The organism is Pseudomonas sp. NFACC14 (assembly GCF_900106885.1).
In the GTDB taxonomy this organism is placed as follows: domain Bacteria; phylum Pseudomonadota; class Gammaproteobacteria; order Pseudomonadales; family Pseudomonadaceae; genus Aquipseudomonas; species Aquipseudomonas fluorescens_AA.
In genome coordinates, this window is record NZ_FNOA01000031.1 from 1 (window position 1) to 55,840 (window position 55,840).

Consider the following 55,840-nt stretch of genomic DNA (forward strand, 5'->3'; position numbering starts at 1 on the left):
AGGTATTGCGCAGTGGGCACCTCGGCATGGATGCCGAGGTAGCCGCGCTGGGCCATGGATGGCCCTTCGCGGCGGCCCACGGAGCAATGCCGGAGTGAGGGCACACCGAGCCTAGGCGAGGTGCCGAGTGGTGGGGCAAAGACCTTTTGGTTACTTTTGGCTGGGCCGGCATTCCGGGCGTTTGCCAAAAGTGACCCGCTGTAAGAGCGGAACCATAAGCCGCCGTTACCCAAGAAACGGATATACACACAAACCCCACCCATAAAAAAACCCGCATCACTGCGGGTTTTCTCACACCACTGAAGGAAGCCTCAGTTGACCTTAGCGTTCAACTCACCCTTCAAATACCGCTGATACATCGCTTCCAACGAGATCGGCTTAATTTTGGAAGCATTACCCGCCGTCCCAAACGCCTCATACCGCGCAATGCACACATCACGCATGGCCGTCACAGTAGCGCCGAAGAACTTACGCGGATCAAACTCACTCGGATTGGTCGCCATCAAACGACGCATGGCACCAGTGGACGCCAGGCGCAGGTCGGTGTCGATGTTGACCTTGCGCACGCCGTACTTGATGCCTTCGACGATTTCCTCAACCGGCACGCCGTAGGTTTCCTTGATGTCGCCACCGTACTGGTTGATGATCGCCAGCCATTCCTGCGGCACCGAGGACGAACCGTGCATCACCAGGTGGGTGTTGGGGATGCGCTTGTGGATTTCCTTGATGCGGTCGATGGCCAGCACGTCGCCGGTAGGTGGCTTGGTGAACTTGTAGGCGCCGTGGCTGGTGCCGATGGCGATGGCCAGGGCATCGACCTGGGTTTTCTTGACGAAGTCCGCCGCTTCTTCCGGGTCGGTCAGCATCTGGCTGTGGTCCAGCATGCCTTCGGCGCCGATGCCGTCTTCTTCACCGGCCATGCCGGTTTCCAGCGAACCCAGGCAACCCAGTTCGCCTTCCACGGAAACGCCGCAGGCGTGGGCCATGGCCACGGTCTGCTGGGTAACGCGGACGTTGTATTCGTAGTCGGTCGGGGTCTTGCCGTCTTCGCCCAGGGAACCGTCCATCATCACCGAGCTGAAGCCCAGTTGGATGGAGCGCTGGCAGACGTCCGGGCTGGTGCCGTGGTCTTGGTGCATGCACACCGGGATGTGCGGGAATTCTTCGATCGCCGCCAGGATCAGGTGACGCAGGAACGGCGCGCCGGCGTATTTGCGGGCACCGGCCGAAGCCTGGACGATCACCGGAGAGTCAGTCTTGTCAGCGGCTTCCATGATGGCGCGCATCTGCTCAAGGTTGTTGACGTTAAAGGCTGGAACGCCGTAGCCGAACTCGGCTGCGTGGTCCAGCATCTGACGCATGCTGATAAGTGCCATTGTGTGTCTCTCCCGGTCGAGGGTCGTTAATCGTGCCAGCCTGCCGGAGCGGCGGCGGCTATTCAAGTCATTGCGGATCGGGGGTTGGCCCCGGCCTGCGTGTTCGGTATCGCTAAACCCAAATACTGACGCGCTCCCTGTGGGAGCGAGCTTGCTCGCGATGAGGGCGGTACATTCAACATCACTGTTGCCTGATACACCGCTATCGCGAGCAAGCTCGCTCCCACACTGGATCCGCTCCCACATCTGGATCTCTGTGGATCCGTTCAATCGTATTACTGCGCCTTGCAGCCACGCCCAATCAAGTCATTGGTGGCGACCCAATACACCAGGCCTTCTTCACCCTTGACGTGAAAAGCCAGCATGTCGTCGCTGTACAGCGAACCTTCAGCACCCGGCTCAAGCTTGAGGCGATAAACCTTATCGGCGCCGCCCAGGCGTACATCGACTTCCTCGCGGGCGGCATCGGTGTAGCGCCAGAGCACTTTGGCCTCGCTGTCACAGGTCCAGCTCGTCCAGCCCTCTGCCACGGGCTCGGACGACTGCAAAAAACCCAGTTGCGAACAACCGGCCAGCAATGCCAACGCCATAACGGCGATCAAGCCTTTCATCCATGTTCCTCGACGGACAGCACACGCCGCCCGCCATGAGTTAAGAGTCAGACCCGTCAAGGACAACCATGTTCCTTGGCCGGGGTTTGCGTCTCGTATTTGTCCAGGCCGTCCGGTCCGGAACGCTTGTTCAGCACCGGATTCGTCTCAGCCTGCCAGTCGGCCTGGTAACAGCCTTCTTCGGGCGTCGGCGTGCCAGTTTGCGAGGCCGGAGCCTGCGGGCTGCTCGAGCAAGCCACCAGCATCGTTGCCGCCAGCAACAACGTGAACGTCTTGACCATCAGAACACTCCTTTGCCTGGTCAACGCAGCCTCAGGCCTTGGCCCGGCTTTCCAGGACTTCCACAGCCGGCAGCACCTTGCCTTCGACGAATTCGAGGAACGCGCCACCACCGGTGGAAATGTAGGAGATCTGGTCGGCCACGCCATATTTGTCGATGGCCGCCAGGGTGTCGCCGCCGCCAGCGATAGAGAACGCGGAGCTTTCGGCGATGGCCTGGGCCAGCACCTTGGTGCCGTTGCCGAACTGGTCGAACTCGAACACACCGACCGGGCCGTTCCACAGGATCGTCTGGGAGGATTTCAGCAATTGGGCGAAGTTGGCTGCGGTTTGCGGGCCGATGTCGAGGATCATGTCGTCGTCGGCCACGTCGGCCACCAGCTTGACGGTGGCCGTCGCGCTTTCGGCGAATTCCTTGGCCACGACCACGTCCACCGGCAACGGTACGCTGACCTTGGCGGCGATTTCCCGGGCGGTGTCCAGCAGGTCCGGCTCGTACAGGGATTTGCCGACCGGGTGACCGGCGGCGGCGAGGAACGTGTTGGCGATGCCGCCACCGACGATCAACTGGTTGCACACCTGGCTCAGGCTGTTGAGCACGTCCAGCTTGGTGGAGACTTTGGAGCCGGCAACAATGGCGGCCATCGGCTGGGCCGGCGAGCCCAGGGCCTTGCCCAGTGCGTCCAGCTCGGCCGCCAGCAACGGGCCGGCGGCGGCGATTTTGGCGAATTTCGCCACGCCGTGGGTCGAACCCTCGGCGCGGTGAGCGGTGCCGAAGGCGTCCATCACGAATACGTCGCACAGGGCGGCGTATTGCTGGGCCAATTCATCGGCGTTCTTTTTCTCGCCCTTGTTGAAGCGCACGTTTTCGAACAGCACGACATCACCGGCCTTCACATCCACGCCGCCCAGGTAGTCAGCGACCAACGGCACGTCGCGGCCCAGGGCACGGCTCAAGTAATCGGCTACCGGCTTGAGGCTGTTTTCCGCAGAGAACTCGCCTTCGGTCGGACGGCCCAGGTGGGAGCAGACCATCACGGCCGCGCCTTTTTCCAAGGCCAGCTTGATGGTCGGCAGCGAAGCCAGGATACGCGCGTCGCTGGTGACAACACCGTCCTTGACGGGGACGTTGAGGTCTTCGCGGATCAGTACGCGCTTACCTTGCAGATCGAGGTCGGACATCTTCAACACGGTCATGGGTCGCAATTCCTGGGTAACTGTTTAGAGAGCAGGTTTTTTCGAAGCGGTTTGCAGGTAATGCTCGGCAACGTCCAGCATTCGGTTGGCAAACCCCCATTCGTTGTCGAACCAGGCCAGGATGTTCACAAGCCGCGGCCCGGAAACACGGGTCTGGCTGGCATCGACAATGGCCGAATGGGGGTCATGGTTAAAATCACAACTGGCGTGAGGCAACTCGGTGTAAGCCAGGAGGCCTTTGAGCGGGCCGCTGGTGGCGGCTTCGCGCAGGATCCGGTTGACCTCGGTGGCGTCGGTATCGCTCACGGTCTGCATCGTGATGTCGAGGCAGGACACGTTGACCGTCGGCACCCGCACGGCTTTGGCCTGAATTCGCCCGGCAAGTTCCGGTAGCAGGCGTTCGATGCCGCGCGCCAGACCAGTGGACACCGGAATCACCGATTGAAACGCCGAACGGGTGCGGCGCAAGTCCTCATGATGGTAGGCGTCGATCACCGGCTGGTCGTTCATTGCCGAGTGGATCGTAGTGATCGACACGTATTCCAGACCAATGGCCTGGTCCAGCAGGCGCAACAGCGGCACGCCGCAGTTGGTGGTGCAGGACGCGTTGGACACCAGCAACTCTTCGCCGGTCAGGCAATCCTGGTTCACACCGTAGACGATGGTGGCGTCGACATCCGCTTCGCTGGCCATCGGCTGGGAGAACAGCACCCGCGGCGCGCCAGCCGCAAGAAAACGCTGGCCATCTTCGCGGGTGTGGTAGGCACCGGAACACTCGAGCACCAGATCGACACCCAGGGACGCCCAATCGATGCCTTCGGGGGTGGCACTGCGCAGCACTTTCACGCAGTCGCCATTGATATGCAGACAATCGCCCTCGACCCGCACTTCGCCGGGAAACCGGCCGTGGGTGGAGTCAAAGCGTGTCAGGTATTCGATGCTGGCCATGTCGGCCAGATCGTTGATGGCCACAATCTCGAACCCGGCCTTGGCTCCTCGCTCGAACAATGCACGCAAGACGCAACGACCTATCCGGCCGTAGCCGTTGAGTGCAACTTTGTAGGGACGCGGTTGGGGCATGGGGCTCTCGATTACCGTGGTGAATCCTGCAGTTCAGTATTGCCTGAGCCTGCGCTATCGCGAGCAAGCTCGCTCCCACAGGATCGGTGGAGAACCTTGTGGGAGCGAGCTTGCTCGCGATGGCGTCAGCCCGGACGATGCAACGTTCGGATCAGTCTTCCAGCAGCTCTTCAGCCTGACCCAGGATGTTTTCCAGGGTGAAGCCGAACTCCTCGAACAGCGCCGGCGCAGGCGCCGATTCGCCGTAGGTGGTCATGCCGATCACGCGGCCTTCCAGGCCCACGTACTTGTACCAGTAATCGGCATGGGCAGCCTCGATGGCGATCCGCGCGCTGACTTGCAGCGGCAATACCGCCTGCTTGTAGCCAGCATCCTGGGCATCGAACACGCTGGTGCACGGCATGGACACGACGCGTACGTTGCGGCCCTGCTCGGTCAGCTTGTCGTAGGCCTGGACGGCCAGGCCGACTTCGGAGCCGGTGGCGATCAGGATCAGTTCTGGCTCGCCGATGCAGTCCTTGAGCACGTAGCCGCCGCGCGTGATATCGCCGATCTGGTCGGCATCGCGGTTCTGGTGCTGCAGGTTCTGGCGGGAGAAGATCAGCGCCGATGGGCCGTCGTTACGCTCGAGGGCGTATTTCCAGGCCACCGCCGACTCCACCGCATCGCACGGACGCCAGGTGTCCAGGTTCGGCGTGCAACGCAGGCTCGCCAGTTGCTCGATCGGCTGGTGCGTCGGGCCATCTTCGCCCAGGCCGATGGAGTCGTGGGTGAACACATACAGGATGCGTTTTTTCATCAGCGCCGACATGCGCACGGCGTTGCGGGCGTATTCCATGAACATCAGGAAGGTGGCGCCGTAAGGTACCAGGCCGCCGTGCAGCGCGACGCCGTTCATGATCGCGCTCATGCCGAACTCGCGAACGCCGTAGTACATGTAGTTGCCGCTGGCATCTTCGGCGCTGACGCCCTTGCAGCCTTTCCACAGGGTCAGGTTGGAACCGGCCAGGTCGGCCGAACCGCCCAGCAGTTCCGGCAGCAATGGGCCGAAGGCGTTCAGGGTGTTCTGGCTGGCCTTGCGGCTGGCGATGGTTTCGCCCTTGGCGGCGACTTCAGCGATGTACGCCGAGGCTTTTTCGGCGAAGTCGGCCGGCAGCTCGCCGCTGAGGCGACGCACCAGCTCGTTTGCCAGCTCGGGGAACTCGGCGGAATAGGCAGCGAAGCGCTGGTCCCAATCGGCTTCGAGCGCACGGCCCTTTTCCTTGGCATCCCATTCGGCGTAGATGTCGGCCGGGATTTCGAACGGGCCATGGTTCCACTTCAGCGCGGCACGGGTCAGGGCGATTTCCTCGGCCCCCAGTGGCGCGCCGTGGCAGTCTTCCTTGCCTTGCTTGTTCGGCGAGCCGAAACCGATGGTGGTCTTGCAGCAGATCAGGGTCGGCTGGGCGCTTTTGCGAGCGGTCTCGATGGCGGTCTTGATCTCTTCCGGGTCGTGACCGTCGACGTTGCGGATCACCAGCCAGTTGTAGGCTTCGAAGCGCTTGGGGGTGTCATCGGTGAACCAACCTTCGACTTCGCCATCGATGGAGATGCCGTTGTCGTCGTAGAACGCGATCAGCTTGTCCAGGCCCAGGGTGCCGGCCAGGGAGGCGACTTCATGGGAAATGCCTTCCATCATGCAGCCATCGCCCAGGAACACGTAGGTGTGGTGGTCGACGACGTTATGACCTGGGCGGTTGAACTGCGCCGCCAGGACTTTCTCGGCGAGGGCAAAGCCCACCGCGTTGGCGAGGCCCTGGCCCAGCGGGCCGGTAGTGGTTTCCACGCCTGGGGTGTAGCCGTATTCCGGGTGGCCCGGGGTGCGGCTGTGCAACTGACGGAAGTTCTTCAGGTCATCGATCGACAGGTCATAGCCGGTCAGGTGCAGCAGCGAGTAGATCAACATCGAACCGTGGCCGTTGGACAGCACGAAGCGGTCACGGTCGGCGAACGAGGGGTTGCTCGGGCTGTGCTTGAGGTAGTCGCGCCAAAGCACCTCGGCGATATCCGCCATACCCATGGGGGCACCGGGATGGCCGCTGTTGGCTTTCTGCACGGCATCCATGCTGAGGGCACGAATGGCATTGGCACGCTCACGACGGCTGGGCATCGCTGTTCTCCTGCGGGTATTGAATCGAGAATGAATAAAACGAAACTGAAAAAGGCGAGCATTTTCCCTCACCCACCCGCCCCGGGGCAATGACAGATAGTCATCCTTGAGCGTTTTTCCGGTGGATAAAGTCGCATTCGCCGGGTGAAACCTTTCCGCTGATGACCTGTAGAGTCAAGCACGGATCGGGAAGTGCCATTTATCAACCAATATCAAAACTTTTTGATATTGAACTTGCGAGGATCCAAACCCCTCACTAGACTGCCCTCAACCAGACCGCCCTCACTGGGACGGACCGCCCCACCAATGAAACAGACTGCGCCACCATGAACCTGCCCGCGCCCTCCATTCGCCAAGACGACTGCGATGAGCTGGCGGCCCTTTGCAAGGCCGGCGGCGATCCGTTGCGGCTCAATGTATTGCGCGCCCTGGCCAACGATTCGTTCGGCGTGCTGGAACTGGCGCAGATCTTCGGCATCGGCCAGTCCGGCATGAGTCACCACCTCAAGGTCCTGGCCCAGGCCGACCTGGTGGCGACCCGCCGGGAAGGCAACGCCATTTTCTATCGCCGCGCCCTGCCCCACACCGACCTGCTGGGCGGCAAACTGCACGCGGCCCTGCTGGACGAAGTGGACGCACTGAGCCTGCCGACCGACGTACAGGCTCGCATCGCCCAGGTTCACGGACAACGGGCGGCCGCCAGCCAGGACTTCTTCGCACGGGTCGCAGAGAAGTTTCGCGCCCAGCAAGACCTGATCGCCGGCTTGCCGCAATACCGTGAAAGCGTGGTGGCGCTGCTCGACAAATTGAGCTTCGAGCCTGCGGCCACGGCGATCGAAGTCGGCCCCGGCGATGGCGCCTTTCTGCCGGAGCTGGCGCGGCGCTTCAGCCAGGTGACGGCGCTGGACAACAGCCCGGCCATGCTCGAGCTGGCGCGCCAGGTCTGTGAGCGCGAGGCCCTGGCTAACGTGCGCCTGCAACTGGCCGATGCACTGGACGGCATGAGCCTGCAGGCCGACTGCGTGGTATTGAACATGGTGCTGCATCATTTCGCCGCGCCGGCCGATGCACTCAAGCACATGGCTCGCCTGCTGCAACCGGGCGGCAGCCTGCTGGTGACCGAGCTATGCAGCCACAACCAGAGCTGGGCCAGGGAAGCCTGTGGCGACCTCTGGCTCGGCTTTGAACAGGACGACCTGGCCCGCTGGGCCACCGCAGCGGGCCTCGTGCCCGGGGAAAGCCTCTATGTAGGCTTACGTAATGGTTTCCAGATCCAGGTTCGCCACTTTCAGCGACCCACTGGCGACACTCACCAACGGTAACTTGTAGGAAAACATCGAGATGAGCGAATACTCCCTTTTCACCTCCGAGTCCGTGTCTGAAGGGCATCCGGACAAAATCGCCGACCAGATTTCTGATGCGGTGCTGGACGCCATCATTGCTGAAGACAAGTTCGCCCGGGTGGCGTGCGAGACTCTGGTGAAAACGGGCGTGGCGATCATCGCTGGCGAAGTCACCACGTCGGCCTGGGTCGACCTGGAACAGATCGTTCGCGACGTCATCCTGGGCATCGGCTACAACAGCTCCGACGTCGGCTTCGACGGCGCGACCTGCGGCGTGATGAACATCATCGGCAAGCAGTCCCCGGACATCAACCAGGGCGTTGACCGGGCCAAGCCTGAAGACCAGGGCGCAGGCGACCAGGGCCTGATGTTCGGCTACGCCAGCAACGAGACCGACGTGCTGATGCCGGCCCCGATCACCTTCTCGCACCAGTTGGTTCAACGCCAGGCCGAGGCCCGTAAATCCGGCCTGCTGCCTTGGCTGCGCCCGGACGCCAAGTCCCAGGTGACCTGCCGTTACGAAGGCGGCAAGGTGGTCGGTATCGACGCCGTCGTCCTGTCGACCCAGCACAACCCTGAGGTGTCCTACAAAGACCTGCGCGAAGGCGTGATGGAATTGATCGTCAAGCACGTGCTGCCTGCTGAGTTGCTGTCCAAGGACACCCAGTTCCACATCAACCCGACCGGCCAGTTCATCATCGGCGGCCCGGTGGGCGACTGCGGCCTGACCGGTCGCAAGATCATCGTCGACAGCTATGGCGGCATGGCCCGTCACGGCGGTGGCGCGTTTTCCGGCAAGGATCCATCGAAGGTTGACCGTTCGGCCGCCTACGCCGGTCGTTATGTCGCCAAGAACATCGTGGCCGCCGGCCTGGCCGAGCGCTGCGAGATCCAGGTGTCCTACGCCATTGGCGTCGCCCAGCCTACGTCGATCTCGCTGAACACCTTCGGCACCGGCAAGATCGGCGATGACAAGATCATCAACCTGGTCCGCGAAGTGTTCGACCTGCGTCCATACGCCATCACCACCATGCTCGACCTGCTGCACCCGATGTACCAGGACACCGCCGCCTACGGTCACTTCGGTCGTACGCCAGAGACCAAGACCGTCGATGGCGATACCTTCACCACGTTCACCTGGGAAAAAACCGACCGCGCGGACTCCCTGCGCGCCGCTGCCGGCCTGTAACACCCGCGTGCAAGGAAAAGCCCCTGGCGACTGGGTCGCCAGGGGCTTTTTCATGCCAGGTGCTTGACTACTCAGAGGTTAAAGTCATGCCAGGCTCTTGTGGCGAGAGCATTTATCTGTGGGAGCAAGGCTTGCCCGCGATGAGGACAACGCGGTCCCTGCGGTAACGAGGCGCCTGTATCGCGGGCAAGCCTTGCTCCCACAAAATCCCCTCGTCATGGTGCTCAAGAGCGCCGTGCCACCAGCAAAAACGAAGCCGCACTGGCGAGCAGCCCCGCACACATCCGATTGAACAGGCGCTTGCCACTGGGCCGGGCGAACAGCCGCCGCGCGTAAATGCCCATGTAGCAATACAACCCGATGGCGATGCACTCCAGCGCCAGGAACAAGCCACCCAGCACGGCGAATTGTTGGGTGACGGTACCTGTACGGTCGACGAATTGCGGCAGGAACGCAGTGAACAACAAGATTGCCTTCGGATTGCCAATCGCCACCAGGAACTCCTGGCGCGCCAGGCTGGCCCGGGTCATCGATGCGAGCCCGGCTTCGCTGTCGGCCTCGGGCCGGGCCCGCCACAACTGCACGGCCAGATAGAACAGGTAACCGGCACCGACGAGCTTGATCCCCAGGAACAGCAGCTCCGATGTGTGCAACACCGCGGTGAGGCCCACCGCAGCCAGGGCGATCATGATCGCGAACGCCAGCAACCGACCGATGCCGCCGCTGCACGCCCGGACGAAGCCATAACGCGAGGCGTTGCTGATGGAGAGCAGGTTGTTCGGCCCCGGCGCCATGTTCAGCGCAAAGCAGGCCGGAATGAAAACAGCGAGTGTCGGCAGGTCCATTCGGGCGTTCCAGACAGAGGTGGATCGAAGGCTCATTCTGCACCGGTCATTGGGCGGTTCAAGGGACAGTTGCGTGGCGAAATCCCGCGGGACTGTACCGCCGCGACTTTGCCACCAGGCGCCGCAAAATCCGGTAACGCTCCGCCCCTCGCAACAGCCGGGACGCTGACTAGCCTTCAGATACTCAACCGAGCAAGGATGCTTCGATGCCACCGTTCCTCTATGCCCTCGCCTGTCTCGTATTCATGGCCCTCCCCGCAGTAGCCGCACCCTGTCCCGACTGGGCCGCTGAACGAGCCCGGGCGGAGATCGCCGCGCTGCAACAGCAAATCGACACCTGGGACGACCGTTACCACCGCCTCGGCCAGTCGCTGGTGGCCGATGAGCTTTATGATCAATCCCGCACACAACTGGGCCAATGGCGCCACTGCTTCAATCTCGCGGCGCCCGACAATCCCTTGCGCTCAGCGGGCGGAAAAGTGCGGCATCCTGTCGTCCATACCGGCCTGGAAAAACTGAAGGATGCCGACGCCGTGGAGGCCTGGCTGCTCGGGCGAGAGGAGGTCTGGGCGCAACCGAAAGTCGATGGCGTGGCGGTCTCCCTGGTTTACCGCAAGGGCCGCCTGCATCAGGCGATCAGCCGCGGCGATGGCGTCCAGGGGCATGACTGGACCGCGAGCGCGCACCAGATCGGCGCCCTCGCGCAGCGACTGCGCCAGCCCGTGGACCTGGTCGTCCAGGGGGAGTTGTACTGGCGCCTGGACGCCCATGTCCAAGCCAGCCGTGGCAGTCTGAACGCCCGCGCAACCGTGGCGGGCTTGATGGCGCGCAACAATTTGACGGCGCAGGAAGCATCCTCCATTGGCCTGTTCGTCTGGGACTGGCCTGACGGGCCCGACACCCTGCCAGAGCGGATGGCCGCGCTGAACGCGCTGGGCTTCGCTGACACCCGCGACTACAACCAGCCTGTCCGGACACTGAAGGATGCCGAGCGGTGGCGCGACCACTGGTACCGCACCCCGCTGCCCTTCGCCAGCGATGGGATCGTCCTGCGCCAGAGCCGCCGCCCACCCGCCGACCGCTGGCAAGCCAGGACGCCGTTCTGGAGCGTGGCCTGGAAATACCCGTATGCCCAGGCCCTGGCCGAAGTGCGCAAGGTGCGCTTCAAGGTCGGGCGTACCGGGCGTATCACCCCCGTGCTGGAACTTGAACCGACCCTGCTCGACGACCGGCGAATTCGCCGGGTCAGCGTCAGCTCCCTCAAGCGCTGGGAGGAGATGGACATCCGTCCCGGCGATCGGGTCGCCATCAGCCTGGCCGGGCTGACCATTCCACGACTCGACGAGGTGGTGCTGCGCAGCCTCGAGCGCCAGGACGTCAATGCGCCTGTGGCGAGCGATCACCACTTCTTGAGCTGCTGGCAAGCGACGCCCGGCTGTGAAAGCCAATTCCTCGCACGCCTGAACTGGCTCAGCGGCAAGCACGGGCTCGCCCTGCCCCATGTCGGCCCCGGCACCTGGGAAAAACTCCTGGCGGCCGGCAGGCTTCACGGATTATTGGATTGGTTGACCCTCGATGCCGCCGAGCTTGCTAACATTGACGGCTTCGGCGAACGCACCAGCGCGCGCCTGCTCGCCAGCCTCGACAGCGCCCGGCAACGCCCTTTCGGGCAATGGCTCAAGGCCTTGGGCCTGCCCCCCATCGGTGAGGCCCGGCTGGAAGGGCCGTGGCAGGCGCTGGCCGAGCGCAGCACCGAACAATGGCAAGCCGAAGTCGGCATCGGACCGGGACGCGCCGCGCAATTGAGCGCCTTTTTTCGCGAGCCGCAGGTGCTGGCCTTGAGTGACGTATTACGCTCCGCCGGGGTCGACGGTTTTTAATCCGCCCCCCGTGCGGTTGAACCCAAGGGGCGAACATGCGTTCCAACAGCGCATCTGTACCGACCGCTCGCGATTTTTTTACGGAGTTGCTATGAATTTCCTGTCCCCCGTTGCCCTGCTGGTCTTATGCAGCGCCATGGCCGCCCCTTTGTTGGCGGACGAGCAAACCCCGGAACTCACCGGCTGCGCGGCCAAGCGCCAGGGCATCATCAACCAGATCGAACTGGCCAAGTCCCGTGGCAACCAGGACCAGCAGGCAGGCCTGGAGACCGCACTGAGTGAAGTCACCACCCATTGCACCGATGCGTCCTTGCGCAAGGAGCGTGAAAACAAGGTGCTCGATGCCAAGCACGAGGTCAGCCGGCGTCAGGCCGACCTGGAAAAGGCCATGAAGAAAGGCGATGCCGAGCGGATCAACAAACGCAAGGACAAGCTGGCAGCCTCCCGCAAGGAATTGCAGGAAGCGGTGGATGAGTTGGATAAGTGAACATTGAAAAGATCGCAGGCTTCGCCAGCGCCTACAAGGATCCGATCCAATCTGTAGGCGCTGGCTGGCGAGCCCTGCGATCTTTCAAGGCAAGTCAATAATCCCGAAACTCTTTATGACAGGCACTGCACGCATCTTCGACCTTCTGCACTGCCGGCCCCAGGTAACTGGCCCTGTACGGTTGGACTTTGCTGGCGGTCACCAACTCACCGGTGGCCGCTTCAAGGTTGCGAGCCAGCTCCTGGAAGCGCGCCTGTTTTTGCCAGACGTCATCCCGGGCGCTGGTGTGGTCTTGCTCGCGTACTTGCGGGAAGTGCTTCCACGGCTCATGGGACAATTGGTCCAGCTGCGCCGCGCCCTCGGCGAAGCGTGCGCCATCGAACGGGACTCGGCCGCGCAGCATGCCGCCCAGCTCTTCATTGGTCTTGAGCATCTGCTTGAAAATCGTCTTGCGCTGGCCCAGGGGCGAATTGGGATCGACGCCGCCACAGGCGGACAACATCAGGCAGGCCAGCACGGCCATGGAAAATCGTTTTACAAACATCTTGGCCTCGGGGCAGGAAACGGCGGTTAGTATCCTCGGGTCATCGGTAAAGACCAATGGCCCTATCAACAATACGGGTTGTTCGAGCGCCTGACAGCGTCCGAATGGCTGCAAAGGAAATCTTCATGAACAGCCGCATCAAGCCCTGGCACAAAGGCCTGGCATTGACCCTACCGCTGATGGCACTGTTGGCCGGTTGCAACCGCGGCGAAAAGGTCGAAGAACCGCAGACCCACGCCCTCGCCACCTATGTCAGCGCCCCCTGGGAGGCGCTGCCGGCGGTATCCGATGCAGACCTGCTGGCCGGTTTCGGTTCCTGGCGCAGCGCGTGCACCCGGCTCAAGGCCGATGCGACCTGGGGCCCGACCTGCGCGGCAGCGGCCAATGTGCCGCAAACCCCACAGGATGTACGCAACTTCCTGAAACAGAACCTGGACGTCTATGGCCTGCGCTCGGGGGACAACAGCCCCAACGGCCTGATTACCGGCTATTACGAGCCGGTCTACCCCGGCAGCCTCACCCAGACCACCACGGCGAATATCCCGGTCTACGGTGTACCGGAGGACATGATCATCGTGTCGCTGGACAGCATCTACCCTGAGCTCAAGGGTAAACGCTTGCGCGGCCGCCTCGAAGGCCGGGTGCTCAAGCCGTACGACGACGCGGCCACCATCGAGACCAACGGCGCGAAGGCGCCGGTCATTGCCTGGCTGACCGATCCCATGAACCTGCAATTCCTGCAAATACAGGGTTCGGGACGCATTCAATTGGCTGACGGCCGCCAACTGCGCATCGGCTATGCTGACCAGAACGGCCATCCTTACCGTCCCATCGGACGCTGGCTGGTCGAACAAGGCGAACTCAAGAAAGAAGACGTGACCATGGGCACCATCAGTGCCTGGGCCAAGGCCAACCCGAACCGCATTCCCGAATTGCTCGCCAGCAACCCCAGCTACGTGTTCTTCAACCGCAACCCCGATAGCAACGAAGGCCCGCGAGGTTCGCTGAATGTACCTCTGACCGCCGGCTACAGCGTGGCGGTGGACCGCAAGGTGATTCCGCTGGGCAGCCTGTTGTGGTTATCCACCACTCGTCCCGATGGCAGCGCCTTGAACCGCCCCGTCGCCGCCCAGGACACTGGCGGTGCGATTACCGGCGAAGTGCGGGCGGACCTGTTCTGGGGCACGGGTGAAGCGGCGGGCCAACTGGCCGGGGACATGAAACAGCAGGGACAGATCTGGATGCTCTGGCCCAAGGGCATGGCGTTGCCGCAAGTGCCTCAGGTGGCGAATGCAGTGGCCGCCAACCCTTGAGAAATGGATTGAGGGTACAGGCCCTATCGCGAGCAAGCTCGCTCCCACAGTAGATCGCCAGTGGACACATATCTTGTGTGCGGCTAGATCCAATGTGGGAGCGAGCTTGCTCGCGATAGGGCCAGTACAGACGCCGACGATTCAGCCGCCAGGCTCAAATCGAAACGAAGAAGAAACTCGCCACCAACCCTACCCCCACGAACCACACCAGCGAACGCAGAATCGCCCAGTCTGCCAGATAGCAAATGATGTAGAGCAGGCGGCTGGTGATGAACAGCACCGCCAGCACGTTGATGGTGACCAGTTCGGCGTTGCCGGCCAGGTGCGCGACGATCACGGCGGCGGCGAAAAACGGGCTGATTTCAAAGCTGTTCAGTTGCGCCGCGTAGGCACGCCGGGGCGCGCCTTCGAGTGAATCGAGAAAGTCCCGGGGATCGTGATTATCCTGCAACCGGTATTTCCCACCGGCCTTGGCGATCCCTATACACAGGTAAGGCAGGAGAAAAGCAATCAACACACACCACAGGGCAACCGTCATACCGCACTTCCTTTTTGAGTTTTATAGAGAATCGAGCGTCAGGCTTTCATCACCAGCATGCCAATCAGCACCAGCCCGCAGGCTAAGAGCCGCGGCCGGCCAAAAGGTTCTTTCAGGTAGCGCATGCCGAACAGCACCACCAGGATCACGCTGATCTCCCGCAGTGCCGCCGCTTCGGCGATCGAGCCCAGTTGCATGGCCCATAGCACCAGAGCGTAGCTGAACAATACGCAGAATCCGACCGCCAACCCCAGCCGCCACTGTTCGTGCCAGAACCCCATGAACGCCGGCCGTTTGCTCACCAACGCCAGCAAGGGGAAGGGCCAGGCGCTGAGCAACGTGACCCAGACCAGGTAATCCAGCGGATGGGACCAACGTCGCAGGGCATGGCCATCGATAAAGGTGTAGCAACCGATGCACAGGCCGATCAGCGCCACCACTGGCAGCATCGACCAGGGCAGCCGGTCGCCGCCACCGCCCTGCCACAACAGGCAAAGCATGCCGAACGGGATCAGCAAAATGCCGATGACCTGCTGGGTCGTCAGCGCTTCGCCAGCGAAAATAAACGTCAGGGCCAGCACCACCAGCGGCGACAGGCCACGCATCAGTGGATAGACCAACCCCAGGTCACCGACCCGATAAGCCTGGATCAGCAAATAGCGGTACAGCAGCTCGAACGCCGCCGAGGCCAGGATCCACGGCCAGATCTCCAACGGCGGCAATGCCACGAAACCCAGGGTCAACGCGACGAACAGCAGGGCGACGCTGTCCATGCACGCCACCACCAGCAAACGCTCGCCACTGAATTTGATCAGCGTATTCCACGCCGCATGCAACAACGCCGCTACCAACACCAAGGCCGTCGCAAGCACGGCACGCTCCTTGTCTTGTCCCTCCTCCCGTAGGCGCTGCCGAAGGCTGCGATCTTTTGATCTTTCACGCCAGACTCAATTGTCAGTGGAAAGATCGCAGCCTCGTTGCACTCGACAGTTCCTACGATCAGCGGGGCTCATGAATTGATTCGCGATCGTTTATACTTCAAGCCGACCACGCCGCACTCAGTTGCGCATACCCCTAATTCCAATAATCTCGCGGTTGTCCCGTTCACTCGAATAGGGGCGCCGGCATGCGTATGCCTGATCAGAGCGTCAAGACTACAGACAGAGACCCTGCGCATGCCACTCGCCTTGCTTGCTTTGGCCGTTGCCGCTTTTGGCATCGGCACGACTGAATTCGTCATCATGGGGCTGTTGCCCGATGTCGCCCGGGACCTGGCCGTGAGCATTCCCCAGGCCGGACTGCTGATCACCGGCTACGCCCTGGGCGTGGTGTTCGGCGCACCGGTCCTGGCGATCGGTACCGCCAACATGCCGCGCAAGGCCACGCTGCTGGGCATGACCCTGATGTTCATTCTCGGCAATGCGCTCTGCGCCCTGGCGCCGAACTACACCACGCTGATGGCCGCCCGGGTCGTTACTGCGCTATGCCACGGAGCATTCTTTGGCATTGGTTCGGTGGTGGCGGCCGGGCTGGTGGCGCCGAACAAACGGGCCCAGGCGATTGCCATGATGTTCACCGGCCTGACCCTGGCCAACGTGCTGGGCGTCCCGTTGGGCACGGCCCTGGGTCAATACGCCGGCTGGCGCTCGACCTTCTGGGCGGTCTCGATCATCGGCGTGATCGCGGCCATTGCCCAATGGGTCTGGCTGCCCAGGGAAATTCCCATGGACAAAGCCAACCTGGCCAGTGAGTTCAAGGTCCTGGGCAAGGTCAACGTATTGCTCGCCCTAGGCATGAGCGTACTGGCCTCTACCAGTCTGTTCAGCGTGTTCACCTACATCGCGCCGATCCTGCAGGACATCACCGGCGTCAGCCCCCACGGCATCACCGTCATGCTGCTGTTGTTCGGCGTCGGCCTGACGGCCGGCAGCTTCCTCGGTGGACGCCTGGCGGACCGGCGCCTGCTGCCTGCGCTGGTAGGCATGGCCCTGGCCGTGGTGCTGGTGTTGGCCGCGTTCAGCCAGACCAGCCGGTCGGTGATCCCGGCGGCAATCACCCTGGTGCTATGGGGCATCTTCGCCTTCGCCCTGTGCCCGATCCTGCAATTGCTGATCATCGACCAGGCCCACGAAGCACCGAACCTCGGCTCGACCCTGAACCAGAGCGCATTCAACCTCGGCAACGCAGCGGGCGCGTGGATCGGCGGCCTGGTGGTCGCCAGCGGCGCGGATCTGGCGGACCTGCCATGGACCGGAGCCCTGGTCGGCGGCCTGACGACCTTGACGGCGGTGTTCTTTATCTACCGGCAGCGGCGCTTGGCTGCCGTGGCCGTTTGAGGGCCCAAGAAATCTGCTCAGTCCTCGAGGGAATGGGCGGCGCGCTCAGTAGGAAAATATCCCAGTATGTGCAGGTCGTTTTACCTGCCGGCTGAAGGCCGCGTTCCAGAGCCTTTCGATTGAATGCCGCCGGGAAGTGTCGGCAAACGGCGGTTATTTTTCCAATTGAGTCATCAGGAAAAATTCCTTCAGGTTTTGTTTAAAGTTCGGCCCCCCCTACTCCCTGGGTCCAAGGAACGAACCTGAATGCCTTTATCACTATCAACCTCACCCACCAGCCTCCCTAGCCACAGCCCGTCGCGGTTCCAAGAGGTCAGCTCCGAGAAAACCAATTGCCGAAGCCAGGAATCAGCGAGCTCAGAATCTGGCAGCACGCTGCTATGCGGAGGGCCGGACGGGTCGACAACCATCACCCGGTACGACGATGGCAGGGTAAAAGTCAGCAAGAATCGGCCGACCATTGAAGAACTGAACCTGAGTGGTGGAGGTGCCAAGGGTGTGGTCATTTCCGGACTCGTGGAAGCACTCGAAGCCAACGGTGTCATGGATCTTATCCAGATGATCACCGGTTCGTCCGCGGGAGCCATATCGGCTGTTTTACTCGCCAGCGGCATGACCCACGCGGACTTCGACAGGATCTCAGACGAGGTTTCCCTCATCTCCTTGCTCAATAGCGCCGATCCTGTCGTTTCAGCCAGGCAGGATGGGTGGTCGAATTTAGGCAAGAAACTGAAGATGATCCCGTTGGCACAGCTGATTTGTGATCTGGTGCCGCGCCTGGGTTCCAAAGGGATGCCACTGGAGGAGCTGATCAGAACGGAATCTTGCGCGGCGCTTTTACAGCGTTGCGACAACGTAACGACACCGCTCTCCTCCCAGGCCCAGGAAGTCATCAACAGTGTGCGCGAGAAAAAATTTGTCACCTTCGGCGACTTGGATGTCCTGAGCAAAGAGATCCCCCAGATCAAGTCCGTGGAAATCACCGGCACCGTCATGGTGGAGGGGGGCGCGCAATTATTGGTTTATAGTGCGAAGACCACCCCGGATATGGATATCGCCGTGGCAGCGCATACCTCCGCAGCGCTGCCGGTAGTGTTCAGTAAACCGATCGTGCAAGGGCTCCCATTCCAGCGAACGGGCGAAACCACGGCGGTTGCCGACGGCGGCATTCTGAACAACACACCGATATCCGCCCTCTACAATCCGGTTCACCAAATGAGCCCGATCCCGGAAAAGGAACACTTGATCCTGGTATTCGAAGGTGGAGAGCCGGATCAAATAAGCCAAAGGGGGACGGGCATATCGGCCCTCGTTGACAAATTCATCGGGGCGCCTCATGCGGCTTACTCTGCGCTGAATGCCAAACAGATGAAGGGCTACGCCAACCAGACCGTTGTCGCTCCGCTGAATACCCCTAAAGGTGACCACAGAGGGCCGCTCGCTGGAACGCTTAACTTCAGCATGGCTGAGAAAAGAAAGAATTATCTCCAGGAAAAAACGCGCGAGGCTGTCCAGGTCCATCTGGACACACGCAATGCAACACAGCAAACCTTTTGGTTTGACTCGACTGAGGCAGCGCTGCTGGCACTGAGCGACAAAGAACTCGAGCAACTGGGTCCGGAACTGGAAAGAGACGAAACCTGCGCGCAAGTCATTGCCTTCAAGCGCCAGGCACAGGAAGCGTGGACGCAACTGAAAATCGCCATCCAAGAGGCGAATGAAACCTCCACCAGGCTGGAACCGAGCCCGCAAATCCGAATGGCCATTGGGACCCTCGATCAACTTGCAGATCAGCCCGACAAGCTGGAATGGCTGGCTAAACGGCTCAATCACAACAATGACCCGGACTTCATGCAGTACCTGCAGGCTGCCGCTCGCTGGGATAAAGACGCTTCCAGCGGGATTTCCACAGTCACGAGCCACGCCGTCGAGGAAATGAATCAGCGAGACCTTGCTACACGCGTCGATAACGTCGTGCGGTATGTGCTATATCCCTCGATCTTTCTGAACGGTCAAACCGACTGGAACGCAACGCTGATCAAGGGTGTCGTCCGAGACCTGGAAGATGTGCGCAGCAAAGAGGCCTTCAACAAGGCACTGGAGCGGGTTATCGCTAATTACGAATCGCGCTCCACCGGACTGTCCAATCCCAAATCGCACACCCGCACCACACTGATCAATATGTTGTACCCAGAACCGCTTGCCTGAACCAGAAACCTGCGTCCAGGTTTCCGGTCATTGTGAGTCCACACGCCGCCCATCCTCCGTAGAACGGTTGGCCTTGGGCGGCCCTTCCTCGCTGCGAATCTGCGCGTGGCTGAGCAAGGCAAAGATAAAGCTACCGCCGACGATGTTGCCGGCCAGGGTCGGCCCGGCGAACACCAGCCAGAAGTCCTTCCACGCCAGCTCCCCGGCGAACACCAGGTAGGACACTTCGGCCGAGCCGACGACGATGTGGGTGAAATCCCCCAGCGCCATGAGGTAGGTGATCAGAATGATGATCCACATCTTGGCGCTTTCCATGGACGGGATCATCCAGACCATGGTGGCGATCATCCAGCCGGAAATGATGCCCTTGGCGAACATCTGGCCGGTGTCGTTCTCCATGACCTTGCGGCCGATCTCCAGGAAAGCCTGATCGGTGCGCGGGTCGAAAATCGGCAGGTGCAGCATCACGTAGGCCACCAGCAAGGTGCCGCACAGGTTGCCCACCAGCACCACCCCCCAAAGCCGCAGCAACCGACCGAAGTTGCCCAGCGTGGGTTTGCTCATGATCGGCAGCACGGCGGTCAGGGTGTTTTCGGTGAACAGTTGCTGGCGGGCCAGGATCACCGCAAGGAAGCCGGCGCAGTAACCGAAACTGGCGATGACCTTGAAGCCCTCGTGATCCGGCAGCCGGGAGCTGAGCAAGCCCATCGCCATCAGCGACAGCCCCATGGTCAGCCCCGCCGCCAGGGCCGACCACCAGAGCGCGGCGATACTGCGCTCCAGCTCCAAATCGCCCTGGGTGCGGATGATTTCATGCAACACGGCCGCCCGCGGCGGCTGGTTACGGTCGACTTCGTGCTGCTCCTGAGCCGAAAGGTCAGGGGTCTTGCCGTCTTTATGAGTGTCCATGCAACTCCTGAACCCGTGGCGTGATGTACCTACGACACGCGGCGCCCGGAGCTGTTCAGTGGCACCCCAAACACAAATGTGGGCGCGAGCCTGCTCGCGATAGCGGTGGGTCGGTTTGCATCGGTGTTGAATATGCAATCGTCATCGCGAGCAAGCTCGCTCCCACAAAGGGTTCTGCGGTGAGGTCGAGATTCAGGTTTGCCGCCAACTCCCCTGTGGGAGCGAGCTTGCTCGCGATGAAAGCGCCGCCGATCTCACTCGACGACATCCTCCTTGAACTGGTCCTTGACGTACTTGATCTCGGTCCGGCCATGGGGCGCGGGCAAGCCGTCTTCGCCGAGGTTGACGAAGACCATTTTCTCCACGGTCAGGATGCTCTTGCGGGTGATCTTGTTGCGCACCTCGCAGGTCAAGGTGATGGAGGTGCGGCCAAACTCGGTGGCGGTGATGCCCAGCTCGATGATGTCGCCCTGGCGCGAAGCGCTGACGAAATTGATTTCCGAAATGTACTTGGTGACCACGCGCTGGTTGCCCAACTGGACAATGGCGTAGATCGCCGCCTCCTCGTCGATCCAGCGCAACAGGCTGCCGCCGAACAGCGTGCCGTTGGGGTTGAGGTCTTCGGGCTTGACCCATTTGCGGGTGTGGAAATTCATGATCACTCCTGAGCGTCTGGTCGATGGATTGCTGCATCATGGCAGACCGCACGGCCAGGCTCTACGTCGCGGGCCCTATGACGGTCATCGGCAATTTCGATTTGCCGACAGAAACCCTTTTGGAAGATCCGATTAGCCCGTTATAATCGCCCCGCTTTACCCGGTCCACCCGTTGGACCGGTCCCGCCACCTGTCCGAGGGGCGCTGCAGCAGGCTCGACCTGTCAGGCTCGGATGGGGCGTTGTTTGTACGGGCCTGCCCGCACGGACACTAAACGCACAACGGCGCCCATTCGCATACATTACGAATGGAGGCTCTTCATGAGCGCTGTTATCACGCCCGCAGCTTTTACCGATTACAAAGTCGCCGACATGTCCCTGGCTGCCTGGGGCCGTCGCGAAATCATCATCGCCGAATCCGAAATGCCAGCCCTGATGGGTCTGCGTCGCAAGTACTCTGGCGAACAGCCATTGAAAGGCGCAAAAATCCTCGGCTGCATCCACATGACCATCCAGACCGCCGTGCTGATCGAAACCCTGGTTGCCCTGGGTGCCGAAGTGCGCTGGTCGTCCTGCAACATCTTCTCGACCCAGGACCAGGCCGCTGCCGCCATCGCCGCCGCCGGTATCCCGGTATTCGCCTGGAAAGGCGAGACCGAGCAGGAGTACGAGTGGTGCCTGGAGCAGACCATCCTCAAGGATGGCCAGCCATGGGATGCCAACATGATCCTCGACGACGGCGGCGACCTGACCGAGCTGCTGCACAAGAAGTACGCCGCGGTACTGGACAAGGTACACGGCGTCACCGAAGAGACCACCACCGGCGTTCACCGCCTGCTGGACATGCTGGCCAAGGGCGAACTGAAGATCCCGGCCATCAACGTCAACGACTCGGTGACCAAGAGCAAGAACGACAACAAGTACGGCTGCCGTCACAGCCTCAACGACGCCATCAAGCGCGGCACCGACCACCTGTTGTCGGGCAAGCAGGCGCTGGTGATCGGCTACGGTGACGTGGGCAAGGGTTCGTCCCAGTCCCTGCGCCAGGAAGGCATGATCGTCAAGGTGTCCGAAGTCGACCCGATCTGCGCCATGCAGGCTTGCATGGACGGTTTCGAACTGGTTTCGCCGTTCATCGACGGGATCAACGACGGCACCGAAGCCAGCATCGACAAGGCGCTGCTGGGCAAGATCGACCTGATCGTGACCACCACCGGCAACGTCAATGTCTGCGACGCCAACATGCTCAAGGCCCTGAAGAAGCGCGCCGTGGTCTGCAACATCGGTCACTTCGACAACGAAATCGACACCGCTTTCATGCGCAAGAACTGGGCATGGGAAGAAGTGAAGCCACAGGTCCACAAGGTGCACCGCACCGGCACCGGCAGCTTCGACCCACAGAACGACGACTACCTGATCCTGCTGGCCGAAGGCCGCCTGGTTAACCTGGGCAACGCCACCGGTCACCCAAGCCGCATCATGGACGGTTCGTTCGCCAACCAGGTCCTGGCCCAGATCTTCCTGTTCGGCCAGAAATACGCCGACCTGTCGCCGGCCCAGAAAGCCGAGCGCCTGACCGTGGAAGTACTGCCCAAGAAACTCGACGAAGAAGTGGCCCTGGAAATGGTCCGCGGTTTCGGCGGCGTGGTCACCAAGCTGACCAAGCAACAGGCTGACTACATCGGCGTCACCGTCGAAGGCCCGTTCAAGCCGCACGCTTACCGCTACTGATCGGCGCTGCTCCCCTGTGGGAGCGGGCTCTTTTGTGGGAGCGAGCTTGCTCGCGATGCAGACACCTCGGCCCAACTGCCGTACCGGGGCGATGGCAATCGCGAGCAAGCTCGTTCCCACATGAGCCCGCCCCCACCTGGGATATGCAAGCCTCACCGGCCTACGAGTTTCCAAGGATATGACCATGTCCCAAGACCGTCGCTACAGCTTCGAGTTCTTCCCGACGAAGACCGATGCTGGGCATGAAAAACTGATTGCCACTGCCCGCCAGTTGGCCAGCTACAACCCCGATTTCTTCTCCTGCACCTATGGTGCGGGCGGTTCGACCCGCGATCGCACCCTGAACACCGTGTTGCAGCTCGAAAGCGAAGTCAAAGTTCCCGCGGCCCCTCACCTGTCCTGCGTCGGCGACAGCAAGGACGACCTGCGCGGCCTGTTGACCCAGTACAAGGCCGCCGGCATCAAGCGCATCGTTGCCCTGCGTGGCGACCTGCCGTCGGGCATGGGCATGGCCAGCGGTGAGCTGCGCCATGCCAACGAACTGGTGAGCTTCATTCGTGAGGAAACCGGCGAACATTTCCACGTCGAAGTGGCTGCGTATCCGGAGATGCACCCGCAAGCGCGCAACTTCGAAGACGATCTACGCAATTTCGTGCGCAAGGCCAATGCTGGCGCCAACAGTGCCATCACCCAGTATTTCTTCAACGCCGACAGTTATTTCTACTTCGTCGAACGTATCCGCAAGCTGGGCGTCGACATTCCTGTCGTGCCGGGAATCATGCCGATCACCAACTACAGCAAGCTGGCGCGCTTCTCCGACGCGTGCGGTGCAGAAATCCCACGCTGGATTCGCAAACAACTGGAAGCCTATGGCGATGACTCCTCAAGCATCCAAAGCTTCGGCGAGGAAGTCATCACACAAATGTGTGAGCGTTTGTTGCAGGGCGGCGCACCAGGGCTGCATTTCTATACCCTTAACCAGGCCGAGCCCAGCCTCGCGGTATGGAACAACCTCAAGCTGCCGCGCTGAATTGACTTAATGCGGTGGTACAAAGAGGCCTTGGCGAAAACCAAGGCCTTTTTTATTAAGCACAGACATCTGGAGGATCGCAGTAGATGCCCAATGGTCACAGGCTAACGACCCCACAACTCATTTATCTGGTCTACGGGGCCGAAACCTATCACCAGGAAGCGTTGTTCAGCATCGCCAGCGCATTGGCCGGTCTGCGCAAGACACCGGACCAAGCCTTGGATATCCAGGTGTTCACCGACAATCGCGCACCGTACGCAGGGCTGCCGGTGCGTCTGCGCCCGCTGGACAATGAAACCCGCCAGGCCTGGATCGAACCCCACGGGTATCACTTCCGTGCCAAGCACGTGGTGATGCGCAAAGTGCTCGAAGAAGCCGAAGTGGCGCTGCTGATCGACACCGACACTTTTTTCCATTGCTCCCCCCTCGAACTGTTTCGCCGGGTCCAGCCTGGCACGTTGCTGTGCAATGCCTTCGGCCTGACGTATGGCGCCAACAAGGACGCCGGGCTTTACCTGACACTGGCCGACACACTGCGCCAGCGGCAGCTCGCGGACGACGACATGCCGTTGTTGAACTCCGGGGTCATTGGTCTCAACTGCGTCGATGCGTCGGTCCTGGATCGCTCGATCGCCCTGATGGATGAGCTGTATCCATTGGCGAAGGGTGCCTACACGCTGGAAGAATTCTGCCTTTCGGTAGCGGCCTATCGCTCGGTGCGGGTGCGCGAGTGCCCGGACCTGATCCACCACTATTGGAGCCGCAAGCAGCTGTTCCGCGCCAAGACCAAAGCCTGGCTCGACAAACACGGTGCCGCACCGACTTGCCACCAGGCCCTGGATGAAACCGGCCAAGTCACCGCCACCCTGCCTCGGCCGCCGGCCTTCCAACGCCTGGCCTATAAGTTCATCACCCTGGGGCTGCCCAGCCATAAACGCCAGTTCATGCGCGAGATCCTCTATGGCTGCTATCGCCATACCAATGAGTTCGACCAGGCCTGCGCCCCGGTCTGGTGGGAAAAAGCCCTGCAGAACGTCGAACATCGCCTGGAAAAATCGCTGCAGGACCATGAACTCAAACGTTGGCTCGATCATCCGCTGATTCGCCTCGTGCTGGGTGAGCGCCGCGAAGCCATCTACGCGCATCTGATGCAGGCAAAAGGTAACTAGTGCCTGCATGGTGAGTTCGCCAGTTCAAATTCGCAGAAGTTGACTCACTCACCAAACAGGCCACCAGGGCACAGGCCAGAGCGCTCTAGCTATTTGATGAGCTCTCGTCGTAACCTCAGGCCCATGCCCGTCATTGTCCAGCTGCTGACCACCCTTCTTCTCTTGTGCCTGAGCGTGACCGCCCAGGCCGAAAAGTTGCGCATTGTCACCGAACCCTGGGCGCCTTATGTCTACGAAGAGAACGGCAAGATGCTCGGCCTGGACTACGAAACCACGGCCATTGTGTTCAAACGCCTGGGCATCGATGTGGAATGGCAGTTCCTGCCCTGGAAGCGGTGCCTGGCGATGCTGGAACAAGGGTTGGCGGACGGTGCGCTGGACATTTTCCACAGCGATGAGCGCGATGCCCTGTTGCTTTACCCCAGCGAACCGCTGTCGGACGTGGAGTTCGTGATGTTCTACGCCAACGCCCGCCCCCATCCGTTTCGCACGCTCGACGACCTGGGCGGCCTGACCGTTGGCACTTCGCCCGGTTACCTGTACAGCCAGGCCTTCCGTGAGTCGACCCTGTTCAAACGTGAAGCGGCGCCCACCCACGAAGCCAACTTCGGCAAGTTGCAACTGGGTCGGATCGACCTGCTCATCACCGACCGCAGGGTCGGCCGACATGTGCTCGAACAAATGCAGTTGGGCGACCAGATCACCGAAAACCCAGTGGTAGTGAGCCGTCAAAGCCAATACCTGGCGGTGCGGCGCAATGCCGGGATGGATTTGCTGGTGCAACGCTTCAGTGCCGAACTCAAGCGTTTCAAGCGCGAACCAGCCTATGCCGAACTGAGCGCCCGCTACGGCGCAGGCGCTATGACCAAGGCCACCTCGCCCGGCCGGGCCAGCACTGAAATAAACCGTTGAGCAGCAGGAAAGCGGCGCGAGGCGTTTGCTCTGTTATACTCCGGCCTTCCCGCCAGGCTTACGCCCGGACGCCCGGCCTTGCAAAAGGCATCCCGACACCGCTACAGCGCCGCCTACGGCCCGCGCGAGCCTTGTCCGGACCCGCCTTCGAGGCCCGGCAGGACCGGACGGGATGACGTCTTTTGGTTGAACGTCATTCGCGCCCGGCAAGACTATCCCATTGGGCCAGGCCCTCACTAAAACAGGATTACTCATGTCCTTTGCTTCCCTCGGTCTCTCCGAGGCTTTAGTCGGCGCCATCGAAGCCGCCGGCTATACCCAGCCTACCCCGGTGCAACAGCGGGCCATTCCCGCCGTGTTGCAAGGTCGCGACCTGATGGTCGCGGCGCAGACAGGTACTGGTAAAACCGGTGGTTTCGCCCTTCCGATCCTGGAGCGGTTGTTTCCCAACGGTCACCCAGACAAATCCCAGCGTCATGGCCCGCGCCAACCGCGCGTACTGGTCCTGACCCCCACCCGCGAACTGGCGGCCCAGGTACACGAGAGCTTCAAGGTCTACGCTCGCGACCTGAAGTTCGTCAGCGCCTGCATTTTTGGCGGCGTCGGCATGAACCCCCAGGTCCAGGCCATGTCCCGTGGCGTCGATGTACTGGTGGCCTGCCCCGGTCGCCTGTTGGACCTGGCCGGCCAGGGCAGCGTCGATTTGTCCCACGTTGAAATCCTCGTGCTGGACGAAGCCGACCGCATGCTCGACATGGGCTTTGTCCATGACGTGAAGAAAGTCCTCGCCCGCCTGCCCGCCAAGCGTCAGAACCTGCTGTTTTCGGCGACGTTCTCCAAGGACATCACCGACCTGGCCGGCAAGCTGCTGCACAACCCGGAGCGCATCGAAGTCACGCCGCCGAACACCACGGTCGAGCGTATCGAGCAGCGTGTGTTCCGCCTGGCGGCCAGCCACAAACGTGCCCTGCTGGCGCACCTGATTACCGCCGGCGCCTGGGAACAGGTCCTGGTCTTCACCCGTACCAAGCACGGTGCCAATCGCCTGGCCGAGTACCTGGACAAGCACGGCCTGCCAGCCGTGGCGATCCACGGCAACAAGAGCCAGAACGCCCGCACCAAGGCCCTGGCCGACTTCAAGGCCGGCGAAGTGCGTATCCTCGTGGCCACCGACATCGCGGCCCGTGGCCTGGACATCGACCAGTTGCCCCACGTGGTCAACTTCGAGCTGCCGAACGTCGATGAAGATTACGTTCACCGTATCGGCCGTACCGGCCGGGCCGGTCGTTCGGGCGAAGCGATCTCGCTGGTCGCGCCGGACGAAGAAAAGCTGCTCAAAAGCATCGAGCGCATGACCAAGCAGAAAATCGCCGACGGTGACCTGATGGGCTTCGATGCCAGCACCATCGAAGCCGAGAAGCCTGAAGTACGCGAACGTCCGGATGTGCGTAATCCGCGCAATGCCCGTGGCCCACGGGGCGACGGTCCGAACGGCGGCGGTGGTGGCGGCGGTCGCAAAGACAAAGGCAAGGACAAGGGCAAGGAAAAATCGGCCAGCAACAGCAACGGCCGCGGCGAACGCCCTGCCCGCGAGCAGAAGCCCCGCGAAGGCACCCCGGCTCGTGAGCAGCAGCGCCCGGCTCCGCGCGCCGCAGCCGATCGTGCCCCGGACGAGTTCCTGGATGACGATGTCGATAACTTCGGTAACCGCGTCGACTACGTGCCACAACAGAAACCGGCCCAGGGCCGCGGTCGCCGTCCGGGTGCCCCGGCACAGGGCGCAGGTGCAGGCGCTCCGCGCAGTGGCCAGCCACAGGGTCGCCAGAACGGTCCGCGCAACAGCAACGGCTCGTCTACCGGCACACCCCCGGCCAAGCGCAGCGGCCCACGCAACGGCGCCCCCCGTGACGGCCAGGCCCGTCGCGACGACACCCGCCCACGCCGCCCGGCCCGTGACGACCAGCCTCGCCAGGAACCCGCCGTGCAGAACCCACGCAGCAACCAGCCGAAGATCATGCACAAGGAATCGAAAGCCGATCGCTTCCCGACACCTGAACAGCTGGATCAACTGCCAAGCCGTCCACGGGGCGAGAAACCGGCATTGCTGACGCGCAATCGCTGAGTTTCCCCAAGCCGTGAAAAAGCCCCGGGTCTCGCGACCCGGGGCTTTTTTTGGCCCGACACATTCCAGATGTGGGAGCGAGCTTGCTCGCGATAGCGGTGTATCAGCCAAGATCAATGCGACAGAACTGCCGTCATCGCGAGCAAGCTCGCTCCCACAGGGTTCTCTGTGCTGCCCGAATCCGCGCAATAAAAAACGCCCCTGGTCCCAAGACCAGGGGCGTTTTTTTGTCAGGCGCGAAGGTTACTTCGCTTTGACACCTTCAAACGAGACGTACAGTTCGACCGCGTCGGAGGTTGGACCCAGGTCTTTCTGCTTGCCGAAGTCCGAACGCTTGATGCTGGTGGTGCCTTCGAAGCCAGCACGGTAGCCGCCCCACGGGTCCTTGCCTTCACCCAGGAAGGTGGCCTTGACCACGACCGGCTTGGTCACGCCCAGCAGGGTCAGGTCACCGGTCACATCGGCGGTTTCCTTGCCATCGGCGTTCTTGCCAGTCGGCTTGACGCTGGTGGAAACGAAGGTGGCCTTGCCGAATTTGCTGGCGTTCAGGAAGTCAGCGCTGGCGATGTGCTTGTCGCGCTCGGCGTGGTTGGTGAACACACTGGCGGTATTCACGTTGAACTCGATCTTGCTGGCTTCAGGCTTGGCGGCGTCGAAGCTGAACTTGCCGTCGATGTCCTTGAAGGTACCCGTGATGTAGCTATAGCCCAGGTGGCTGATCTTGAAGTCGACGAAGGCGTGCTGGCCTTCCTTGTCGACGACGTAGTCGGCAGCCATGGCCTGGCCGGCAGACAGCAGGGCAGAACCGATTGCCAGGGCGGCGAGCGTCTTTTTCAACATGCTTTCTATTCCTTTGGAGTCGAGGTTGAACATCAGGCTTGGCGCCCCAGCATTCGCTTGAGGGTCGCGTCACGGTCGATAAAGTGGTGTTTCAATGCTGCCAACGCATGAAGGCCGGAAAAAATGACCAGCGCCCATGCCAGGTAGAAGTGGATCTCACCGGCGACGTCTGCCTGATCGGGCAGTCCGGACACCAGCGCGGGCACTTCAAACAAGCCAAACACCGGGATCCCGACACCGTCTGCGGTGGAAATCAGGTAACCGGCGATCATCACGGCGAACAACCCGAGATACAGGGCGCTATGGCCAAGCTTGGCGCCGACGCGGGTCAGGCGGCCATAGGTCGGCAGGGTCGGCGGCGGCGGGCTGACAAACCGCCAGACCACCCGCAGCAACATGACCGCCAGCAGCACCAGGCCAATGCTCTTGTGCAGGTCCGGCGCGTCTTTGCGCCAGGTGCTGTAGTAATCCAGGCCGACCATCCACAGGCCCAGGGCGAACAGCCCGTACACCACCAGCGCAACGCCCCAGTGCACAGCGATACTGACCCAGCCATAGCGAGAAGAAGAGTTGCGAAGCTGCATTGCTCATATCCTGTAAAAACTGAGATCAAGACTAGCGAGTTATCTATCGATTTAAAGCGGAAATTTTCGCTTTGAAATATCGAGAAATACGATCATCAGTCTGGAAGGAGTGGGTTAAGGAAAGATTAAAGCCAATACGGTGTGTGATATCAGTTGCATCTGGAGTCCTCATCGCGAGCAAGCTCGCTCCCACAAGGACTGCGTTCGGCCTGCCACCGCCGCCCCATGTGGGAGCGAGCTTGCTCGCGATGGCGACTCACAGGTAAAAAAAAGCGCGGCTGACACGCCGCGCTTTTTCGTCACCGAGCCTTACTGAGCCTTGGTCTCAGTCGCTGCCGGTGTTGTCGCAGCCGGTTTCTTCGCCGGCGCGGCTTTCTTCACCGGCGCTTTTTTAGCCGGGGTCTTGGCGGCAGGTTTTTTCGCAGCCGGTTTGGTTGTGGTTTTCTTGGCGGGCTCAACCTTCGCCGGAGCCGCGGGTACTGTTGGCGCAACCGGCGCTGGAGCGGGTACCGGCGCAGGGGTTGGGGCTGGAGCAGGCGTTACCGGCTCTGGCGCCTTGACCGGCTCCGGCTTCTTGTCGTCATCTGAGCCACCAAACAGGTTGCTGAAGAAGTTGCCCTTCTTCGCCGCCACCGCACCGGCAGCTGCCGCAGTGGCAGCCGGTGCCACCTTGGCCGGTTCGAACGACTTGCCGGCCGCCAGGTCTTCAACCTGGCTGGCGGCCCGCTGGCCGCTGCGCAATGCGCCTTCCAGGGTGCCCGGATACAGGGTGTCGGTGTGTTCGCCGGCAAAGGCTACACGCTGCAACGGTTTTTCCCACAGGCGCCAGTACTTGCTGATCTGGCCCGGGCCAAAGGCCAGGTACGCGCCGCCCGTGGACGGGTCGGTGCTGTAGCGGCGGATTTCATAACCGGTGAACGCGCCACGGGCCTGTGGATAAAACGCGTGCAGGCGGATCAGCACCTGATCGACCATCTGCTTGTCGCCGAAGGCCTGCATCACCCGGGCGTTGTCGCCGGACAGGTTGATGACCACGTTGGCGCCGCCCTTCATGGCCGGCTCGATCCACATCATGCCCAGGCCGGCGTTGCTGTAGATTTCGCCCGACATGCGTGCCTTGCTGTCCCAGACGGGGGTCTTGAACTTGAGCATGATCTGGTCGCGCCAACCGTAGTTGGTGCCCTTGATCGCGCCTTGATGCTGGGCGTCCAGGGCCGGGGTCAACTGGATCTTGTTCAGCGCCCGCAACGGCACCGCCAGCACCACGTAGTCAGCCTGGTAACCCACGCTGCCGACCTTGACAGTCACGCCGTCCTTGTCTTGGGAGATGGCCGACACCGGCGAGTTGGTCTTGATGGTTTTCAGTTGCTTGACGAACGCCTGGGCCAGTACCGGACTGCCGCCGAGCAGGCGCGAGGCACGCAGGTCGCGGTCGGACACGCCGCGATAGACTCGGCTCTGCTGTGCGAAATACAGCAGTGACAAGCGCGAAGGTTCGTCATAACGGGTGCGAATCTCCTGGTTCACCAACTGCCGCGCCGTGGCCGGCAGTTGCAGACGGTCGAGCCAGTTGGACACGGTGATCTGGTCCAGGGCATGCAGGGTATTGTTGGCTGCGGGGTTCTGCGGGTCTTCGACGGAGCGCGCCAGGTCGTCCAGGGTGGTTTCGTAGCGCTTGAGGGCTTCGGCGGTGGCCGGCTGCTTGGTCGCCAGGTCGGCGGCGGTGAAGTAGGTGCCGTCGATCAGGTAGCTGGGGGTACGCACGAACTCCGGGGCCGGCGTGGTGCTCAGCTTGAAGGTCGAGACGTACTTGTTCAGCACCGGCTGCGTCTTCTCATTGCCGATCCACTCGCTGGTGGCCATGCCCGAGCGACCGCCCAGGTCCGGCTTGGCTTCCAGCAGCGTCACGGCCCAGCCTTTGTTCTGCAGCTCATAGGCCGCGGTGAGTCCCGCCAGGCCGCCGCCGATGACGATGGCCGTCGGTTGCTTGTCCTTGGCCAGCGCCGAAACGCTGAACAGCCCTATCATCACCAGCGCACAGGCGCGCAGCCAACCAGCAGACATTCAACGAACTCCGGAGTAAACGTAGGTAGTTTCAGTTTTTCGAGCCAGACAGCTCAGAAGAGCCGCGAAGAATACGACAGCCATCAAAGCGCCGCCAGCGGCGTCTATCGCCTCGCTCAAAGTAGCGTCAACGACACAATGGGTTGTCCCCAGGGCCGCCATTGCATAGGCTTGCGCGATTGTTTTGCCCGCGCCCGCCGCGAGCCGCCTCGAGGAGACTGTAAATGGGCCTGAATAACCAGTGGATGCAACGCGACCTCGCGGTGCTGTGGCATCCCTGCACCCAGATGAAAGACCACGAACAGCTGCCGCTGATCCCCATCAAGCGCGGTGAAGGCGTGTGGCTGGAAGATTTCGAAGGCAAGCGCTACCTCGATGCCGTCAGTTCCTGGTGGGTCAATGTGTTCGGCCATGCCAACCCGCGCATCAACCAGCGCATCAAGGACCAGGTCGATCAGCTGGAGCATGTGATCCTGGCCGGCTTCAGCCATCAGCCCGTGATCGAACTGTCCGAGCGCCTGGTGAAGATGACGCCCGAGGGCCTGACCCGGTGCTTCTATGCCGATAACGGCTCGTCCTGCATCGAAGTGGCGATGAAGATGAGCTTCCACTACTGGATCAATCGCGGCCAGCCGGACAAGAAGCGCTTCGTCACCCTGAGCAACAGCTACCACGGCGAAACCATCGCGGCGATGTCAGTGGGCGATGTGCCGCTGTTCACTGAAACCTACAAAGCGTTGTTGCTGGACACGATCAAGGTGCCGAGCCCCGACTGCTACCACCGCCCCGAAGGCATGGGCTGGGAAGAACATTCGCGCAACCTGTTCGCCGCCATGGAGCAGACCCTGGCCGAGCACCACGACACGGTGGCGGCGGTGATCGTCGAGCCGCTGATCCAGGGTGCCGGCGGCATGCGCATGTACCACCCGGTGTACCTGAAGTTATTGCGCGAGGCGTGCGACCGCTATGGCGTGCACCTGATCCACGACGAAATCGCCGTCGGCTTTGGCCGCACCGGGACGATGTTCGCTTGCGAGCAGGCCGGTATCACGCCGGATTTTCTCTGCCTGTCCAAGGCCCTGACCGGCGGTTACCTGCCGCTGGCGGCGTGCGTGACCACCGACGAGGTCTACAGCGCGTTCTACGACGACTACCCGACCCTGCGCGCCTTCCTGCACTCCCACAGCTACACCGGCAACCCGCTGGCCTGCGCGGCGGCCCTGGCGACGCTGGATATCTTCGAAGAAGACAACGTCATCGAAAACAACCAGGCCCTGGCCCAACGCATGGCGAGCGCCACCGCGCACCTGGCCGATCACCCGAACGTCGCTGAAGTACGCCAGACCGGCATGGTGCTGGCCATCGAGATGGTCAAGGACAAGGCCAGCAAAACCGCGTATCCGTGGCAGGAACGGCGTGGCCTGGCGGTGTTCCAGCATGCCCTGGAGCGCGGTGCATTGTTGCGGCCGTTGGGTAGCGTGGTGTATTTCCTGCCGCCGTATGTCATCACCCCCGAGCAGATCGACTTCCTCGCCGAAGTGGCCAGCGAAGGCATCGACATCGCCACCCGGGACAAGGTCAGCGTGGCGGTGCCGAAGGACTTTCACCCGGGCTATCGCGATCCGGGCTGAACCTCGGTCTTCTTGTTGGAACACTATTGTGGCGAGGGGATTTATCCCCGCTGGGCTGCGCAGCAGCCCTAAAACCGGATACCCCGGTGCTTCAGGCAAATCGCGTTGGATGTATTTGGGGCTGCTTCGCAGCCCAGCGGGGATAAATCCCTTCGCCACAGGTGCCGGGAGCATCCATAGCACCGTTAACTTTTTCAGAGATTCGACATGAGACTGTCCCGCTTCTTCATCGACGCCCCCCTGAGCCTCGGCGACCACGAACTGCCCGAAGCCCAGGCCCACTACATCGGCCGGGTGCTACGCATGGCCGAGGGCGATGCGGTGCAGGTGTTCGATGGCTCCGGCCAGGAGTTTCGCGGCACGTTGGCCGAAGTCGGCAAAAAGCGCGTGCGGGTGCAGTTGGACGAGCAGTTCGCCGGACAACTTGAATCGCCGTTGCGTATCCACCTCGGCCAGGGCCTGTCCCGAGGCGAGCGCATGGATTGGGCGATCCAGAAAGCCACGGAGCTGGGGGTCAGCGAAATCACGCCGATTTTCAGCGAGCGCTGCGAAGTGCGCCTCAAGGACGAACGCGCCGACAAACGCCTGCTGCACTGGCGCCAGGTGGCGATCAGTGCTTGCGAGCAGTGCGGGCGCTCGACCGTGCCGGTGATCCATCCGCCGCTGCTGCTGACTGACTGGTTGAAGCAGGCCGAGGCCGAACTGAAGCTGGTGCTGCACCCGGTGGCCGAGCCGCTGGTCAGTCATGAAAAACCGTCGACCCTGGCCTTCCTGATCGGCCCCGAGGGCGGCCTGTCGGATGCCGAGGTCGAGCAGGCCAAGACCGCCGGCTACCAGGCCGCCCGCCTCGGCCCCCGCGTGCTGCGCACCGAAACCGCGCCGGTGGTGGCCCTGGCCGTGGCGCAGCAGTTGTGGGGGGATTTCTGAAGATGCCCCCTGTGGGAGCGGGCTTGCTCGCGATGGCGGTGGGCCAGTCAACATCGATGCTGATTGATCCGACGCTATCGCGAGCAAGCTCGCGCCCACATTGAGTCCAGGTTGTTCAGGGGTCAGAGCACATAAAGCAGAATCGCCACGAAATGCAGCAGGCTGCCGGCGATCACGAACAGGTGCCAGATGCCGTGGGCGTGGCGCAATCGATGGTCGAGGGCGAAAAAGATGATACCGACGGTGTACAACACGCCGCCCGAGGCCAACCAGGCGAACCCGGTGCTGCCCAGGGCCGCCAGCAGGGGCTTGACCGCCACCAGCACGATCCAGCCCATCACGGCGTAGATCACGATCGACAGGATCCGCGCTTCGGAACGCGGCTTGATTTCCTGCAAGATACCAATCACGGCCAGCCCCCAGACGATCCCGAACAACGTCCAGCCCCACGGCCCGCGCAGGGTCACCAGGCAGAACGGGGTATAGCTGCCGGCGATCAACAGGTAGATCGAAAAGTGATCGACCTTCTGCATGATTTCTTTTTTGCGCCCGCGCACGCTGTGATAAACCGTCGAAGCGCTGTACAGCACCAACAAGGTGAACCCGTAGATCGCTACGCTGACGATCTTCCACGGATCGCCCGCCATCCCGGCGATCACCAGCAACCACACTGCGCCGATAAACGCCGCCACCGCCCCCACCAGGTGCGTCCAGGCGTTGAGTCGTTCCCCGTGATACATCCAATACCACCTCACATTTAGAAACAGGTGCCCAGGCTCAGGCTTGGCGCTGCAAAGTGCAATGGTTTGCTGCTACCCCCTGATTAACTCCTCCAGAAAGAGTCGATTGGGGCACAATCAAACCATACGAATAAGAGTCCGCCCCATGCTGATCGACGAAGAATTGACCCTGAAGAAACTGGAGGTGTTCCTGGCCTTCATGCGCACCGGCAACCTGGCGCGGGCAGCCGCCGAGTTGCAGACCAGCAATGTCAGTGTGCACCGGGCCATTCACTCGCTGGAAAGCGCCCTGCGCTGCCCATTGTTCAAGCACGAAGGTCGCAACCTCACACCGCTGGAAAGCGCTTACGTGCTGGAAGAGCGGGCGCAGAAGCTGATCCAGGACGTGGTCGACAGCGTGCGCCTGACCCGTGAGGCCGCCGGGTTCTCCGCCGAACGCTTCAAGCTCGGCTCGCTGTATTCGTTGACGGTCAAGACCGTGCCGCAGTTGATCATGGGCCTGAAGATCCGCCGCAGCGAACTCAATATCGACCTGATCCTGGGCTCGAACATCGACCTGCTGTACAAGCTCAAGAACATGGAGGTAGACGCGATCCTGATCTCCCTGGACGACAGCGTGAACGACCCGGACTGCGAACATATCGAGCTGTTTTCCGACGACATCTTCCTCGCCACGCCAGCCGACTCGCCCTTTGCCCAGCGCAACGAAGTCGACCTGGCCGAAGTGCGCGACGAAACCTTCATCACCCTCACCCAAGGCTTCGCCACCCACCAGGACGGCGTCCGGGTGTTCAAGCAGGCGGGGTTCGAGCCGAAGGTGGCGATGCAGGTCAACGACATCTTCACCCTGCTGAGCATGGTCAGCTCCGGGGTGGGCTATGCCTTGCTGCCGGGCCGGATCGCGGCGGTGTATGAAAACCGGGTGAAACTGATCCCGTTGCAGGAAAAGTACCGGTTGCAGCAGCACATCGGCGTGGTGTTCCTCAAGGCCAAGGAGCGGGATCCGAACCTGCTGGCGCTGTTGGCCGAGTGCCGGATGTATGCCAATCGCCAGGCCTGAAATCGCGCCGCCCCATCGCGAGCAAGCTCGCTCCCACAAGGTTCGTGGCATACCCAGAATCCAGGTTCACCCCGATCCACTGTGGGAGCGAGCTTGCTCGCGATAGCGTCGGCCCGCTCAGAGCCGATCTGGAGACTTAACCGACAATCCCGCGAACAATGAAGTACAACAACGAAGGCCCGAGCAAGCACCCCAGCCCGGTATGGAAGGTCGCCGTCAACGCGCCATACGGCACCAGCCGCCGGTCCGTCGCGGCCAGGCCGGCCGTCACGCCACTCACCGTCCCGGCCAAGCCACCGAATACCATGGCCGAGCGCGGGTTATCCAGGCCCATCCAGCGGGCCGCCATGGGGGTGCCGACCATCACGATGATCGCCTTGATCAAGCCGGTGGCGATCGACAACGCCATCACATCGGACGTGGCGCCAATCGCGGCCCCGGTCACGGGCCCGACGATATAGGTCACCGCACCCGCGCCGATGGTGGTCATGCTTACCGCGTCGCGATAACCGAACAGCCAGGCAATGCTCGCGCCGACGATGAACGGCAGGATCGTGCCCAGCAGCAACGCGACGGCCCCGATCATCCCGGCCTTTTTCGCTTCGGTAGCCTGCACTTCGAATGCCGTGGCAACGATGGCGAAGTCACGCAACATGGCACCGCCCATCAAGCCGATACCCGAAAACAGCGACAGGTCCGCCAGGCCTTTTTGCCCGCCGGTCATGGTTCCCCCGACCCAAGCCAGCACCAGGCCGATGACGATGGCGATCGCCGAACCGTGGACCCGGCCATACGTCAGGCGCTTGGACAGCACCACCGACACCCACATGATCACGCCCACGAACGCGAACGCCGTGATCAGACCGTTATGCTCCAGGCCTTTCTCGATGAGATCCCACATATCAGCGGCCTCCTGCTGGTGTACCCAGCGGGGTCAGTTCCGCCGGCTCATCGGGCAATGGCTCGCCTTTGTGGGTCCGGCTGATCAGCGCAATGGTGCAACCACAGAGCACCACCGAACCGATGGCCGCCAACACCGCCACCGGGCCACCGTGCAAGGCCGTAACCACGTTCTGCTGCGCGGCCATCGCCACCACCACCGGAATGTACATGGCGCCCCAGAAGGCGACGCCCATCTCACAGTCCTTGGTCATGCCGCCGCGTTTTTGCATCCACAACCGCGCGCAGATCAGCAGGATCATCGCAATGCCGACTCCTCCCACATTGGATTTGACGCCCAGCAACACGCCGAGCATGTCGCCCAGGATCACCCCTGTCAGCGTACAGATCGCCAACAGCGCCACACCGTAAATAATCATTGTCGTAGTCCTCAAAGTGCATCGTCGAAGTTGTTGTTTTTGTGCTTCGTCAGCTTGAGTCGGTGTCTAGGGTTGGCGGCTTCCCTCCTCACGCAGCAGCGCCTGCAAGGTATCGAGCCGGGCACCGTCGAAGGCAATGACGGTGCCCTGCTCGAACACCCGGCGCGCCAGCCCGGTGAGTACCGCGCCGGGTGGCAGTTCGATCTGTAGCCGCACGCCGCGCTCGTAGGCGCTTTGCACGGTGCTGCGCCAATCGACGACGCGGCACATGTTGAAGGCCAGGTCGTCACGCAGGGCCTCAATGCTGATCACCGGCCGGGCGCGGCTGCCGCTGAGATAGCCCAGTGAGGGCACTTTCAACGGCACTCCGGCAAACGCCTGGGCCAATGTCCGCGCCGGAGCGTCCAGCAACGGGCAATGGGACGGCACGCTCACCGCCAGCCGACAGGCTTTGCCAGCCCCTTGGCGCCGAGCCTTTTCGGCGACCAGGCCCATGGCTTCGTCGCTGCCGGCAATGACCACTTGGTTGTCGGCGTTGATATTGGCCAGGTAGACCGGCGTTGCTTCACCGTGCACCTGCTCCAGCAAGGCTTCCACTGCCGCCAGGTCCAGGCCGATGATCGCGGTCATGCCGTAGCCGTGCGGATACGCCTGCTGCATCAGTTCACCGCGCAGGCTGACCAGCCGCAGCGCATCCTCGAAGCCCAGCGCCCCGGCAACGACTGCCGCCGGATACGCACCGATGGACAACCCCGCCACATAATCCGGCGCCGGAGCTTGTTCCAGCAATCGTCGGGCCGCCGCCACGCCGGCGATCAGCAGGCACAGCTGCACGGCACGGGTCGATTGCAATGCCTCGGCGCTGTCCAGTCGCAAGACGTCTTCACCGAGCACATCCCCCGCCTCGTCCAGGAACAGCGGCGCCAGCCCATGGAGCATGCCCACGCGCTGCGCCCCCTGGCCGGGAAAGACGAAGAGGCTGCTCACGCGACCTGCTCCACGCAAGGCTGCCAAGGATCGCTCACCAGCCGGGCCTGAACGTCATCCTTGAGCAAGACCCGAGGCGACGCTCCCGCCCACTCGCGCAAGGCGACGCCGCCGCAGGGGGTTTGCAATTGCATGTCCACGGCGCATGCCGAGCCGTCCAGCTGCGCCAGCAACTCCCTGGCCTGAAGGCGATCCAGCGGTTGCGGCGTGCGCAGGATCAGGTCCAGGTCGCTGCGCTCGTGCAGCACCTCGATACCGCTGGCCAGTTCGAACCCGGCGCTGCCACTGATGCCCCAGGTCCAACCGCTGGCGTCGAGCAACGGACGCAGCCGGGACAGCGCGTGCAAGGCCGGCAGGTCGCGACGGGATTCGACGTGACATAGGTCTTCGGGGCGCACCCGGCGTTTGATCGCCGCCACCAGAATCGACGTGGCGTAACGTTGTTCCCGCGATTGCCCGCGCACGCCCACCGCAACGTATCCCGCAGCGCTCATCGCCCTTCGCACCACCACCGGTTGCCCGAGACTCAAGGCTTCAACGGCCCAGGCCGGCGCATCCGCAGGCAACCGCTCCGGGGTCAGCCCCCAGAGCAGGTCGTGGGCCATGAGGTTGTTCACCACTGCGCCCTCAACAACTGGCGAACCGTGCTGGAGGCTACCCGATGGGGCGCGCCCAGACGGCTGCTCAGGTCTCGAGGTGCACCGGCAACATCCTTGATCGCCTGTTGCAGGCAATCGTTCACCCGCGCCAGATCAGCCGCCGTCGGTTGTTCGATCTGCTCCACCGACAAGGTTTCCCACAGCAGGCCCAGGCTGGCAAAGCTGTCGATGTCGTAGGCCATCGGTGGCACGCTGGCGGCCAAGGCTTCAAGCTCTTCGACACTGCGCAAGGTCACCCGCGCCGCCGAGGCCTTGCCCATGGCGTGGACCATCACCCCCGGGTCACGCAGGGCGATCAGCCGGTTGGCCTGGTAGCCGTGGGCCAGGAACGCCCCCGACATCGCCTTGCCCACCAGCAAGCCGATCACCGGATGCCCGGCCAGCCGCGCACGGGCATAGCTGTCCGCCGCACCGGCCAAGGCCTGATGAATGCCCAGGGCTTCTTCGCGCCGGCCATAGGCCTGGCTCGGTACATCGACAATCGCGATCAACGCACGCTTGTGGGTGGCATCGCGGTCGGCGGCGATGGCGTCATCCACCGCCTTGGCCAGGCCCCAACCTTCCAGCAAGCCGACTTCGCCGTTGCGCGCCCGTGGGAAACGGTTGCCGGGATCGGCCACCACCGCCAGCAGGCGCACGGTTTGCTCGCCCAGGCGAACATCGGCGACTTTCAACGAAGCAGGCAAACCTTGTACCGCGCTGGCATCGCCACTCAAGGCTTCGAACCAGCGCAAGCCTCTCAATGAATACGCACTCATGGGCGTTCTCCCTGATACAACTGACGAACCGCTGCCGGTTCGATTTGCACGTCAGTGTCCAAGCGTGCCAAGCGCCGCAGGAACAGTTCGGCCTGGCCGCTACGGTGTTGCACGGGCACGCCCAGGTGCAGCAATTGGCTGACCTGTTGGCGGATCTGCGTCACATCGTCGGCCGCATAACGATCCACCAGACCCGTGGCGAAACGCTGCTCGCCCCCCGTCAGGCTCCAGATGAACGGCCGGTCACGGGAGTCGTATTCGTCGAGGCCGGCTTCCTGTTCGATCACTTGCGGACCGTTCAGGCCCAGCCGCGCTTCCCGGGTCACCAGCAGATAACTGCACAGCCCGGCGGCGATGGACATGCCGCCAAAGCAACCGACGCTGCCAGCCACCACGCCAACCACCGGCTGGTACTGACGCAAATCGACAATCGCCGAATGAATCTCGGCAATCGCCGCCAGCCCCAGGTTGGCCTCCTGCAACCGCACGCCACCGGTTTCCAGCAGCAGCACGGCGCGGGTCGGAATGCCTTTGCGGTTGTCCTCGGCGGCCAGCTCCAGCGCACCGGCAATCTTCGCCCCGCCGACTTCACCGAGACTGCCGCCCTGGAACGCGCCTTCGATGGCGGCGATCATCACGGGCAGGCCATCGAGCGAGCCTTTGGCGATCACCACGCCGTCGTCGCTTTGCGGCACCACACCCTGACGCAACAACCACGGCGACATGACCCGCTGGAACGGGTCGAGCAATTCACGGAAGGTGCCGTCATCGAGCAAGGCCTTGGCCCGCTGCCGGGCGCCGAGTTCGACGAAGCTGTGCTTGTTGAGCAACGCCGCGCTGTCAGTCATGGCCGATCTCCTCGAAACCTTGCTCCAGTCGCAAGCGCACCACGCCGGGGGTAGCGCCGAAATCATGGATGTCGATGGACAGGGCCGGTGGCGTCTGGCCGTCGAACATGCGAGCGAACAGATGTTGCCAGCGTTGCTCGCTGCCATTGACCGAGGTCTGCACCTGGATGGTCAGCTTGCCCGCCAGGCCAGGCTCGATCAGCACTTCCAGGTCGCCCGAGCCGACGCAGCCCACCAGCGCCCGGCCCCGTGGCGGCTGCCCGGCGGGGAATTCAAAGGATAGGGTTTCCATCAGCACACTCCAGGGAAGAGGCCATCGCCGCGCTCGATACGATCGAGGAACAGGCAGGCGGCGAGCAGGTCGGCAGCGCCGCCGGGCGAGGCGTTCAAGGCAATCAGTTGTTGGTCCAGCGCGTGCAATTGGCGACGACCGCCCAGGCTCGCACTGCCACCGGCATCGAGCACCGCTCTGGCGCCTTGTTGCATGGCCTGTAGACCCGCTTCGCCGGCGCGGTAGAGCACGCAGGTGTCGGCCAGGCGAGTCATGATCGCCAGCAAGGCATCGAGCCGGGCATTCTGCTCACCCGCCCCCGCCGCGCGGCTGCGCTTGAGTTGCGGCAGGCCCAGGCCAGTCACCGCCGGAAACGCCAGTTGCGCTTCTTCCCGGGCACCGCGCACGCCGTAGCGCTGGGCGACCTGGGCACCGTGGCTCAAGGGTTGGGGCGCATGACGGTCGTTGAGCAAGGCCAGGCGGGCAGCGCGCAAAGTAACGGCGCTGGCGACACTGGATTCAGGTGCCAGCGCCGCTGCAGCGACCAACAGGCCCAAGGCCCAGATCGCGCCACGATGGGTGTTTACCCCGCCTGTGGTGGCGAGCATCGCCGCTTCCCCTTCACGGCCGATCCGCCCAAGGGCTTCGCGCAACGGCAGGTCGATTTCGCCGCATTCAAGGGCGGCCTCGGCCATTTCCTTGAACGCCGGCCACAGCGACAGCGCCGACGCATGCATCAGGCCCAGGTGCAGGTCGGTGTGGGCGCCATTGCCGCGACGGTCCACCAAGGCCGGTTTAGGCGACAGGTCGGCTTCGTCGATCAGCGCATCCACCGCCATGTCCGCCAGACGTTCGGCCAAGGACAGTTTTTTCGGTTGCAGGTTGAAGGCGTGCATTTACCAGCTCCTGAACTTGGCGGGCGGGTTGTAGAGGCCACCGGACCATTCCACCAGATCGGCCACGCTCTTGGCCGCGAGCAACTCGCGGGTAGCGTCGGTGCGACGGATGCCGAGGTCTTCGGGCAAGGCGATCAGCCCTTCGCGGCGCATACGCGCGGTGTCTTTCGGATCATGGCGCAAACCGATGGCGGTGACCCCGGCCACGGCGGCGATCATCGCCTGGCGTTCTTCCAGGGAACGAGCCTTGTACAGGTAGGCGATGCCCTCTTCGGTCAGCAGGTGGGTGACGTCGTCGCCGTAGATCATGATCGGCGCCAGGGGCATGCCGGCTTTCTTCGCCACGTCCACCGCATCGAGGGTCTCGACGAAGGTCGGTTTGCCGCCCTCCTGGAACGTCTCGACCATCTGCACCACCAGCTTCTTGCCGCGTTCGAGCAACGGCGCCTCGCCATCGCCATGGCGCATGTCGAGCCAGGCCGGCGTGCCATGACGGCGACCGCGTGGGTCGTGGCCCATGTTCGGCGCACCGCCGAAGCCGGCCAAGCGGCCGCGGGTCACGGTGGAAGAGTGGCCGTCGCCGTCCACTTGCAGGGTGGCGCCGATGAACAGGTCCACCGCGTACTGCCCGGCCAGTTGGCAGACCATGCGGTTGGAGCGTAGCGAGCCGTCGTGACCGGTGAAGAACACGTCGGGGCGAGCGGCGATGTAGTTTTCCATGCCCAACTCGGTGCCAAAGCAATGCACGCTTTCGACCCAGCCGCTTTCGATGGCCGGAATCAGGGTCGGGTGCGGATTGAGGGTCCAGTTACGGCAGATCTTGCCCTTCAGGCCGAGGGATTCGCCGTAGGTCGGCAGGATCAATTCGATGGCGGCGGTGTTGAAACCGATGCCGTGGTTGAGGGACTGGACGTTGTGCTTCTCGTAGATCCCACGGATCGCCATCATCGCCATCAACACGTGCACAGGCTTGATGTGGCGCGGGTCGCGGGTGAACAGCGGCTCGATGTAGAACGGCTTGTCGGCCACCACCACGAAATCGACCCAGGACGCCGGGATGTCCACCCGTGGCAGGTCGCTGACGTCATCCACCAACTGGTTGACCTGGACAATGACGATGCCGTCGCTGAAAGCCGCCGGCTCGATCAGCGCCGGCGTGTCCTCGGTGCTGGGGCCGGTGTAGATGTTGCCGGCGCGGTCGGCCATGAAGCCGGCCGAGAGCACCACGTTGGGGATCAGGTCCACCACCAGCCGGGCGTAGAGTTCGATGTAGGTGTGGATCGCCCCGACTTCCAGCAGGCCGTCTTCGAGCAACTGGCTGATGCGCAGGCTCTGGGTGCCGGCGAAGGAAAAGTCCAACTTGCGAGCGATACCGCGTTCGAACAGGTCCAGATGTTCGGAACGACCGACACTGGGCATGATCATGTGCAAATCGTGGAGCTTCGACGGATCGGCTTTCACCAGGGAGCGCGAGAGAAAATCCGCCTGCTTCTGGTTATTGCCTTCCAGCACCACGCGGTCGCCGGGCAGGATCAACGCCTCCAGCGCCGCGACGATCTTGTCGGTGGGCAACACCACACCGTCGGCAAGCCCCTTCACCAGCCCGAGACGCCGCTGCTTTTCGCTGCGCCGCCGCGTCCAGCGCGAGTCGGGGGATATTGTTGTTGTCATGACCACTCCACGGGTTCGCTGTCGTGGGGGTTACCTTAGGAGTGTTGTGGCGAGGGCATCAATCAAGCTCAGCGGCGGATCGTTACGGTTGGAGTAACGGTTAAAAAACGGCGCCAGCCCCTGTGGGAGCGAGCTTGCTCGCGATGACGGTGGATCAGTCAACACTGAGCCGGCAGACACTGCGCTATCGCGAGCAAGCTCGCTCCCACATGGGCGCTACATAGGCTTCAGGATTTGTGCTGCTGCACCAACCCGGCCGCCACCACCAACTCCTCCAACGCCAGCAAGTCCGGCACTTTCGCCACATGTTCCCCCACTTGCACCGCCGCCTGCTCCAGCCCGCACAGCGGCACGTCGACATAGCTCAACTGACTGTCGAGCTTGTAAGACCGCGGGATCCCTTGCACCAGCAATGCGATGAAGCGCAGCTCCGGTCGGCCGCCCAGGGCATTGAGGATGACGATGCGTGCTCGCTCGCCGATCACGGTTTTCTGGCCGCAGGCCGATTCGAAGCTCAGCAGCGGGATTTGCCGTTCGCGCCAGCCCACCCAGCCCAGGAACCACGGCGGGGTGTCCATATCGAAGGCGCTGCTCTGGTAGTCGATCAGTTCGGCCACCGCCACGTTGGGCAGGATCAGGTGGCGGTCGGCCAATGGCAGCAGCAGGCCAGTGAGGTGGCTGGCGCGTGAGTGATGCAGGTCATGCATGGCTTCTGCTCCAGTAGGCGATGCTGTCGAGCAGCACCGATTCCTGGTACGGCTTGCCCAGGTAGTCGTTGACACCGATGGCCATGGCGCGGTCGCGGTGCTTCTGACCGGTGCGGGAGGTGATCATGATGATCGGCAGGTGCGCCAGGCGTGGGTCGTTGCGCACTTGCGTGGCCACTTCGAAGCCGTCCATGCGCGGCATCTCGATGTCCAGCAGCATCAGGTCAGGCGCGTGCTCGGACAGCAGCGCCATGGCGTCCACGCCGTCCTTGGCGGTCAGGACGTGCATGCCATGGCGCTCCAGCAGGCGGCTGGTGACCTTGCGCACCGTCACCGAGTCGTCCACCACCAGCACCAGCAGCGGCCGTTGCGGCTCACCCTCGCCTTCCGCCGGCACCTGGCGGCGCGGGACCTGGTGGGGCAAGGCGCGGATCGGCGCCAGCAGGTCGAGAATCAACACCACCCGGCCATCCCCCAGGATCGTCGCCCCGGACAAACCCTGCACCGCCGAGAATTGCGGGCCAAGGCTCTTGACCACGATCTCCCGGGTCCCGGCGATAGCGTCCACCTGCACGGCCACGTGCCGCTCGTTGCACTGCACCAGCAGCACCGGCAACGGCTGGCTCTGGCCCAGCAGCTTCGGCCGGGGGCCGGTTTTCAGCAACTCGCCCAGGTAGCACAGTTCATAGCGTTGCCCGGCGTAGGTGTAGGTCGGCGGGTCGAGTTGGTAGTAGCCGTCCAGTTCGGCCGGCAACACCCGGACAATGCTTTCGATGGCGTTCAGCGGGATCGCGTACTGGTCTTCGTGACAATGCACCATCAACGCCCGGTTCACTGCCACGGTAAACGGCAGGCGAATGCGGAAATGCACGCCCTGCCCCGGCGTGGAGTCGATGGTCATGCTGCCGCCCAACTGCCGCACCTCTTCGTGGGCCACGTCCATGCCCACGCCACGCCCGGAGATCTGGGTGATTTTTTCCGCCGTGGAAAACCCTGGCTGCAGGATGAACTGCAGCACGTCGCGGTCGCTGATATCGCTGTCCGGCGCCAGCAGGCCCCGCTTGATCGCCTTGCTCCGCACCGCCTCCAGCGGCACGCCGGCACCGTCGTCGCGGATGTCGAAAATGATGTCGCCGCCTTCCCGCGACAGGTCGAGGCTGATGCGCCCTCGCGCCGGCTTGCCGGCGGCGAGGCGCACGTCGGCCGGTTCCAGGCCGTGGTCGACGGCGTTGCGCAGCATGTGCTCCAGGGGCGCGGCCATCCGTTCCAGGACGTTACGGTCCATTTCGCCGTCGGCATTGCCCACCACGAACTCCACGTCCTTGCCCAGTTCCTGCGCCACTTGCCGGACGATGCGCTTGAGCCGCGGCAGCATGCGCTCGAACGGCACCATGCGCGTGCGCATCAGGCCTTCCTGGAGTTCGGTGTTGATCCGCCCCTGCTGTTGCAGCAGGAGTTCGGCATCGTGATTGCTGCGATCCAGGGTTTCCTTGAGTTCGAGCAAGTCCGAGGCAGACTCGAACAGCGCCCGGGACAGTTGCTGCAACTGGGAATGCCGATCCATCTCCAGCGGGTCGAACTCTTCGTAGCCCAGGCGCTCGGCCTCCACTTGTTGACGACTGAGAATCCGCCCCTGGGTTTCGGTATCCAGGCGCCGCAACTGGTCGCGCATGCGCTCGATGGTGGTTTCCATTTCGCTCAGGGCCACGTGTGCGTCGTTGACCTGCTGTTCGATGCGCCCACGGAAAATCGACGTTTCGCCCGCCAGGTTCACCAGGTCGTCGAGCAGTTCGGCGGAGACCTTGACCATGTCCGCCCCGTCGCCCGCTGCACCGGGGTCTTGTCTGGCGGGCGTCGCGGGCGGACTTGCGATGGGGGGCGTGATCGGCTCCGGCGCCGGAACAGCCTGGGACACCGCACTTGCCTGGGGATGATTCACCGCCTGGATCTGCGCGATCAGCCGATCGGCCAGCGGGCACGGATGGCCGGCGCGCACCGCATCGAGCATCTGCGCCAGTCGGTCATGACTGCTTTGCAGCAAGGCAAACAATGCCGGGGTCGGCTGGAGCAGGCCCGCCGACAGGCCTTCGTAGAGGTTTTCCAGCTCATGGGCCAGGTCGCCGATAGGGACGATTTCCACCATCCGCGCACCGCCCTTGAGGGTGTGCAAATCCCGCAGCAGGGTTTCCACGGCCTGGCGATTCGACGGTTCTTCCTGCCAGCGCAGCAGCGCCGCGCCTGAGCTGTCGAGGATGTCGAAGCCTTCTTCGAGGAAGATTTCCAGCAACTCGGGATCATGGCCAGCGCCGTCGGCCTGGGCCGCTGCGCTCGTCTCGATGGCGTTCGGCTTGTCCTGGCGGAACCTTCGGATAGAGTCGATCAGCGCAACGGGATCGCCCAACGGTTGGCCCTGTTGCAACTGCCCGAGCAACAGGTCCAGGCGTTCGTGGCTGCTGCCGAGCAGTTGCGCCAGTTCCTCACTGTAGCTGTAGCGCCGATCCACCAGCCCTTCGTAAAGGTTTTCCAACTCCTGGGCCAGGTCGCTCACCGGCCGGATGTCGGCCATCCGCGCGCCGCCCTTGAGGGTGTGCAAGTCGCGTTGCAGCGAGGACAGCGGCGCACCGTTGTCCGGATCGGCCAACCAGCGCTGCAAGGCCTGGGCGGCACTTTCGAGGATGTCCTGGGCCTCTTCGAGGAAAATCGACGCGAGGTCATCGTCCACCGAGGTCTCGGCGGGCGCGTCGCGTTCCATTTCCGCCGTCGCGTGGCCCAGCTCGCGGATACTCAGCGTGCGGCTGCCGTCGCTACGGATCAGGCCAGTGGCCGACGGGTCGAGGCTCTCCTGAAGCAGGCGACGCAGGGCCGCTACCCGCTCTGGCTGCGGACGCACATGCTGCCCGGCCGCCAGCTCATCGAGCATGTCGATCAGCGCTTCATGGGCGAGCTGCGCCTGCTGGAAAAATTCATCGCTGACCGCCAGGCTGCTTTCTTCCACCGCGCCGTAGAGGTCAAGCAAGGCTTCGCAGAGTTCGTCCACCGGGTGCAGGTCGGCCAGGTGCGCACCTTCGCCGAGGGTCGTCAGTTCATCCAGCAGCGCACTCAGTTCCTGGCCTTCGCCGGGGTGCTGCTGCCAGCGCTGCAAGAGGCTTTCGGCGTCCAGCAGGATGTCCATGCCCTGGGCGAGGAAGTTGTTGATCAGCTGTGGATCGCGCTTGGTCCGTATCGCTTTGTCGGGCGCACTGTTGGCGGCGTGCAGACGCTCGGCCAGCAGGGCCTGGGCGCGCTGGATCAGATCCCCGGCGCCGGGGATCGGCGCCAGCGGCTCGCTGTGCAACTGGCGCAGGCCGCGGCGCAGCAGCCCTTCGGCCTCCAGCAGCAACTCCACCTCATCCAGGTCGAGGGCAATCAGGTGCGCCCGGTACTCCCGGGCCAGTTCATCCATCGCACCGGCCAGCTCGGCGATGGGTAGCACGCCGGCCATCGAAGCGCTGCCCTTGAGGGTGTGCAAGGCCCGCTGCAATTCATCGCTGGCCTGCAACGGCAGGTGGTCGGCCGCCTGGTCGAGAAAACGATTGAGGCTGGCGAGGTGGCCCTGGGCTTCGTTGTCGAAGATCTTCAACAACAGCGGATCGAGAGCGGTCACGTCCTGCTCATCGTCTTCATCGTCTTCATCGCCGCCCTTGGCCAGTGCATGGGCGCGGGCGGCCAGGCGGTCGACGTCATCGCGCTGGCGCTGCCGATTGGCCGCGAATTCGGCCACCAGGGTCGGCAACAACGGCACCGTGTCTTCGATCAACTGACGGACCGACGCCTGCGGCTCGACGCTGCGTTCCAGTACCCGGTTGAGCAGGTTTTCCACGGCCCAGGCCAGTTCACCCAGCACCAGCGCCCGCACCATCCGACCACTGCCCTTGAGGGTGTGGAAGGCCCGGCGCAGTTCGCTCAAGGCGCCGTGGTCGTCGGGATGCGCACTCCAGCGCGGCAAGTATTCACGCAGAACGTCGAGCACCTCGGCGGTTTCCTCGAGGAAGACCTCACGCAACTCGTCGTCCACCGGGCTCTCGCCCAGCGGTGGAGGCAACAGGCTGCCTGGGGTGCTCCTGGCCGGCGGATTGACCGCCGAGACCGGGCTGGCCAGCACCTGTGCCAAGGACTGCACCGTCTGCGGGTCATCCAGTTCCTGCAAGTCCTGCATGACCTGGGCTTCGTTGGGACTCAACACATCGTCAAGCACCGGCACCCGCGCTTCGTCAGGGTAATAACCGAGCGCGGCCAGGCTCCGTTCGACGCCATCGAGCAAGGGCTCGCCAGGGGTTTCCGGGTCCTCGCTCAAGCGCTCCAGGTAGTATTCGAGACCGGTGATCACGTCGGCCAAATGATCGAGCTCTTCCCAACCCGGCTGGGCCCGCTCCAGCAACAGATGGTCACGGATGAACGCGTTGCAGGCCTCCACCAGGCTGGCGGCACGGCTCAGGGGGATCATCGCCAGCGCACCGCGCACCTGGGTCAGCAGCGCCGGCAACGGTTGCAGCTGCTCGCTGTTCCAGTCCGCGTCGATGTAGTCGACGATCATATCCTTGGCCTGTTGCAGGCAGGTGTGGGCTTCCTTGATGACAATCTGGTGGATCTGGGTCAGGTCGGTGGTGGGCAGGTGCGTGTCTTCGCGGCTCTCGGGCTCGACGGTGCCGACCATGCCGGCCAGGGTCGCCTCGACATAGAGCAAGGCCCCGGCTACGTCCATGAGGGTCGCGTCATCCGGCTCGCGCTGGCCCTGGGCGAGGCTCAGCACCACCGCCAGTTGATCGATGATGACCTTGCGCGGCTGGCCGAAACCCAGCACCGCCAAGGTGTCGGCGATCTGCCGCAACGGCGCCAGCAGGCAGTCCAGTTCCGAGGCGTGCTGGCGATCGCTGCGCACGAACAGGTCCAGGCGCTCCTTGACCCGTACCAACTCCTCGCACAGCGCGGCGAGCACCGAGCGCATGGCATCGCGGTCGGGCCCGGCCAGGCGCGCGCGTTCTTCGTCGACCATGGCGCTGTCGGGCAGCGCGTCGTCCAGTGAGTAGCGTTCTTTCATGATCTGCATCTGCCCGCTGGGATGTTCGGCCTTGGCAATATAGAACAACAAGCTCTTGAGCAGGTGGGGCGGTGCCGGCTGATTGATGCCGGGCATGCCTTGGTCCAGCAGGCGCTTGAGTTCCTTGTCGGCTTCCTTGAACAGGCTGCGCAGCGCCGGGCTGTTGGCGATGCGCCCGTCACGCATGCCTTCGACCAGCGCTGAAGCCACTTGCCATAAGGCATTGAGCGGCGCCCCGGCACACAACGTTTCCAGGCGCTGGAAAACCTTGGCCAGGTAACCGAGGTGGGTCGCGTCATCCTGCTCGCGCAGCAGGCCCACCAAGGCCATTTGCAGGGTCTGGCGCCATTTGCGCAAGGTGTTCGGCAGGTCCGCGGGTTCGAGGCGCTGCAAGGCCTCGTCGCTGAGCGGCGCGATATCGGGCAATTCGGGACTGAACAGGCTGGTTTCCGACAACAGGCTCTCGCCCCGGGCACTGCGCAGGTCGTTGATCAGGGGCAGTACCACCAGCGGCAGGTCGCGGCGGGCGCCTTGTATGCGGTCCAGGTAGATCGGCAACTGCCCCAGGGCCTGGCTCAACAGACTGATGGCTTCATCGCGATGGGTGACGCGATTGTCCCGCAGGGCGGCGCACAGCTGCTCCATCTCCTCGGCCAGCAACGCCGCACCGTAGAATTCGACCATCTGCAGGCTGCCGTGGACCTGGTGAATGCAGGCCAGGCATTGCCCGAGGGCGTCCGACGCCTGGGGATCGTCCACCAGGCGATTGAGGGCCAGATGGGCCTGCTTCAGCGTTTCGGCAATCTCGCCCTTGACCCATTCCAGGGCCACGTAGTCGTGCCGATCACCCATAACCACTCCAAATCAACCTGTGGCGAGGGGATTTATCCCCGCTGGACTGCGAAGCAGTCCCAAAATAGCCAGCCTGGTACATAGCGATTGGGTTCTGCATTGCCAGGGGCCGCTTCGCGCCCCAGCGGGGATAAATCCCCTCGCCACAGAAGATCTCTGCGGCCAGGAAAGTGCGGCCAGTCACCCCTTGTCCTCATCCGCCACAGGTGCGGCCGGCAAGGTAAACCCCGACACCGACCGGCGCAGCTGGCTGGCCATTTTCGCCAGGTTGCCGATGCTTTCGGCGGTGGCGGTGGAGCCCGACGAAGTCTGCGTGGTGATCTGCTGGATCACGTTCATGGTCAAGGAAATCTGCCCCGCCGAGGTGGTCTGTTGCTGCGCCGCGTTGGAGATGCTCTGGATCAGCGCCGCCAGGGTCTTGGACACCCCTTCGATCTCTTCCAGGGCGACGCCGGCATCCTGGGCCAGTCGCGCACCGCGCACCACTTCGGTGGTGGTCTGCTCCATGGAGATCACCGCTTCGTTGGTGTCGGCCTGGATCGCCCGCACCAGGGTTTCGATCTGCCGGGTCGCCGCCGACGAACGCTCGGCCAGGCGTTGCACTTCATCGGCCACCACCGCGAACCCGCGCCCGGCATCGCCGGCCATGGACGCCTGGATGGCGGCGTTGAGGGCCAGGATGTTGGTCTGGTCGGCGATGTCGTCGATCAGGCTGACAATGTCGCCGATTTCCTGGGATGACTCACCCAGGCGCTTGATGCGCTTGGCGGTGTCCTGGATCTGCTCGCGAATGTTGTCCATGCCATGAATGGTGTTGTGCACCACCTCGTTACCCTTGTTGGCAATCTCCACCGAACGCTCGGCCACCGCCGACGATTCGGCGGCATTGGCCGACACCTGGTCGATGGACTGGGCCATTTCATTAATTGAAGTCGAAGCTTCGGAAATTTGCTGGGCCTGGTGCTCGGAAGCCTGGGCCAGGTGCATCGCCGTGGCCTGGGTTTCCTGCACGGCCGCGGCGACCTGGCCGGCGGTGAGGTTGATGGTCGCCACCAGATCCCGCAGTTGGTCCACCGAGTAGTTGATGGAATCGGCGATGGTGCCGGTGAAATCCTCGGTGACCGAGGCCGTGACGGTCAGGTCGCCGTCGGCCAGGTCCTCGATTTCATCCAGCAGCCGCATGATCGCGTTCTGGTTGCGCTCGTTCTTTTCCGCGGTTTCGTGCAACTGGCGGTTGGTCTCGCGGACCATCACCAGCCCGATCAGGATGATCGACATCAGCGCCAGCAGGCCCAGCACATAGCCGCCGATGGTATTGACGGAACGCCCGCCGGCCAGGTTTTCGAAGGCCGTGGCCAGGTGCGAAGCCTCGTCGAGCAAGGTCTGCGACAAGTTGAAGATATTGCCGGCCGATTCGCGGACCTTGAACAACTCCGGCGAGGTCTCGAGGATTTCATCCACCGAGCCGGACACGAACTCGAACAGCTCGCTGATTTCGCTCAGCCGCGCCCGGGCATCGCGGTCCTGGACCTGGGAGATTTTCAGGGCCGGGTCACCTTGCAACATGCCATTGAGCACCTGGCCAAAACGCGCCGCATCGCGACCGAAGGTATCGGCGGCCTGGCTGGCGTTTTCGTCCCCCGCCAGCACGGTGTTCACCGCGCCGAGAATTCGCTCGGCCAGCAGGGACTGGCGCTGGGCCATGGCCACTTGGGTGGCTGGCGCGCCACGTTGCAGCAGGATCTCGACGACTTTTTCGTACTCGACCTGCAACTGCGGCACGGTTTCGGCCAGGGTGGCCGCCACCTGGTGCAGCGACAACACGGTCTGTTCGCTGGAGAGGATGGCATCGGTGTTCTTGAGCAGGCGCTCCCAATCCAGCTGCACGGCGCGCATCTGCGGGCGCAGGGTGGCGGGCGCAGGGGGCAGGCCGGTCACAGGGTCGCCCTGTTTCAGGTAGCCCCAGCGCTGGGCGAAGTCATTGCGCGCATCGCTCAGCAGCTTGAACGCCGCAGGCTTGCCGGCGGCGGCCTCGGTGGCGTTCTTGGCGATGCGCTGGGACAGCACCCGCAGCTCACCGGCATGGCCGATGTACTGCTTGTCGTAGGTGGACTGGGTGTTGAGGTAAGCGAAGTTGGCGAACAGCAGCACCATGAAGACGATCAGCGCGACGAACAGCACGATGATCTGCGAACGACTGCGCGACGCTTCCAGTGGCTTGCCTGTTTTTACTTTGATCATCGGTTCTCGCCTGTGCTGCCCAGTCCAACTCACTCACCGTGGTCCCATGTGGGAGCGAGCTTGCTCGCGATAGCCTTGGATCAGTCAGCATTGCCCTGACCGACCTACCGCAATCGCGAGCAAGCTCGCTCCCACAAAGGGCCTGCGCTGCATCTCGTCAAATCGCCACATCCATGAACCCCGGTGACCGTGCCAGGGCAAACGGGCTGAACACCTGCCACTCGCGCTCGCCGCCGAACCGGCCCTTGACGAAGGCCGCTTCCGGGCCGTCGTGGTCGTCCACCAGCATCGGCTCCAGGCTGTCCTGGGCAAAGTGCTGCAACCCGAGGACCTCGTCCACCAGCAACCCGGCGAACACCTCGTCGTGGTCCACCACCAGCACCCGCCGCTGCTTGCGCACGGTGGACAGCTCATGGCCGAAGAACCCGCACAGATCCATCAACGGCAACAAGCGCCCCCGCAGGTTAGCCACGCCACGCACCCACGGCTTGACCCCGGGCAAATGCGTATAACGTGGCTCGTGCAGCACTTCACTGACTTCGCCCATCGGCGCTACATACCAGTGCTCGCCCAGGCGAAAGCCGATGCCGCTCCAGCCGGCACGGTGGGTCGGCTGGGAGGGCAGGTCCGCCCCCAGCAGCCGGCAACGCCGGTCGATCTGCAGCAGCAGTTCGAAGGCCGTCAGGGACTGGCTCATGGCCGCGCCGTCAACCCGCCAGTACTTTGTTCAGGGTCGCGATCAGGGTTTCTTCGTCCACCGGCTTGGTCAGGTAGTCCTTCGCCCCCTGGCGCGTACCCCAGACCTTGTCGGTGTCCTGATCCTTGGTGGTGATGATGATCACCGGGATATGGCCGGTGTCCGGGTCCTTGGTCAACTGGCGCGTGGCCTGGAAACCATTGAGGCCGGGCATGACGATGTCCATCAGCACCGCATCGGGTTTTTCCTGGCGGGCCAGCGCCACGCCATCGGCGCCATTCTCGGCCTTCAGGACCTGATGGCCGTGCTTTTCCAGCATGCCGGTCAGTTTGTACATTTCAGTCGGCGAATCATCGACGATCAGAACTCGTGCCATGGTGTTCCCCATTTTCTTGTTGACCCCAGGCCCGTTGGCCGAGTGTCAATTAATGTGCCTGATGCGGCTGGACAGCGGCAAAGCCCGGGACATGGGCCTGTATCGCCCCCAGCAGTTCTTCCTTGCTGAACGGCTTGGTCAAAAACTGATCGGAACCGACGATGCGCCCCTTGGCCTTGTCGAACAACCCATCCCGGGACGACAGCATGATCACCGGCGTGGCCTTGAACGCGCTGTTGTTCTTGATCAGGGCACAGGTCTGGTAGCCATCGAGGCGCGGCATCATGATGTCGACGAAGATGATGCCCGGGTGATGGTCGGCAATCTTGGCCAGGGCATCGAAACCGTCGATCGCCGTGATCACCTCGCAGCCCACGTTGCGCAGCAAGGTTTCGGCGGTGCGGCGGATGGTCTTCGAGTCGTCGATGACCATGACCTTCAAGGCGCTGGGTTGCTGTTGCGTAGAGTGCTCTGCCATTGCCGCTGCGGACCGGTTTTTAACGCCTGAGAGTGAACGACAGCGCAAACCCTTGATGTTCAAGGCCCGCACGTCACATGGCAGCCTTTTTAGCACAGTCTCCATCGCCGATCTATCGGCCGCTCGGCGCGGTGGTTTTTCCTTGACCGCCAATCTTCCGGGCGCCACTCTGACGCCACTTTTTCACGCCATTATGTGCCCATCACATTTCGAGGAACCAAGCCATGAGCGTACGCGTCGGCATTGTCATGGACCCTATCGCCAGCATTTCCTATAAAAAGGATAGCTCGCTGGCCATGCTGCTGGCCGCTCAGAAGCGCGGCTGGGAGCTGTTCTACATGGAGCAGCGCGACCTCTACCAGGCCGAAGGCCAGGCGCGGGCGCGAATGAAGCCGCTGAACGTCTTCGCCAACCCTGAGAAGTGGTTCGAGCTGGGCGACGAGCGCGATGCGCTGCTCAGCGACCTGGACGTGATCCTGATGCGCAAGGATCCGCCGTTCGACATGGAGTTCGTGTACTCCACCTACCTGCTGGAACAAGCGGAAAACGCCGGCGTGCTGGTGGTCAACAAGCCCCAGAGCCTGCGCGACTGCAACGAAAAGCTGTTCGCCACGCTGTTCCCGCAGTGCACGCCGCCGACCATCGTCAGCCGTCGCCCGGACGTGTTGCGCGAATTTGCCGACCATCACGGCGACGTGATCCTCAAGCCCCTGGACGGCATGGGCGGTTCCTCGATCTTCCGGCACACCGCCGGCCACCCGAACCTGTCGGTGATCCTGGAAACCCTGACGCTGCACGGCAAGCAGCAGATCATGATCCAGGGCTACCTGCCGGCCATCGTCGATGGCGACAAACGCATCCTGATGATCGATGGCGAACCGGTGGATTATTGCCTGGCGCGTATCCCGGCGGCCGGTGAAACCCGGGGCAACCTGGCAGCCGGCGGACGTGGCGAGGCGCGGCCGTTGACCGAGAAGGACCGCTGGATCGCTGCCCAGGTCGGCCCGACCCTGCGGGAAAAAGGCCTGCTGTTCGTGGGCCTGGACGTGATCGGCGAGCACCTGACGGAAATCAACGTCACCAGCCCGACCTGCATCCGCGAGATCGATAACGCCTTTGGCACCGACATCGGCGGCCTGTTGATGGATGCCATCGATCAGAAGCTCAAGGCTCGTTGATCCAGATCTGCTGAAGGGAACCCACATTGCGTTATCATGCCCGGCCTGAAAAAAACGCGATGTTGGTTTCCTTGTCATGACACTCCCGTCCGATCTGCCCCAAGAGCTCGCCCATCGCAGCGTGCGCCCGGCTGATCGCCTCGGTTTTACCCTGTTCCTGGCGGCGTTGATCCACCTGGCCTTGCTGCTGGGCGTCGGGTTTGCCACGGTCGAGCCGAAACAGATCAGCCAGACCCTGGAAATCACCCTGGCCACCTTCAAGAGCGAAACCAAGCCCAAGAAGGCCGACTTCCTCGCCCAGGAAAACCAGCAAGGCAGCGGCACCCTGGAAAAGAAGGCGATCCCCAAGACCACCGAGATCGCGCCCTTCCAGGACAACACGGTGCAGAAAGTCACCCCGCCGCCCGCCGCCAAGCCCGAAGTGCAGGAAACGGCGCCCAAGGCGGCCGTGACCACCGTGGCGCCGAAGCCGAAGAAAGCCCCGGTCAAGGAAGAGGTCAAGCCTGATCCCAAGCCCCAGGCCCCCGCGCCCACCTTCGACAGCTCCCAGCTGTCCAGCGACATCGCCAGCCTGGAAGCCGAACTGGCCCAGGAGCAACAGCTCTACGCCAAGCGCCCGCGCATCCACCGCCTGAGCGCCGCTTCGACCATGCGCGACAAGGGTGCCTGGTACAAGGACGAGTGGCGCAAGAAGGTCGAGCGCATCGGCAACCTCAACTACCCTGACGAAGCGCGGCGCAAGCAGATCTACGGCAACCTGCGGCTAATGGTCTCGATCAATCGTGACGGCTCGCTGTATGAAGTGCTGGTGCTCGAATCCTCCGGCCAGCCGCTGCTGGACCAGGCCGCCCAGCGGATCGTGCGCCTGGCCGCACCGTTCGCGCCGTTTACCGGGGACCTGTCGGACATCGACCGGCTGGAAATCATCCGCACCTGGAAATTCGCCCGCGGCGACCGGCTGTCCAGCAACTGATAACCACCCAATCCCCTGTGGGAGATTCTATGGTTGAGGGGAAGCCCTCAAGCCGCTTTGGGTTGGTATTCGCTTTGCTCTTTCAGCAGAGCGAATACGATCC

The 55,840-nt window shown here is 62.9% G+C and carries 47 protein-coding genes, 1 pseudogene and 1 riboswitch; of the genes and pseudogenes, 17 read left to right on the forward strand and 31 right to left on the reverse strand.

Features of this window, described 5'->3' with window-relative positions; translation table 11 throughout:
- Nucleotides 1–311 precede the first annotated feature (311 nt).
- The 6 genes from fba to tkt form a co-directional block, all read right to left on the reverse strand.
- Nucleotides 312–1,376, reverse strand: coding sequence for a class II fructose-bisphosphate aldolase (gene fba, locus BLU85_RS27875; RefSeq protein ID WP_072346296.1), 1,065 nt, complete (start codon nucleotides 1,374–1,376; stop codon nucleotides 312–314).
- A gap of 275 nt (nucleotides 1,377–1,651) precedes the next feature.
- Nucleotides 1,652–1,987, reverse strand: a complete 336-nt coding sequence (locus BLU85_RS27880) for an MliC family protein (RefSeq protein WP_092204911.1) — start codon at nucleotides 1,985–1,987, stop codon at nucleotides 1,652–1,654.
- A 56-nt stretch (nucleotides 1,988–2,043) separates the two neighbouring features.
- Nucleotides 2,044–2,268 carry a hypothetical protein gene (locus BLU85_RS27885; RefSeq protein ID WP_092204912.1) on the reverse strand — a complete coding sequence of 75 codons (225 nt, stop codon included), beginning with the start codon at nucleotides 2,266–2,268 and terminating at the stop codon, nucleotides 2,044–2,046.
- Between the two features lie 31 nt (nucleotides 2,269–2,299).
- Nucleotides 2,300–3,463, reverse strand: a complete 1,164-nt coding sequence (locus tag BLU85_RS27890; RefSeq protein ID WP_092204913.1) for a phosphoglycerate kinase — start codon at nucleotides 3,461–3,463, stop codon at nucleotides 2,300–2,302.
- A gap of 24 nt (nucleotides 3,464–3,487) precedes the next feature.
- Nucleotides 3,488–4,543, reverse strand: coding sequence for an erythrose-4-phosphate dehydrogenase (epd, locus tag BLU85_RS27895; RefSeq protein WP_092204914.1), 1,056 nt, complete (start codon nucleotides 4,541–4,543; stop codon nucleotides 3,488–3,490).
- 151 nt (nucleotides 4,544–4,694) lie between these two features.
- The gene (gene tkt / locus BLU85_RS27900; RefSeq protein WP_092204915.1) at nucleotides 4,695–6,692 is read right to left on the reverse strand and encodes a transketolase; all 1,998 of its coding nucleotides are present in this window, start codon (nucleotides 6,690–6,692) and stop codon (nucleotides 4,695–4,697) included.
- A gap of 326 nt (nucleotides 6,693–7,018) precedes the next feature.
- Here tkt and BLU85_RS27905 point away from each other — a divergent pair, with 326 nt between their 5' ends.
- Nucleotides 7,019–8,014 carry an ArsR/SmtB family transcription factor gene (locus tag BLU85_RS27905; protein ID WP_092204916.1) on the forward strand — a complete coding sequence of 332 codons (996 nt, stop codon included), beginning with the start codon at nucleotides 7,019–7,021 and terminating at the stop codon, nucleotides 8,012–8,014.
- Nucleotides 8,015–8,033: 19 nt separating this feature from the next.
- Entirely contained in the window at nucleotides 8,034–9,224 is a 1,191-nt protein-coding gene (gene metK / locus BLU85_RS27910) for a methionine adenosyltransferase (RefSeq protein WP_092204917.1), read from the forward strand.
- Between the two features lie 224 nt (nucleotides 9,225–9,448).
- Here metK and BLU85_RS27915 read toward each other — a convergent pair whose 3' ends face one another.
- On the reverse strand, nucleotides 9,449–10,069 hold the full coding sequence (locus BLU85_RS27915; protein ID WP_092204918.1) for a LysE family translocator: 621 nt from the start codon (nucleotides 10,067–10,069) through the stop codon (nucleotides 9,449–9,451).
- Between the two features lie 206 nt (nucleotides 10,070–10,275).
- Here BLU85_RS27915 and ligB point away from each other — a divergent pair, with 206 nt between their 5' ends.
- Both ligB and BLU85_RS27925 read left to right on the forward strand, forming a co-directional pair.
- Nucleotides 10,276–11,949, forward strand: a complete 1,674-nt coding sequence (ligB, locus tag BLU85_RS27920; protein ID WP_092204919.1) for an NAD-dependent DNA ligase LigB — start codon at nucleotides 10,276–10,278, stop codon at nucleotides 11,947–11,949.
- Nucleotides 11,950–12,040: 91 nt separating this feature from the next.
- Nucleotides 12,041–12,436: a DUF1090 domain-containing protein gene (locus tag BLU85_RS27925; protein WP_092204920.1), complete on the forward strand. Its 396-nt coding sequence runs from the start codon at nucleotides 12,041–12,043 to the stop codon at nucleotides 12,434–12,436.
- Between the two features lie 94 nt (nucleotides 12,437–12,530).
- Here BLU85_RS27925 and BLU85_RS27930 read toward each other — a convergent pair whose 3' ends face one another.
- On the reverse strand, nucleotides 12,531–12,980 hold the full coding sequence (locus BLU85_RS27930; protein WP_060740241.1) for a c-type cytochrome: 450 nt from the start codon (nucleotides 12,978–12,980) through the stop codon (nucleotides 12,531–12,533).
- A gap of 125 nt (nucleotides 12,981–13,105) precedes the next feature.
- Between BLU85_RS27930 and BLU85_RS27935 the strand changes: the two genes are divergently transcribed.
- Nucleotides 13,106–14,293 carry a murein transglycosylase A gene (locus tag BLU85_RS27935; protein ID WP_092204921.1) on the forward strand — a complete coding sequence of 396 codons (1,188 nt, stop codon included), beginning with the start codon at nucleotides 13,106–13,108 and terminating at the stop codon, nucleotides 14,291–14,293.
- Nucleotides 14,294–14,447: 154 nt separating this feature from the next.
- Here BLU85_RS27935 and BLU85_RS27940 read toward each other — a convergent pair whose 3' ends face one another.
- Nucleotides 14,448–14,831, reverse strand: coding sequence for an MAPEG family protein (locus tag BLU85_RS27940; RefSeq protein ID WP_060740239.1), 384 nt, complete (start codon nucleotides 14,829–14,831; stop codon nucleotides 14,448–14,450).
- 38 nt (nucleotides 14,832–14,869) lie between these two features.
- A complete protein-coding gene (locus tag BLU85_RS27945; RefSeq protein ID WP_092204922.1) occupies nucleotides 14,870–15,703 on the reverse strand; it encodes an EamA family transporter in 834 nt (277 codons plus the stop codon).
- 303 nt (nucleotides 15,704–16,006) lie between these two features.
- Between BLU85_RS27945 and BLU85_RS27950 the strand changes: the two genes are divergently transcribed.
- Together BLU85_RS27950 and BLU85_RS27955 are read left to right on the forward strand one after the other, a co-directional pair.
- Complete coding sequence (locus BLU85_RS27950; protein ID WP_092204923.1) at nucleotides 16,007–17,167, forward strand: MFS transporter; 1,161 nt, start codon at nucleotides 16,007–16,009, stop codon at nucleotides 17,165–17,167.
- A 246-nt stretch (nucleotides 17,168–17,413) separates the two neighbouring features.
- The gene (locus BLU85_RS27955) at nucleotides 17,414–19,375 is read left to right on the forward strand and encodes a patatin-like phospholipase family protein (RefSeq protein WP_092204924.1); all 1,962 of its coding nucleotides are present in this window, start codon (nucleotides 17,414–17,416) and stop codon (nucleotides 19,373–19,375) included.
- Nucleotides 19,376–19,402: 27 nt separating this feature from the next.
- On the opposite strand, the gene BLU85_RS27960 is transcribed toward BLU85_RS27955, so the two are convergent.
- The gene (locus tag BLU85_RS27960) at nucleotides 19,403–20,284 is read right to left on the reverse strand and encodes a formate/nitrite transporter family protein (RefSeq protein ID WP_092204925.1); all 882 of its coding nucleotides are present in this window, start codon (nucleotides 20,282–20,284) and stop codon (nucleotides 19,403–19,405) included.
- Nucleotides 20,285–20,538: 254 nt separating this feature from the next.
- Entirely contained in the window at nucleotides 20,539–20,940 is a 402-nt protein-coding gene (locus BLU85_RS27965; RefSeq protein WP_092204926.1) for an acyl-CoA thioesterase, read from the reverse strand.
- Between the two features lie 190 nt (nucleotides 20,941–21,130).
- Nucleotides 21,131–21,237: riboswitch (S-adenosyl-L-homocysteine riboswitch) on the forward strand.
- A gap of 23 nt (nucleotides 21,238–21,260) precedes the next feature.
- On the opposite strand from BLU85_RS27965, the gene ahcY reads away from it, so the two are divergent.
- The 5 genes and pseudogenes from ahcY (at nucleotide 21,261) to BLU85_RS27990 (ending at nucleotide 27,903) form a co-directional block, all read left to right on the forward strand.
- A complete protein-coding gene (gene ahcY, locus BLU85_RS27970; protein WP_092204927.1) occupies nucleotides 21,261–22,670 on the forward strand; it encodes an adenosylhomocysteinase in 1,410 nt (469 codons plus the stop codon).
- Between the two features lie 184 nt (nucleotides 22,671–22,854).
- Nucleotides 22,855–23,700 carry a methylenetetrahydrofolate reductase [NAD(P)H] gene (gene metF, locus BLU85_RS27975; protein WP_092204928.1) on the forward strand — a complete coding sequence of 282 codons (846 nt, stop codon included), beginning with the start codon at nucleotides 22,855–22,857 and terminating at the stop codon, nucleotides 23,698–23,700.
- An 86-nt stretch (nucleotides 23,701–23,786) separates the two neighbouring features.
- The gene (locus tag BLU85_RS27980) at nucleotides 23,787–24,869 is read left to right on the forward strand and encodes a hypothetical protein (protein WP_092204929.1); all 1,083 of its coding nucleotides are present in this window, start codon (nucleotides 23,787–23,789) and stop codon (nucleotides 24,867–24,869) included.
- Nucleotides 24,870–24,992: 123 nt separating this feature from the next.
- Nucleotides 24,993–25,803: pseudogene (locus BLU85_RS27985) on the forward strand (substrate-binding periplasmic protein); the annotation flags it as partial.
- A gap of 231 nt (nucleotides 25,804–26,034) precedes the next feature.
- Nucleotides 26,035–27,903 carry an RNA helicase RhlE2 gene (locus tag BLU85_RS27990; RefSeq protein ID WP_092204931.1) on the forward strand — a complete coding sequence of 623 codons (1,869 nt, stop codon included), beginning with the start codon at nucleotides 26,035–26,037 and terminating at the stop codon, nucleotides 27,901–27,903.
- A gap of 243 nt (nucleotides 27,904–28,146) precedes the next feature.
- Here the strand turns inward: BLU85_RS27990 and BLU85_RS27995 are convergent, their stop codons facing one another.
- The 3 genes from BLU85_RS27995 to BLU85_RS28005 form a co-directional block, all read right to left on the reverse strand.
- Complete coding sequence (locus BLU85_RS27995; RefSeq protein ID WP_072405881.1) at nucleotides 28,147–28,743, reverse strand: YceI family protein; 597 nt, start codon at nucleotides 28,741–28,743, stop codon at nucleotides 28,147–28,149.
- A gap of 32 nt (nucleotides 28,744–28,775) precedes the next feature.
- A complete protein-coding gene (locus tag BLU85_RS28000; RefSeq protein WP_072405882.1) occupies nucleotides 28,776–29,327 on the reverse strand; it encodes a cytochrome b in 552 nt (183 codons plus the stop codon).
- Nucleotides 29,328–29,636: 309 nt separating this feature from the next.
- Nucleotides 29,637–31,391 carry a flavin monoamine oxidase family protein gene (locus BLU85_RS28005; protein WP_092204932.1) on the reverse strand — a complete coding sequence of 585 codons (1,755 nt, stop codon included), beginning with the start codon at nucleotides 31,389–31,391 and terminating at the stop codon, nucleotides 29,637–29,639.
- A gap of 224 nt (nucleotides 31,392–31,615) precedes the next feature.
- Between BLU85_RS28005 and BLU85_RS28010 the strand changes: the two genes are divergently transcribed.
- The gene (locus tag BLU85_RS28010; protein WP_092204933.1) at nucleotides 31,616–33,022 is read left to right on the forward strand and encodes an adenosylmethionine--8-amino-7-oxononanoate transaminase; all 1,407 of its coding nucleotides are present in this window, start codon (nucleotides 31,616–31,618) and stop codon (nucleotides 33,020–33,022) included.
- 207 nt (nucleotides 33,023–33,229) lie between these two features.
- Nucleotides 33,230–33,949 (forward strand): 16S rRNA (uracil(1498)-N(3))-methyltransferase, encoded by a 720-nt coding sequence (locus tag BLU85_RS28015; RefSeq protein ID WP_072405885.1) that lies wholly within the window; start codon nucleotides 33,230–33,232, stop codon nucleotides 33,947–33,949.
- Nucleotides 33,950–34,071: 122 nt separating this feature from the next.
- On the opposite strand, the gene BLU85_RS28020 is transcribed toward BLU85_RS28015, so the two are convergent.
- Nucleotides 34,072–34,689, reverse strand: coding sequence for a PAQR family membrane homeostasis protein TrhA (locus BLU85_RS28020; RefSeq protein WP_092204934.1), 618 nt, complete (start codon nucleotides 34,687–34,689; stop codon nucleotides 34,072–34,074).
- 145 nt (nucleotides 34,690–34,834) lie between these two features.
- On the opposite strand from BLU85_RS28020, the gene BLU85_RS28025 reads away from it, so the two are divergent.
- Entirely contained in the window at nucleotides 34,835–35,749 is a 915-nt protein-coding gene (locus tag BLU85_RS28025; RefSeq protein ID WP_092204935.1) for a LysR family transcriptional regulator, read from the forward strand.
- A gap of 136 nt (nucleotides 35,750–35,885) precedes the next feature.
- Here BLU85_RS28025 and madM read toward each other — a convergent pair whose 3' ends face one another.
- The 15 genes from madM to BLU85_RS28105 all read right to left on the reverse strand — a co-directional run bounded on the left by madM (nucleotide 35,886) and on the right by BLU85_RS28105 (nucleotide 53,586).
- Nucleotides 35,886–36,650: a malonate transporter subunit MadM gene (madM, locus tag BLU85_RS28030; RefSeq protein ID WP_072405886.1), complete on the reverse strand. Its 765-nt coding sequence runs from the start codon at nucleotides 36,648–36,650 to the stop codon at nucleotides 35,886–35,888.
- Between the two features lies 1 nt (nucleotide 36,651).
- Nucleotides 36,652–37,068, reverse strand: coding sequence for a malonate transporter subunit MadL (gene madL / locus BLU85_RS28035; RefSeq protein ID WP_060740222.1), 417 nt, complete (start codon nucleotides 37,066–37,068; stop codon nucleotides 36,652–36,654).
- Nucleotides 37,069–37,134: 66 nt separating this feature from the next.
- Nucleotides 37,135–38,055, reverse strand: a complete 921-nt coding sequence (gene mdcH / locus BLU85_RS28040; RefSeq protein WP_092204936.1) for a malonate decarboxylase subunit epsilon — start codon at nucleotides 38,053–38,055, stop codon at nucleotides 37,135–37,137.
- On the reverse strand, nucleotides 38,052–38,675 hold the full coding sequence (locus tag BLU85_RS28045) for a malonate decarboxylase holo-ACP synthase (protein ID WP_170847661.1): 624 nt from the start codon (nucleotides 38,673–38,675) through the stop codon (nucleotides 38,052–38,054). Before BLU85_RS28045 ends, mdcH begins: the two co-directional genes overlap by 4 nt.
- Entirely contained in the window at nucleotides 38,669–39,472 is an 804-nt protein-coding gene (gene mdcE / locus BLU85_RS28050; RefSeq protein ID WP_092204937.1) for a biotin-independent malonate decarboxylase subunit gamma, read from the reverse strand. Before mdcE ends, BLU85_RS28045 begins: the two co-directional genes overlap by 7 nt.
- Nucleotides 39,469–40,320, reverse strand: a complete 852-nt coding sequence (locus BLU85_RS28055; RefSeq protein WP_092204938.1) for a biotin-independent malonate decarboxylase subunit beta — start codon at nucleotides 40,318–40,320, stop codon at nucleotides 39,469–39,471. Before BLU85_RS28055 ends, mdcE begins: the two co-directional genes overlap by 4 nt.
- Nucleotides 40,313–40,612 (reverse strand): malonate decarboxylase subunit delta, encoded by a 300-nt coding sequence (locus tag BLU85_RS28060; protein ID WP_003206454.1) that lies wholly within the window; start codon nucleotides 40,610–40,612, stop codon nucleotides 40,313–40,315. The genes BLU85_RS28055 and BLU85_RS28060 overlap by 8 nt, the downstream gene beginning before the upstream one ends.
- Nucleotides 40,612–41,487 carry a triphosphoribosyl-dephospho-CoA synthase gene (locus BLU85_RS28065; RefSeq protein ID WP_092204939.1) on the reverse strand — a complete coding sequence of 292 codons (876 nt, stop codon included), beginning with the start codon at nucleotides 41,485–41,487 and terminating at the stop codon, nucleotides 40,612–40,614. The genes BLU85_RS28060 and BLU85_RS28065 overlap by 1 nt, the downstream gene beginning before the upstream one ends.
- Nucleotides 41,488–43,158, reverse strand: a complete 1,671-nt coding sequence (gene mdcA, locus BLU85_RS28070) for a malonate decarboxylase subunit alpha (RefSeq protein ID WP_092204940.1) — start codon at nucleotides 43,156–43,158, stop codon at nucleotides 41,488–41,490. It abuts the gene before it with no gap.
- Between the two features lie 227 nt (nucleotides 43,159–43,385).
- Complete coding sequence (locus tag BLU85_RS28075) at nucleotides 43,386–43,865, reverse strand: chemotaxis protein CheW (protein ID WP_092204941.1); 480 nt, start codon at nucleotides 43,863–43,865, stop codon at nucleotides 43,386–43,388.
- Nucleotides 43,858–49,794 (reverse strand): Hpt domain-containing protein, encoded by a 5,937-nt coding sequence (locus BLU85_RS28080; protein ID WP_092204942.1) that lies wholly within the window; start codon nucleotides 49,792–49,794, stop codon nucleotides 43,858–43,860. Before BLU85_RS28080 ends, BLU85_RS28075 begins: the two co-directional genes overlap by 8 nt.
- Before the next feature lie 180 nt (nucleotides 49,795–49,974).
- A complete protein-coding gene (locus BLU85_RS28090; RefSeq protein WP_092204944.1) occupies nucleotides 49,975–52,035 on the reverse strand; it encodes a methyl-accepting chemotaxis protein in 2,061 nt (686 codons plus the stop codon).
- Between the two features lie 157 nt (nucleotides 52,036–52,192).
- Nucleotides 52,193–52,732 (reverse strand): chemotaxis protein CheW, encoded by a 540-nt coding sequence (locus BLU85_RS28095; RefSeq protein WP_092204945.1) that lies wholly within the window; start codon nucleotides 52,730–52,732, stop codon nucleotides 52,193–52,195.
- A 10-nt stretch (nucleotides 52,733–52,742) separates the two neighbouring features.
- The gene (gene pilH, locus BLU85_RS28100; protein WP_003206465.1) at nucleotides 52,743–53,108 is read right to left on the reverse strand and encodes a twitching motility response regulator PilH; all 366 of its coding nucleotides are present in this window, start codon (nucleotides 53,106–53,108) and stop codon (nucleotides 52,743–52,745) included.
- 49 nt (nucleotides 53,109–53,157) lie between these two features.
- Nucleotides 53,158–53,586 (reverse strand): response regulator, encoded by a 429-nt coding sequence (locus BLU85_RS28105; RefSeq protein WP_060740211.1) that lies wholly within the window; start codon nucleotides 53,584–53,586, stop codon nucleotides 53,158–53,160.
- A 224-nt stretch (nucleotides 53,587–53,810) separates the two neighbouring features.
- Between BLU85_RS28105 and gshB the strand changes: the two genes are divergently transcribed.
- On the forward strand, nucleotides 53,811–54,764 hold the full coding sequence (gene gshB, locus BLU85_RS28110; protein ID WP_092204946.1) for a glutathione synthase: 954 nt from the start codon (nucleotides 53,811–53,813) through the stop codon (nucleotides 54,762–54,764).
- Nucleotides 54,765–54,840: 76 nt separating this feature from the next.
- Nucleotides 54,841–55,737, forward strand: coding sequence for an energy transducer TonB (locus BLU85_RS28115; protein ID WP_092204947.1), 897 nt, complete (start codon nucleotides 54,841–54,843; stop codon nucleotides 55,735–55,737).
- Nucleotides 55,738–55,840: the final 103 nt, after the last annotated feature.

Bases quoted from the DNA above. Each gene is read 5' to 3' on its own strand.
- BLU85_RS28080 (WP_092204942.1), bottom strand. From the start codon at position 49,794: ATGGGTGATCGGCACGACTACGTGGCCCTGGAATGGGTCAAGGGCGAG.
- ligB (WP_092204919.1), top strand. From the start codon at position 10,276: ATGCCACCGTTCCTCTATGCCCTCGCCTGTCTCGTATTCATGGCCCTC.
- BLU85_RS27955 (WP_092204924.1), top strand. From the start codon at position 17,414: ATGCCTTTATCACTATCAACCTCACCCACCAGCCTCCCTAGCCACAGC.
- BLU85_RS27995 (WP_072405881.1), bottom strand. From the start codon at position 28,743: ATGTTGAAAAAGACGCTCGCCGCCCTGGCAATCGGTTCTGCCCTGCTG.
- BLU85_RS28025 (WP_092204935.1), top strand. From the start codon at position 34,835: ATGCTGATCGACGAAGAATTGACCCTGAAGAAACTGGAGGTGTTCCTG.
- BLU85_RS28000 (WP_072405882.1), bottom strand. From the start codon at position 29,327: ATGCAGCTTCGCAACTCTTCTTCTCGCTATGGCTGGGTCAGTATCGCT.
- madL (WP_060740222.1), bottom strand. From the start codon at position 37,068: ATGATTATTTACGGTGTGGCGCTGTTGGCGATCTGTACGCTGACAGGG.
- BLU85_RS28090 (WP_092204944.1), bottom strand. From the start codon at position 52,035: ATGATCAAAGTAAAAACAGGCAAGCCACTGGAAGCGTCGCGCAGTCGT.
- BLU85_RS28020 (WP_092204934.1), bottom strand. From the start codon at position 34,689: ATGTATCACGGGGAACGACTCAACGCCTGGACGCACCTGGTGGGGGCG.
- pilH (WP_003206465.1), bottom strand. From the start codon at position 53,108: ATGGCACGAGTTCTGATCGTCGATGATTCGCCGACTGAAATGTACAAA.
- BLU85_RS28075 (WP_092204941.1), bottom strand. From the start codon at position 43,865: ATGCATGACCTGCATCACTCACGCGCCAGCCACCTCACTGGCCTGCTG.
- epd (WP_092204914.1), bottom strand. From the start codon at position 4,543: ATGCCCCAACCGCGTCCCTACAAAGTTGCACTCAACGGCTACGGCCGG.
- BLU85_RS28015 (WP_072405885.1), top strand. From the start codon at position 33,230: ATGAGACTGTCCCGCTTCTTCATCGACGCCCCCCTGAGCCTCGGCGAC.
- madM (WP_072405886.1), bottom strand. From the start codon at position 36,650: ATGTGGGATCTCATCGAGAAAGGCCTGGAGCATAACGGTCTGATCACG.
- fba (WP_072346296.1), bottom strand. From the start codon at position 1,376: ATGGCACTTATCAGCATGCGTCAGATGCTGGACCACGCAGCCGAGTTC.
- BLU85_RS27890 (WP_092204913.1), bottom strand. From the start codon at position 3,463: ATGACCGTGTTGAAGATGTCCGACCTCGATCTGCAAGGTAAGCGCGTA.
- BLU85_RS27990 (WP_092204931.1), top strand. From the start codon at position 26,035: ATGTCCTTTGCTTCCCTCGGTCTCTCCGAGGCTTTAGTCGGCGCCATC.
- BLU85_RS27960 (WP_092204925.1), bottom strand. From the start codon at position 20,284: ATGGACACTCATAAAGACGGCAAGACCCCTGACCTTTCGGCTCAGGAG.
- BLU85_RS27885 (WP_092204912.1), bottom strand. From the start codon at position 2,268: ATGGTCAAGACGTTCACGTTGTTGCTGGCGGCAACGATGCTGGTGGCT.
- BLU85_RS27940 (WP_060740239.1), bottom strand. From the start codon at position 14,831: ATGACGGTTGCCCTGTGGTGTGTGTTGATTGCTTTTCTCCTGCCTTAC.
- BLU85_RS28055 (WP_092204938.1), bottom strand. From the start codon at position 40,320: ATGACTGACAGCGCGGCGTTGCTCAACAAGCACAGCTTCGTCGAACTC.
- BLU85_RS27915 (WP_092204918.1), bottom strand. From the start codon at position 10,069: ATGGACCTGCCGACACTCGCTGTTTTCATTCCGGCCTGCTTTGCGCTG.
- BLU85_RS27905 (WP_092204916.1), top strand. From the start codon at position 7,019: ATGAACCTGCCCGCGCCCTCCATTCGCCAAGACGACTGCGATGAGCTG.
- BLU85_RS28010 (WP_092204933.1), top strand. From the start codon at position 31,616: ATGGGCCTGAATAACCAGTGGATGCAACGCGACCTCGCGGTGCTGTGG.
- BLU85_RS27965 (WP_092204926.1), bottom strand. From the start codon at position 20,940: ATGAATTTCCACACCCGCAAATGGGTCAAGCCCGAAGACCTCAACCCC.
- BLU85_RS28105 (WP_060740211.1), bottom strand. From the start codon at position 53,586: ATGGCAGAGCACTCTACGCAACAGCAACCCAGCGCCTTGAAGGTCATG.
- mdcE (WP_092204937.1), bottom strand. From the start codon at position 39,472: ATGAGTGCGTATTCATTGAGAGGCTTGCGCTGGTTCGAAGCCTTGAGT.
- BLU85_RS27930 (WP_060740241.1), bottom strand. From the start codon at position 12,980: ATGTTTGTAAAACGATTTTCCATGGCCGTGCTGGCCTGCCTGATGTTG.
- BLU85_RS28065 (WP_092204939.1), bottom strand. From the start codon at position 41,487: ATGCACGCCTTCAACCTGCAACCGAAAAAACTGTCCTTGGCCGAACGT.
- BLU85_RS27980 (WP_092204929.1), top strand. From the start codon at position 23,787: ATGCCCAATGGTCACAGGCTAACGACCCCACAACTCATTTATCTGGTC.
- BLU85_RS28060 (WP_003206454.1), bottom strand. From the start codon at position 40,612: ATGGAAACCCTATCCTTTGAATTCCCCGCCGGGCAGCCGCCACGGGGC.
- BLU85_RS27925 (WP_092204920.1), top strand. From the start codon at position 12,041: ATGAATTTCCTGTCCCCCGTTGCCCTGCTGGTCTTATGCAGCGCCATG.
- metF (WP_092204928.1), top strand. From the start codon at position 22,855: ATGTCCCAAGACCGTCGCTACAGCTTCGAGTTCTTCCCGACGAAGACC.
- BLU85_RS28005 (WP_092204932.1), bottom strand. From the start codon at position 31,391: ATGTCTGCTGGTTGGCTGCGCGCCTGTGCGCTGGTGATGATAGGGCTG.
- mdcA (WP_092204940.1), bottom strand. From the start codon at position 43,158: ATGACAACAACAATATCCCCCGACTCGCGCTGGACGCGGCGGCGCAGC.
- metK (WP_092204917.1), top strand. From the start codon at position 8,034: ATGAGCGAATACTCCCTTTTCACCTCCGAGTCCGTGTCTGAAGGGCAT.
- BLU85_RS28095 (WP_092204945.1), bottom strand. From the start codon at position 52,732: ATGAGCCAGTCCCTGACGGCCTTCGAACTGCTGCTGCAGATCGACCGG.
- tkt (WP_092204915.1), bottom strand. From the start codon at position 6,692: ATGCCCAGCCGTCGTGAGCGTGCCAATGCCATTCGTGCCCTCAGCATG.
- gshB (WP_092204946.1), top strand. From the start codon at position 53,811: ATGAGCGTACGCGTCGGCATTGTCATGGACCCTATCGCCAGCATTTCC.
- BLU85_RS27880 (WP_092204911.1), bottom strand. From the start codon at position 1,987: ATGAAAGGCTTGATCGCCGTTATGGCGTTGGCATTGCTGGCCGGTTGT.
- BLU85_RS28115 (WP_092204947.1), top strand. From the start codon at position 54,841: ATGACACTCCCGTCCGATCTGCCCCAAGAGCTCGCCCATCGCAGCGTG.
- BLU85_RS27950 (WP_092204923.1), top strand. From the start codon at position 16,007: ATGCCACTCGCCTTGCTTGCTTTGGCCGTTGCCGCTTTTGGCATCGGC.
- BLU85_RS27935 (WP_092204921.1), top strand. From the start codon at position 13,106: ATGAACAGCCGCATCAAGCCCTGGCACAAAGGCCTGGCATTGACCCTA.
- ahcY (WP_092204927.1), top strand. From the start codon at position 21,261: ATGAGCGCTGTTATCACGCCCGCAGCTTTTACCGATTACAAAGTCGCC.